This window comes from Megasphaera vaginalis (ex Bordigoni et al. 2020) (genome assembly GCF_900240295.1).
GTDB classification, from domain to species: Bacteria; Bacillota; Negativicutes; order Veillonellales; family Megasphaeraceae; genus Megasphaera; species Megasphaera vaginalis.
The window spans coordinates 1-57,671 of sequence record NZ_OEQB01000007.1 but is presented as its reverse complement, the minus strand read 5'-3'; the positions used below and the strand labels follow the sequence as shown (position 1 = coordinate 57,671).

Here is a 57,671-nt window from a genome sequence, read left to right as displayed (position 1 = left end):
GCGCTATGAAGAAGGGAAAATGCCTGTTGACAATCATTATCGTCTTTATCTTGCAAAGCACGGTTATTCCCCTGCTTTTCAACGGTACGACGCAGCCTAATCTGATCGGTTTGGCCGTCATTTTAACGGCCCTTTGTCACGGCCAGCGTATCGGTATCATTGCGGCTCTCATGGGAGGTATTGGCCAAGATGTGGTCATCGGTAATTTTTTCGGCATTCATCTGCTGCCGTATCTGATCATCGCTTTAGTATGCAGTAAGATCGGCAGGAGTATTGAACGAAATCAGTATGTGCTGATTCTGCTCCTGGCACTGGGAGCAACGGAATTGACCTTGGTACTGACCTGTATGGTGCTATGGTTTTCCGGCCAATTCATCGACAGTGTCGTTTATTTGACGTATTACACGGTTCCCATGCTCCTTTATCACGGGATTTTGGCATTACCCGTCCATTTCATCATCAGTAGGCTTCGCCGTGAAGATACCTTTTCCTATGGATTTATGACTTATCGATAGCGTAGTGGGGAGTAGTACATCATGCTGGAAGCATTAATGAAAAAAAAGAATGACGATGGCCGCTTTCGCTATCTTTATTGGATCATCATCGGTATTTTTTCCCTGTTGATTTTCCGCCTGGTTTATTTGCAGCTTTTTGCCGGCAACTATTACCACTCTCTGGCCGAAGGTAACAGGCTGCGCTCTATTCCTATCGCCGCCATGCGCGGCGTCATGTATGACCGCAACGGCGAAATTCTGGTCGGGTCGCGGCCCAGTTTTATGGTAACCTATGTGCCGGCGCACGGCGGTATGACCGACGGGGAGATCAGAGCCCTGGCCTCGCTGCTGGCAGTCCCGGAAAGCCAGATTCGCGATAAAGTGGAAAAAGTGAAAAATTCCTACGTACCGACGGTTTTGGCGGCCGATTTGACGCAGGATATCGTAACCAAGATCGAAGAGCGGCGGAACGAGCTTCCCGGCATATCCGTCGACGTCCAGCCCATTCGGTATTATCCGTACAACGGTATGAGCGCGCAGGTTTTCGGTTATGTCGGTCAGATCAACGAAGAAGAAGCACAGCGGTTGCAGGGAGCGGAAGGGGTTTCCTCTCTTACGCAGATCGGTCGCGCCGGTCTGGAAAGTTATTACGATGATTTGCTGCGCGGCAAGGACGGCAGCCGACAGGTGGAAGTCGATGCTACGGGCAGTCCGGTGAAGGAATTGGAACGACAGAATCCCGTTTCCGGTAGAAATATTCACTTGACCCTTGATCTGGATCTGCAGAAAGCGTTGGAAGCAGCGATGGATGTACAACTTGCCAACGGTGTCGGCAAAAGCGGGATTGCCGCCGTCGCCATTGATCCGAATACGGGCGCCGTCCTGGCGATGGCCAGCCGACCGACGTATAATCCGAATCTGTTTACGCGGGGCATTACCGAAGCCGAATGGGCACAGATCAATAATAATCCCGCTCATCCCATGGAGAACCGAGTCATTTCCGGTGAATATCCGCCGGGATCGACTTTCAAGATTATTACCGGTACGGCAGCACTGGAGCTGAAAAAAATCACGCCTGACGAAAAAATCTACGACTCCGGCCGCCACTGGCTTGTCGATATGCGGAATGCCGGCGGCGAAGCGTTGGGGTGGCTGAATTTTACGGAAGCGCTGGCAAAGTCGGATAACGTGTTTTTTTATGAACTAGGGCGTCGTGTCGGTATCGATAAGCTTTCCGAATATGCCAAAATGTTCGGCATGGGTCAAAAGACGGGTATCGCGCTGCGCGGCGAAGCGTCCGGATTGATTGCCAGCGAAGACTACAAGACAAAAACGTTCAATCAGGACTGGTATTTGGGCGATACCTTCAACTCGGCTATTGGACAGGGATTTCAGCTCGTCACGCCTTTGCAGGCGGCGATGATCATCGGTGAAGTCGCCAACGGCGGTATTCAGTATAAACCGTTTATCGTCAGCCGGATAGACAATTTGGACGGCACGCCTTATAAGGTGTTTGCGCCGGAACAAGTCGGTACGCTCAGCGTCTCGAAATCGACGCTCGATCTGGTTCGCGAAGGCATGCGTAATGTTGCGGAAGAATCGGGTACGGCAGGCGCACTGTTTGCCGGTTTCCCCGTGCAGGTAGCCGGCAAAACCGGTACGGCTGAAAACTTCAGCGGTACTGACCACGCGTGGTTTGTAGCGTATGCCCCTTATGATCATCCGCGCATCGTCATTGCCGTTTTGGTCGAACAGGGCGGCTTCGGCGCCAGTACGGCAGGTCCTATCGTCAAATCGATGCTGGAAGAGTTTTTCCGTATTGGCCCTTACGCGGACAAGGCGGTAAAGGAAAGCGGCGCCGATGACGGCAAAGAGAAAAAAACGGCCGGTGCGGCCGATGGAGAATAATTGGGCTGAAAAGGGAAAGGAGTTTTGTCATGTCTACTATTATTGCCCTTGCTTCCGGCAAAGGCGGCGTCGGTAAAACTTTATGCACTGCTTCTCTGGCCGTTTCCCTGCAGCGGCAGGGTTTTACGGTGCTGGCCATTGATGCCGATATGGGTCTGCGCAATCTGGATCTGACTTTCGGTGTGCAGGACAGTGTTTTTTTTGACATCTCCGACCTGATCAAGCAACGCTGCAGACGGGAGGAAGCGTTGATCAGCGTAGCTGAAGGACTTGATTTTCTGGCAGCCAGCCAACAGCATACCTGGGCTAAAGTAGATGTGCCGTCTTTTCAATACGCCGTCGAGTCTTTGTCCGAGAGCTATGATTATACGCTTCTCGATTGTCCGCCCGGTCGTGACCGGGCATACAAAAACTCCGTAGCCATTGCCGACCGGCTCTTTTTCATCATTGAGCCGACGTGGGCATCCATGCGCGACGCTTCCCGCGTCATGCAGTTTTGCAATAAGCATAAACAATTTAATTACGACGTTCTCTTCAATAATTTTTACGGCAATACACGAGGCTTCGTTACTATCGATAAGATGAACGACGTTTTAAATCCGGAACGGATTGCCGGATTACTGCCTCATGATGACGAGTTGCATGAGGCAGTTCAAAGCGGCGCCTTGTTGGAGGTGCCTGCGGCCAATTCGTTTTTCCGGGCCATGGAAGAAACGACGGCGTATATTACACAGGGGCGCATACCTGATCTGACGTATCTGAAAACGTTGTTGCCTTGCGACGGAGAAGAGCTTGCCGGCGATAACGCGGCAATTACGCAGGAAGAAATCGCGGAAATGAATCGGATCTGGGCATTGGCCGACGCCGAATTGAAACGGGTCGCGGAAAATCTGCCGCCGGCGGCAGTAGCAGCAGAAACGGAAACAGGTAAGACGTCGGCAGAGCCGGAAAACGCCGGCCGGCTCGAGGCGCCGCGTCGCACAGCAGCGCTACGGGAATCCCGGCAAGAAGGCGAACGCGGCGGCCTGTCACTGCGCCGCCGTCGTTCGGAATCAAGACAATGGCGGCATTTCCGTCGATAGGAGTTGCGTATGTTTAAAAGAGAATGGAAGCATTTGGATAAGGTCCTCCTTGTCGTCTGCGTTTTAATCGTCGCGATCAGCCTTACCATTATCGGCAGCGCGACGCACATTAATAAAGGCGCGTTTAACTACGACTTCGTCATCAAACAGGGCGTCGCCTTTATCATTAACTTATTGCTGATTCTGTTTTTCGCCCGTTTCGACTACATGCAGTTGAAGCGTTTCCATAAACCGCTGTACATCATCAATCTGCTCATGCTCGTTGCCGTCATGTTCGTCGGCACATCTGCGCTCGGCGCCCAACGTTGGATACAGGTCGGCCCGATTACGCTTCAGCCGTCAGAATTTTCAAAGTTGATCATGATCATCTGCCTGGCCGCCGTATTGTCCGATAAGGTAAACAAGTTGAATACGGTCCGTGATATTTTTCCGATCGCCTTATTCGTAGGAATTCCTTTTTTGTTGGTACTGAAGCAGCCCGATCTGGGAACGAGTCTCGTGTTTTTGGCCATTTCACTGGGCATGCTTTTTATTGCTAACATCAATCTCGCGTTGCTGCGCCGCGTTGGCATTGCCGCTTTGATTTTAGCTCCCGTCGGTTGGTTCTTTATGAAAGATTATCAGAAATCGCGGATCATGGTCTTTCTTGACCCCAATGTCGATCCTTTCGGCGCAGGCTATCACATTATTCAGTCGAAAATTGCCATCGGTTCGGGCCTGCTCTTCGGCAAGGGAATATTTCAAGGGACGCAGAGCCAACTGAATTTTTTGCCTGAAAATCATACGGATTTCATTTTCTCCGTTATCGGTGAAGAACTCGGTTTTCTTGGCTGTTTCTTTATCCTTTTTTTATACTTCATTCTGATTTACCGAGCCCTGCTGACGGCGAAGGACTGCAAGGACAGCTTCGGCATGTTGCTGGCGACGGGCATTATCGCCATGTGGTCTTTCCAGATACTCGTCAACGTCGGCATGACCTGCGGCATCATGCCCGTTACGGGCATTCCGCTGCCCTTCATGAGTTACGGCGTCAGTGCGCTGACGACAAATATGATGGGCTTGGGCCTTTTGTTGAATATTTACATGCACCAGCAAAAGATGATCTTTTTATAGAGGAGTGAACTTCGTGTCCCAGAAGGTAGTAATAGATCCGATTCTCTTGAGCAAGGTTACAAAGCCGGCGCGGTATGTCGGCGGAGAATGGAACAGTGTTGTCAAAGATCACAGTCAGGTCTCCCTGACTGTGGCTTATTGTTTTCCCGACGTCTATGAAGTAGCCATGAGCCATTTGGGCCTGCGGATTCTTTACGCACTGTTGAATGAGCGGCCGGATACGGCAGCGGAACGCGTTTACGCGCCGTGGCCCGATATGGAAGCCCTGATGCGGGAAAAAGGCTATCCGCTGTATTCGCTGGAAACGAAAACGGCTGTCCGCGATTTTGATCTGGTAGGTTTTACCTTGCAGTATGAAATGAGTTTTACCAATATTTTAAATATGCTCGATCTGGCGGGGATTCCGCTTTTTTCCAAGGACAGAGGCGACGACGTGCCGCTTATCGCCGCTGGCGGTCCTTGTGCTTATAACGCCGAGCCGCTTGCCGATTACGTAGATCTCTTCTGCATCGGTGAATCGGAAGAATCCGTGCAGCTCCTGGCCGATACGATCATCGCCTGGAAGCAGGGAGGGAAAAAAGGCGGAAAAAAAGGCTTGCTGAAGATATTGGCCCGGCAAAAAGGAAATTACGTCCCCGCTTTTTATCGGGACGAATACGATGCCGGCGGTCATTTCAAAGCGTTGGTGCCTACTGAGCAGGGAGTGCCGCAGACGATTGAAAAATGTGTCATTGCCGATGAAGAGAATGTTTTTTATCCGACAAAACCGCTCGTTCCCAATATCGATATCGTTCACAACCGCGCTGTCCTGGAGCTTTTCCGCGGCTGCAGCAGAGGCTGCCGTTTTTGTCAGGCCGGCATGCTCTACCGGCCGGTACGCGAGAAAACGCCGCAGCGCTTGGTGGCCATTGCCAAAGAGATCATTGCCAACTCCGGTTATGACGAAATATCTTTAATGAGTCTTAGTTCGGCCGATTACTCCTGTCTGTCCGAACTCGTCGATCTGCTCCTGGATGCGTTCAAGGATCAGAAGGTCAGCGTTAGTCTGCCGTCTTTACGTGTAGACAGCTTTTCTGTCGACATTGCCAAAAAAGTACAGCAAGTGCGGAAAAGCGGCTTGACTTTCGCGCCGGAAGCCGGATCACAGCGACTGCGGGATGTTATCAATAAAGGGGTAACGGAAGAGGACTTGCTGAAAGCCTGCGAAAACGCGTTTCAAAACGGTTGGTCGACAGTAAAACTGTACTTTATGATGGGTCTGCCGACGGAAACGGACGAAGACTTGGCAGGTATTGCCGATTTGGCTTATACGGTGCTGAATCTCTATCGTCGCGTGACTCGAAAGAATAACGGGAAGGTGACGGTTTCCGTTTCCAGCTTTGTGCCCAAATCCCACTCCGCTTTTCAATGGGCCGGCCAGTGTTCCGTTGAAGAGATCCGGCGCAAGCAAGAATACCTCAAATCGCTGATTCGTGACAAGCATATATCCTATCATTATCACGACGCCAAGACCGGCCGTTTGGAGGCGGCCTTCGCCCGTGGCGACCGCCGGCTCGGTCCGGTTCTTTACGAGGCCTGGAAGCTGGGCTGCAAGTTCGACGGCTGGACGGAATTATTCGATTATGAGCGTTGGCTGCAAGCCTTTGACAGGGCCGGCGTCGACATCGATTATTTTGCTGCCCGGCAGCGCCGCCTCGATGAGCCCTTACCGTGGGATCATTTGACGAACGGCGCCGCTAAAGCTTTTTTGCAAAATGAATGGCGCAAAGCCATGAACGGCGAACTGACGCATGATTGTCGACGTGAACGCTGCACAGGCTGCGGAGTCTGTACCCATGCCGGCGTTCAGATTATCGATTGGAAAGAAGGTGCCGGTCATGGCAAAACTACGTTTAGCTATTAAAAAGGACGGTGCGCTGCAATTCCTTTCTCATTTGGACTTTGCCCGCGTCGTGCGCCTGATCATTATTCGCGCCGCTCTTCCTGTCGCTTATTCGGAAGGTTTCAATCCGCATATGAAGATCAATTTCGCCTCGGCCCTCGGTGTCGGCGTTTCCGCCGATACGGAATACATGGATATGGAGCTGCTGGAGGAATGCGCTGCGGCTGATGTCGTCCGACGCATGAACGAGCAGGCGCCGGACGGTTTTGCCGTTCTTGACGGCGCTTACATGGATGCCAAGGCGCCGAAGTTGATGGCCATGGCCAATTATGCCGTTTACGAAGTACAGGGACCGCTGACGCGGCCCGTCGCGACAGCGGAATTGACACAATTGCTGGCGACATTCAATCACCTTGACTCGGTCACCTATGAAAAGGTATCGCCGAAATCGCATAAAACGCGTACGATCAACGTAAAAGAGCATCTTATCGAGCCGCTGCAGGGCCGGATGGAAGGGGAGCGGCTCTTTCTCCGTTTTGCCGTGCTGCAAACGGAAAAGGGCGCTATAAAACCGCTGCAGGTATGGGAATTACTGGCGGAAAAGTTTTCCTTTCCCATCGATAAAGAGTTGATGCTGGCCAGAAGGACGGCGTTATACCATCGCGAAAAGGGCGTTAATTATTCGTTATTTTCTATTTGACCGTTTTTCGGGAGGTGCCGTCTGTGAAAATATTACTTGCCAATGTCATACCGGAAGAAACGCGAATGGCCGTAATCGAAGACGGCCGTTTGCGGGATTTTTCCGTTGAACGTCACGATGAAACCCATATTGTCAATCACATCTATAAAGGCGTCATTCAGAATATCCTGCCGGCCATGCAGGCCACTTTCGTTAATATCGGCAGGAAAAAGAACGCCTTTCTGTATTTAGGCGATCTTTTTCCCCGGGCGGCAACGAAGGAGGAAATACAGCAAACCCATCTTTCCGTCGGACAGAGCATTCTCGTTCAGGTCATCAAAGAAGAGCAAGCAATGAAAGGCGCCAAGGTGACGGCTAATGTCAGCATTGCCGGACGCTATGCCGTACTCATGCCGACAGTGGATTATATCGGCGTTTCGAAGAAGATTCGCGATGAAGGTGAACGCGATCGATTGCGCCGCATTACGGCAGCGGTTAAGCCAACCGGCATGGGGCTGATTATCCGCACCGTTGCCAAGGGCGTTTCAGAGGCGGAGCTGCTTGCGGATATTCGCTATCTTTTAGGCTCATGGTCCAGTATACAGGAACGTTACAAACTGGCAAAAAAACCGAAACTCCTTTATCGGGAAGCCGATTTGGTCATGCGCATGGTGCGCGATTATTTTACGCACGATGTGAAACAGATCATCATTGACGACAAAGACAGTTATGAACGAGTATGCCAGGTGTTTTCCGATAACGAGACGATGCAGCGCAGTTGTCTTTCCTGGTATCGGGAGGAGACGCCGCTTTTTGAAAAGTACGATATTGAGGCAGAACTGCACCGGCTGATGGACCGTCAGGTAGCGCTTCCTTCGGGCGGCACGCTGATCTTTGATCATACGGAAGCGTTGACCGTCATTGATGTCAACAGCGGTAAGTATACAGGCAACAGCACCCTTGAAGAAACCATCTTTTTCGTCAATAAAGAAGCGGCCGTTGAAATTGCCCGACAGTTGCGTCTTCGCGATATCGGCGGCATCATTATCATTGATTTTATCGATATGAGCAAGGCCGAGCGGCGAGATGAGATCCTCCGCATCTTGGAACGGGAAACGTCCTTTGACAGTGCCAAAACACGTGTTTTGGGCATGACGGCTTTGAATTTGGTCGAGATCACAAGGAAAAAGGCACGCCAAGGATTGCGGCAGGTACAATACGGAACTTGCGATATTTGCGGCGGTTCCGGCATCCTCTATTCGCCGGAATCCGTCTATATACAGATCGTCCGCCGCCTGCGCCATATGGTCGCTCACCGGTTGGTCAGCGGCGACCTGTTGGTCAGCGCGCACAAAGACGTTCTGGCTCTGTTAAGTGATAAAAAAACGAAAAGCGCGTTGGAACAGGAATTGGCACGAACCATTTATTTGGAAGAGAGCCGTCATCCGAACCGTGAAGTCTTTTCTATTCTTTCTTATCGGGAATAAAAAAACCGCCTTTAGGCGGTTTTTTTACTGCTTTATTGCAAATAATAGACAAGACTGACCGTTTCTCTGATCGTATTCGTTCCGCTTTCAACCGGCGTATAACCGCCTGCCTTGGCTCCGCTGGCCCCTACTGCCGTCAGTGAAGCGTAATTATTTTCGTATAGCGGCGAAGTCCCGTTGACGGTAATCTCTTTTATCGCGCCGAGCTGGCTGCCGGCAGCCGTCGCGGCGGCCGCTGCAGCTTGCCGCCCGTTACGGATCGCTTGGTTGATCAATTCGGCGCGGAGCGCATCGACGTGTTCATTGGTAAAGTAAAGGCTGTGAATTTCATTGGCACCCGACGTACTGGCTGTGGTGATCAGGCGGGGAATCATGCCGAAATCGGAAATTTTCACCTGCAACATATTATTTACCGTATAAGACAAAATTTTTTGTCCTTTATTGTCGTAATTGGGAGACAACGTGAAATTCATCGTTTTCATGTCCGTTTCGGCAATGCCCAGGGCTTCGACGGACTTCTTTATTTCACGCATGGTCTGGTTATTGTCTTGGCGCGCTTTTTCCGCCTCCTTTGCCGTGCTTACCGTACCGATTGTCAAGTATGCAGTGTCCGGTTTTACCTGTTCTTCGGCATAGCCCGTCACATTAACGACTGCATCACGACCGTTTTCGGCAAAAGCCGGAGCGGCGAAGCAGGAAGAAGCCGCCAGCGTCAACGTAAGAAGGCATATTTTCCAGCAGTTTGATCTCATAGGCACATCTCCTTTTCTATAAAACGGAATGAATTGTATTATCATCAGTATATCATTTCAGTATAAGAAAAACAATTATTTGCTAAAGACATGGCAATGCGGTATAATAGTAAAAAAATAGAAAAAAGCTAGGGGAGCCGTTTCGGCTGAGAAAACTTGGATTTGACCCTTTCACCTGATGTAGGTAATCCTACCGTAGGGAAGCTGCTGCAAATGATTCACAAGCTCACCTATGACGGTGAGCTTTTTTCGTATACAAGGAGGAGAAAGATGCATTACACAACCCAAATGGATGCCGCGATAAAGGGCATCGTGACGAAACAAATGGAAATCGTCGCAAAAAAGGAACAGATGCCGATTGAAACGCTGATGAAGCTGATTGCCGAAGGGAAAGTCGCCATTCCGGCCAACAAGAATCATACCAGTCTTGATCCCGAAGCCGTCGGCATGAATTGTCGCACGAAGATCAATGTGAATCTCGGCATATCCAAGGATCACAACGATTATGAAGAAGAACTGGAAAAGGTACAGAATGCGATCGACATGAAAGCCGAATCGATCATGGATTTGAGCAATTTCGGCAAAACCAGTGATTTCCGCCGCCGTCTCGTCGCCATGTCAACGGCCATGATCGGTACGGTGCCGATGTATGACGCCGTCGGCATGCTCGACAAGGAACTGAAGGATATTTCCGTTGAAGAGTTTTTCGATGTCGTGCAGAAACATGCGGAAGACGGCGTCGACTTCATGACGATCCACTGCGGCATGAATCGAAAGACGGCCGAACGGATCAAACGGAATCCCCGTCTGACCAATGTCGTTTCCCGCGGCGGCTCCCTGCTTTTCGCCTGGATGGAAATGAACGATCAGGAAAATCCGTTCTATGAATATTACGACCGTCTCCTCGATATTTGTGAAGAATACGACGTTACCTTGAGCCTCGGCGATGCCTGCCGTCCCGGCTGTACCCATGACGCCACGGACGCCGCCCAGATTGAAGAGCTGATCACGCTCGGCGAGCTGACGAAACGGGCCTGGGAACGGAACGTACAGGTCATGATCGAAGGTCCCGGCCATATGGTGTTGACCGAAATCGCCGCCAATATGAAACTGGAAAAACGGCTTTGCCACAATGCGCCGTTCTACGTTCTCGGCCCCTTGGTAACAGATGTGGCTCCCGGCTATGACCACATCACGAGCGCCATCGGCGGCGCCATTGCCGGTTCCTGCGGCGCCGATTTTCTTTGTTACGTAACGCCGGCAGAACATCTCCGTCTGCCCGATGTCAACGACGTGCGCGAAGGGATTATCGCCGCCCGTATTGCCGCCCATGCCGCCGATCTCGCCAAAGGGATTCCGGGGGCGCAGGATTGGGATGACGCCATGAGCAAGGCCCGTGTCGAAGTTGATTTCGAAACGATGATTTCCCTGGCTATTGATCCCGTGAAGGCGCGTAATTACTATGAATCGAGCACGCCTGAATGTGAAGGAACGTGTACGATGTGCGGCAAAATGTGTCCGGCCCGAACGATGAAAAAAATTCTTGCCGGCGAAGATGTTTCCATCATTTAAAAAAAAACAGAGCCGTCTCTTGATCAAGAGACGGCTTTTTTTATTTCCAGACAAAAAGCAGGGACGTATCGAATTCTCGCTTAAACTGCTTTTTTAACTGCTGCATTTCATAATTTACCGCTTCATGAGAACTGCCCGGATACGTTTCCAAGACGAGAACGATTACCGTATCGGCACTCTCAACGGTAATATCTTTTATGATTTGCTCATATGTCGTATCCGATGCTTCAGCCAGAGCCAAAAAAGTCGAAACCTTTCGAATCATGCGCCACTCTTCTTCGCTCGGTATGTGAACATACCGGTAAGCGCGCATGATCTTACGGCTGATGCCGTGGTGAAAACCGGCGATGAAAGAAGCCACCAACTGTTCCGTCTGCGTCAGTCCGTACAGCGGCGCATGCCCGATCATGAAGGCAGAATGACGGGCGTGACTGTAGTAGTTGATGATTTTTCCGATATCATGCAACTTGGCAGCCGTCGCCAGCAGCTGCCGCTCACGCGGACCGTAGCCGTGCAGAAAAGACAGCTTGTCAAAAAGAAGCAGCGAGACCTTTTCCACCTGATCGACATGCTTGCTGTTGACCGGATCCAAATTGCCGATGACGTTCGCAATGCTGAAGGAAAGGATATTCTCGATATACGGGCTCGGCAGGTGATAGAGGCCCGCATAATGCTCAAAGAACAATCCTTCGCGCAGACCGCAGCCGCTGACGATCAGGCGGTCGCTCTCCGTCAGGGTAAAAATTGCGCTGATCGCAGCGACACCGGCAACGATCAGGTCGGCGCGCTCACTGGAAAGGCCGGGAATCTTTTTCCGATTAACATATGTCCGTTCCGTAACCAGCGCGTATATGGCATCAAAGTTATCTTTGCCGACAACATAGTTATGCAGCGTAGGCAACTCATAATTCGTTGTGCGCTGATCCATTTTGGCAATGGCGCGCGCCGTGCCGCCGACGCCGACAAGGGGCAGGCGTGCATGGGCGAGCCAGGGAATATCGCTCAGCTTTTTACGAATGCAGGTAAGGCATTTTTCCAGCATTTCTCCAGAAACGGTTCCTTGGAGACCGAATTTTTCCGTCAATGTGACGGCGCCGATAGGCACCGATAAGGAGTGTTCCTGTTTTCCGTTTCTGACGAGTGTGAATTCAACGCTGGCGCCGCCGAAGTCAAATAGAATGCAGTCTTTAATATCAATCGTATTGATTACGCCCAAATAACCGAGGTACGCTTCCCGTTCACCGCTGATGATTTTCATTTCGATACCCGTTTGCGTCCGGACCCTCTGCAAGAACGCTTCTCCGTTCTTCGCGCTGCGGACGGCCGCCGTAGCAACGGCAATAGTCGTATCGATTTCCATGACCGAGATAAGATGGCGGTATACAGCCAGACAGGTCATGGCCCGATCCATGCCGGCATTGCTCAATTCACCGGTCTGCATCAGTCCGTGACCGAGACGAATCGATTCTTTTTCCTGATACAGCAGGGAATAGGAGCGATTGTCCTTAATTTCGATCACGACAAAACGGATCGAATTGGAGCCTAAATCAATAATTGCAATTTTTTCCATGGAGCCCCCTCGTTTTCTTTGGTATTACTTTACCTTATAGCTTATTATAACGTACTTGTCAAAAGATTTCACAAAAAATTTACATACATTAAAATCATGACGGCTGAAATTTTCCCGCTTTCATGTATAATAAATATAGAATAGTAACGAGGTGGTTTGTATGGAAGACAGTAAGAAGAACGTGTTCGGCATCATTAGAATAGGCACGGTCAATATGGACTTGAAGATCGTTTCCTATTCGACCTTGGCTGACAGACAGACGATTGAGAACGTTTCCCGTGAAGTTCATTACGGTGAAGAAGTCGTCACAACGCACCGCATCAGTTTTCAGGCGCTGAATGAAATCTGCACGGTGCTCAACGGGTTCAGGCAGCTGCTCCGCGATTATCAGGTGGACGACGTCAAAGTCGTCACGACGACATCGCTCCGCGATGCGGAAAATCAGCTCAATGCGATCGATCAGATCAGGATCCGTACCGGCTTTTCCGTCGATATCGTGCATATGGCGGAAGAAATTTATTACAAGTTTTTCGGTCTTTATTACGATATCGACCAGGGCGCATTCAACTTCGGCCGTAATTCCGTTCTGCTCATGGATATGACGTCGAGCTGTCTGGGCCTGACGTGTTGGAAAAAAGACAAGATACTGTTTCAACAGAATGTGCATATCGGCGCCTTGGGACTGATGGGAAACTTCACGGAAAAAGAGCGCAACGGCATCACCTTTACGACGACGGTGCGCGAATATATTTACGGCACTTTATCGCCTCTCTGGCGCGGTGTGCAGCAGTATGACATTCAATATTTGATTTTATCCGGTCAGGTTGCCGTCCGTCTCGGCCTCTTGATGGGTAAGAAGCTGTACCGCGGCGTCGGTCTGATCGCGGCCCGTGAATTCTGCGATTTCGTCGATTCTTTTTCAGGCATCACGCCATTCAAATTGTGCCGCTATTTTTCGATCAGCGAAAATATGGCAAACGTCCTGATGCCGATCATCATGTTGTATTATGAATTGCTGCGTCACGTGGACGTGCAGATGATCGTCCTGATGGATATGACCTTTACCGAAGGCTATTCCATTCACTATCTGGCATCGAAGCTGAACGATCCGTACCTGACGCGGCAGCGGTGGATGCTGTTGGAACTGGCGCGGGGTATTGCCGTCCGCTATGTATCCGCGCCCGATCATTCTCGGCTCATCGAAGAATTTTGCGCGACGATCTTCAACGCGCTGTTCGGTAAGATCGGGGTCGACAGGATCGGTTGCTATCTCTTGCGTCTGGCGGCCATCATGCATGAATGGGGCAAGTTCGTCAATCTGCGAAAATGTGATGTCTGCGCTTACGATCTGATTCTGACGACCGATCTTTTTGCCATCAGCGATGAAGAAAAAAAGATGGTTGCCAATGTAGCTTATTTTTCTTATTTCGGCAAGGTACAAGAACGTGACGACCGCTTTGCTTCGTTGCAGCCGGAAACGAAGGTCATGGTCGCCAAGCTGGTCGCTATTTTCTGTCTCGCCGACGCCCTTGACAAAGGTCACAACGGCAAGATCAAATCCATTGAGGCCGCGCTGCACGACAACCTGTTGGAAATAGCGTATACGTCGGATTTTGACGTTTCCCTGGAAAAATGGGCCTTTATGAAGATTGTTCCCTATTTTGAAGAAGTGTTCGGCATGACGCCGGTCTTGAAAAGAGGAAGGTAATACAAATGGAAAAAGGAGAAAACTATTTTCTCAATCGGGAGTGCACGTGGATTAATTTCAATGAGCGCGTCATGAAGGAAGCGGCAAAAGCGTCCAATCCCTTATTGGAACAGCTGAATTTCATCGCCATTACGGCGTCCAATCTGGACGAATTCTTCATGATCCGCGTGGCCGGCGTCAAGCACTTGGTGGAAAATGACGTCAAACATATCGATATTGCCGGCATGACACCGCAGGAGCAATTTGACGCCATTGAACAGATGGTTCACCGCCAGGTCGCCGAGCAGTACGGCTATTTATCGCGGATCATGGAACAACTCCAGGCAGAAGGATTGCATTTTATTCACGTTTCCGATTTGGATGAAAAGCAGAGAAAATGGCTGCACAGCCTGTTTGAACGGGAAATTTATCCTGTCGTTACGCCGATGGCCGTCGATTCGAGCCATCCGTTCCCCTTCCTGGCGAGTTTGGGGCTTAATTTAGCCGTCCTCTTGCGTAAACGGGAAGGAGACGGAGAGATCAAGACGGCGATTTTGCCGGTTCCCGTTTCCGTTATTTCCCGTATCATACAAGTTCCGGAAGCGACGGAAGGAAAAGCCTTCCTTTTCTTGGAAGATGTCCTCAGCCATTATGCGGAACAGTTCTTCCTGGGCTGTGAAATACTGGAAGTCGTTCCTTTCCGCGTCACCCGCGACGCCGATCTGGATATCAACGATGATTCCAAAGACCTGCTCCGGGAAGTGGAAAATTCGCTGAAACGGCGAAAAAAAGGCGCCGCCGTCCGTCTCGAATTATGCGAGGCGTCAAGCCGGACGATCCGAAAATTCCTGCAAAGTGAATTGCAGATAGAAGATAAAGATATCTACACGATTCCCGGACCGATTGACTGTAAAGTATTCTTTTCTTTTACGGGCATTGCCGGCTACGATCATCTTCGCTATGCCGAAGCGAAATCGCAGCCTTCCAGCGAGCTTGCCGCCATCGATGCCGCCGACTTTTGGTCGTCCATCGTCAAGCGCGACGTCATGGTCCATCACCCCTACGAAACTTTTGACGTCGTCGAAAATTTTGTCAAACTCGCCGCCGTTGACGCTAATGTATTGGCCATCAAACAGACCTTGTACCGCGTCAGCAGCGATTCGCCGATTATCGCGGCGCTGGCTGAAGCGGCCGAAAACGGCAAGCAGGTAACGGTGCTGATGGAAGTAAAGGCGCGATTCGATGAAGCCAATAATATCCTGATGGCGAAGAAGCTGGAAAAAGCCGGTTGCCATGTCATTTACGGCATTATGGGACTGAAGACCCATTCCAAAATAACCCTTGTCGTACGCCGGGAAGAAGATACGATCCGCCGCTATCTGCATTTGGCGACGGGCAACTACAACGGCAAAACGGCCAAAATCTACACCGATGTCGGCATTATTACAGCCGACACCCTTTTGGGTATCGATGCTTCGGCATTTTTCAATTTCCTCTCCGGTTATTCCGATCCCCCCGAATGGAACAAGCTGGCCGTGGCGCCGCTTAATCTGCGGGAACGGATTTATGAAGAAATAGATCAGGAGATCAATCATGCCAAGAGCGGCAGGCCGGCCAAAATTATTGCCAAGATGAATTCGCTTTTGGATAAGCAGGTCATCGAGCGACTATATGAAGCGTCACAGGCGGGCGTTATCATCGAGCTGATCGTACGCGGCATCTGCGTCCTTCGCCCCGGCATACCCGGCGTCAGCGAGAATATTGCGGTACACAGCATTGTCGGACGCTTTTTGGAGCACAGCCGCCTCTTTTATTTCTACAATGACGGTAAGGAAGACGTCTTCATCTCATCTGCCGATTGGATGCCGCGCAATTTGAACGAACGTGTGGAACTAATGATTCCCGTTGATTTTGAGCCGCATAAGGAACGGATCAAGTATATTTTGCACACTTACTTTCGGGATACGGAAAAAGCATACGACATGCGGTCTGACGGTTCTTACGTCGCCTTGGCGGACAATGATCCGAACAAACGCATCAACGCTCAAGAGATTCTACAGCATGAAGCGGAAGGCGCGGCGCGCAGACAGGATGCCGACGATGTGACCGTTTTGTCATTCGATCGTTAAGATTCTGTCGTTTGACAGGGCATGAGTCCTCTGATACAATTGTGCCGATTGGAGGAATTGCATGCAAACGCGATATTTTAGGCCCATTTCACGGATGTATGCCTTATTGATCGGACTTCTGGCCGTCGTGTTGCTGACCGGGTTCATCGATAAAGGCCGTTCCGTTATAATAGATGCAGACGGGCGACAGGAAACGGTATATACGCATGCCGTAAATGCCGCGGCCCTGCTCAGAGAAGCGAATATTCCCGTTGCCGCCGAAGACGAAGTAGAGCTGTCGACAACAACGCTGGAAGACGGCTCCGTCATAACGATTCGTCGCGCCGTTCCCGTCACGCTCGTTTACAAAGGGGAGAAGCGCCTGGTCGCTACGGGAAAACGCACTGTTGCCGAGGTATTGCCGCAATACGGTTATGATCGGGAAAATTATCGGGCTTACGAAGACGCTAACGGTCCGGTTCAAAAAGATATGACCATTCATATCGGTTCTCTATCGCGCAAAGTAATTACCGAAGATGCCGTCGTACCGTTCGCCATTGAAAGCATTCCCGACGAAGACCTCGGACAGGGAGAAGAAAAGGTTTTACAGCAAGGCGTCAACGGCAGAAAACGGGTACAATCGGCCATTATCAGTCTTGACGGCAAGGCCGTCGGCAGAGAGGTGCTCCATACGGAATTGATTACGGAAATGCAGCCTCTTATCCGACATGTGGGAACAAAGGCTGCGGTAGAGATCAATACCGGTACGATAACGAAGTATTCCAAGGTACTGACAATGGAAGCTACGGCGTATTTGCCGACGGACGGCAACGGCGCGGGCCTGACAAAGTTGGAAACGAGAGCGCGTTATGGCGAAATCGCCGTTGACCCCAATGTTATTCCGCTGGGAACAACTGTTTTTATTCCCGGCTACGGTATCGCGACGGCTGAAGACACAGGCGGCGATATTCTCGGCAACCGCATTGACTTGTGCATGGAAGATTATACAGCCTGCATGGCTTTTGGCAGGCGTACGGTCCTGGTTTACATATTGGAATAAAAAAACAGGCTTTCGACGATGATCGGAAGCCTGTTTTTTCGGCAGTATCGAGCTTGAATCGGCCGGCTTTTCTTCTCCAGCGGCAAATGAATACCGCTTTTCGTTTCCCCTTATTTCTGTACCCAAAGCAACATATTATTTTCAAAGATTGCATTGAGTTTATCCGTGTCTTTTAACCAGGCGAGATAGGAACGGACTGTACTGCCGATAAGCACATATTGTTCAAAATTCATCGTCAAGGCATATGCTGTAAACAGCCGCTGCAAGATTACTTCAAAGCAAAGCGGCTCCCGGCATAAATCAACGATCTTATCTGCAATTTCCCGTACTTTATCAATGTTATATTGCGCCAGATCCGAAATATTCTCCGTTACTGCCGCATGGGCAGGGACAAATATGGTTGCTGTAAGTGATTTTACCATTTCAAGCGTTTTTATGTAAGCCGCCACATCATGGATAAAGCCGATTTGATACTTATCCAATATTTCCCGGCTGGACAGGCAATCAGCAAGAAAAACGACATCGTCAGGCGTTCGGAACCCAACCATGTCAAAGAAATGACCGGGCAAATTAATGATTTCAAAACCTTTGGGCAAGACGTCTTCAGTTAAATACGCTGCATGGCTCTCCTGTGCCAAAAGAAATTTATGTCTGAGGTCTTTACAGGGATAGCCGCCATATAAAAAAGATGGTTCTAAAATCGGATGGTTCGTAAATGCGCAATCAATGCCTGGCGCATAGATTTTACATCCGGTCTGTCCTTGCAAATACTTATTACCGCCAATATGGTCCGCATTGGCATGGGTATTATAAATTGCCCTTAAATTCCAAGCGTTTGCTTCCAATATTTGACGTATTTTACGTCCTGCATCCTTGTCATTTCCGCTGTCAATCAGACAAACATCTCTTTCATTCAGCTTTACCAGCCCTATTTTTGCGGGACTTTGAATGTAATAGCTGTTGTCTGAAAGTGGTATCAATTCATACATGGCGTATTGCCTCCTTTCGTGACTCGGAGAAAAGATGGTATTGTGAACCGCTCCTGTTACTTTGCTGCCTGATCGAAAGAGAGCGTTTTGTTTGTACTTAATTATACTACGAATATTATCACATATAAGCATGAAAAACCAACGATTCCTTCGGCATCATACACAGGTTACGTGTAAGGCGTCAAATATGTGTTACCTTATGGAGAAAGGGAAAAACGATAAGACTCAAAAGAGGAATTTTAGTGTAAAGGAATTTTCGCGAACCGCAACACACCAGGACATCGATCCGTACCTTAAAATCGAGATAAAAAACAGCTTGTTTGCCTGTCTCTGCTGTGCTATAATATGAAAGGTTAAAAATACACACGTACCGTCGAGTCTGCTGCTGTGCCGTACAGCTTACGGTAAATGCGGGCAATGACCGGACAGAGGACAAACAGGAGGAATGAACGAATGGCAGTAGTATCTATGAAACAATTATTGGAAGCAGGTGTCCACTTCGGACATCAGACACGTCGCTGGAACCCGAAAATGGCTCGGTTCATTTTCACGGAACGCAACGGCATTTACATTATCGATTTGCAAAAGACGGTCAAGAAAATGGATGAAGCATATAATTTCGTCCGTGATCTGGCTGCGCAAGGCGGTTCCGTTTTATTCGTAGGCACCAAGAAACAGGCGCAGGATTCCATTAAAGGTGAAGCCGAACGTTGCGACCAGTTCTATGTAAACGAACGTTGGCTCGGCGGCATGTTGACTAACTTCCAGACTATTGAAAAACGTGTAAAGCGCTTAAAGGCTTTGGAAAAACAAGCTGAAGACGGCACTTTTGACGTGTTGCCGAAAAAAGAAGTCATTTTACTGAAACATGAAATGGAAAAGCTTCAGAAATATCTTGGCGGTATCAAGGAAATGAAGAAGCTGCCTGACGCACTTTTCATCATTGATCCGAAAAAAGAAGAAATTGCCGTAGCTGAAGCCCGTAAGCTTCACATTCCCATTATCGGCACTGTTGATACAAACTGTGATCCCGACGTAATCGATTATCCGATTCCGGCAAATGACGACGCAATTCGCGCCGTGAAATTGCTGACCGGCAAGATTGCCGACGCCGTACTGGAAGGCCGTCAGGGCGAACAGAATGAAGCGGCTGCTGCAGAAGTCGAAGAAGCAACGGAAGAAAACTGAGCGGCGCGTTCGTGAATTGAATGTATGAAAAAAGGTAAGGAGTGTTCCATTCCTTACCTTTATTAAACTGGATAGTTACTATCATTATTACTCATCATTAGGAGGAATCGCTCAATGGCTATTACAGCAAGCATGGTAAAGGACTTAAGAACAAAAACGGGAGCAGGCATGATGGATTGCAAAAAGGCGCTGGCCGCAACTGACGGTGATATGGACAAGGCCGTTGACTTTTTGCGAGAAAAAGGATTGGCTGCCGCCGCGAAAAAAGCTGACCGCATTGCTGCCGAAGGTCTTGTTTATTCCTACATTCACGGCAACGGCCGCATCGGCGTTCTCGTCGAAGTAAACTGCGAAACCGACTTTGTTGCGCAAACAGACGGCTTCAAAGATCTCTGCAAGGATATTGCCATGCAGATTGCAGCCGCCAATCCGTCCTATTTGAAACGTGACGAAGTTCCTACTGAAGTGTTGGAACACGAAAAAGAAGTTCTCCGCCAGCAAGCGTTGAACGAAGGTAAGCCGGAAAAGATCGTTGAAAAGATGATCGTCGGCAGAATCGAAAAATATTACAAGGAAAATTGCCTCTTGGATCAGGAATTCATCAAAGATCCCGATAAGACGGTAACACAGATTATCAATGAAAACATTGCCAAGATCGGTGAAAAGATAGACGTTCGTCGTTTCACGCGGTATGCGCTGGGTGAAGGTTTGGAAAAACGGAACGATGATTTTGTTTCCGAAGTAATGGCTCAAGCTAAATAAGACATTAATAAGAGAACACCCTATCGTGTTCTCTTATTTTCTAAGCGGACAAAAGCGATTGGGAAACAGGGAGGCTCCACGTATGAAAAGAGAATTTAAACGAATCGTCTTAAAGTTGAGCGGAGAAGCGCTGGCAGGGACACAAGGCTACGGCATTGACCCGATGACGGTCGAAACGATTGCCGATGATATTGTCGCTGTCACCAAACAGGGCATCCAGGTGGCGATCGTCGTCGGCGGCGGCAATATTTGGCGCGGTCTTTCCGGCAGCGCCAAAGGAATGGATCGGGTGTCCGCCGATTATATGGGTATGTTGGCTACGGTAATGAACTCATTGGCCCTGCAGGATGCATTGGAAAAAAAAGGCGTAGCTACACGCGTCCAGACAGCGATCAATATGCAACAGGTAGCTGAACCGTACATCCGTCGCCGTGCCATTCGTCATATGGAAAAAGGGCGCGTCGTTATTTTCGGCGCCGGTACGGGCAATCCTTATTTTTCGACAGATACGACAGCGGCTCTTCGCGCTGCGGAAATTGAAGCCGATGCCATCTTAATGGCAAAAAAATTCGTTGACGGCGTTTACGACAGTGATCCGAAAGTAAATCCAGACGCTAAGAAGTTTTCTCATCTTTCGTATTTGGAAGTAATCAAGCGCGAATTGGGGGTTATGGATGCTACGGCCACAACGTTGTGCATGACTAATGATATCCCTATCCTCGTTTTCAGCATCGACATTCCGGGGAATATTGTCAATGCGGCGAGAGGCAAAGAAATCGGCACCTTAGTCGACAAAGAAGACTAAAAGCAGTATGATATAGCTATACCAATTCATTGAAGGAAGTGATCCGCTATGGACGTCAAAACATTACTGACAACGCATGAAGAAAAAATGGATAAAACGATTGAAGCGTTGAAACGCTCACTGGCTTCGATCCGCACAGGCCGCGCCAGCACATCTCTGTTGAATCGCGTCAGCGTCGATTACTACGGTACGGCAACACCGGTAAACCAGGTCGCCAACGTCTCGGCGCCGGAACCGCGTCTGATCACTATCGTGCCGTGGGAACGGAATATGCTCGGTCCGATCGAACGGGCAATCTTGAAGTCCGATCTCGGCCTGAATCCGAATAACGACGGTACCATGATCCGCTTGGAAATTCCCCAGTTGACGGAAGAACGCCGAAAAGAATTGAGCAAAAAGGTAAGCAAAGAAGCGGAAGATGCCAAAGTGGTTATCCGCAATATCCGCCGCGACGGCAACGATGCCATCAAAAAGCTGGAAAAGCAAAAGGAAATTACGGAAGATGAAAGCAAGGAAGGTCAGACGAACATCCAGAAGCTGACAGATAAGAAAATCAAGGCCGTCGACGAAATTAAGGAAAAGAAAGAAAAAGAAGTTATGGAAGTATGATTGCGATAGAACAGCTTATTGGCATGCCCCTTGGGTATGCCAAATCTGTATTGGAAAGAGAATCCGTAGCCTATGTTGTAGAAAAAACGGAATCGAAAAGTCGCTTTTTCATCTGTGATCCGACTCTCGTTTACGTTATTCGCGTACGCCGCAAGGCGAATGTCGTTTATCTCTTGGTCAACGAGAGCCTGAAAAGAAGCGACTCAGTTCGTAAGGCTATGGAAAGGAGATATAATTCATGATTCCGAAGATATTTTCGAAAGATCGCAAGACAGACGGGACAGCGAATCTCGATAAGGCGAATATTCCCAGACATGTCGCTATCATCATGGACGGCAACGGACGCTGGGCGAAACGGAAGGGCTTGCCGCGCAGTGCCGGACACTATGCCGGCGCCAAAACGTTGAAGCGTATCGTCTTGGCCGCCGATGAGCTGGGTATTAAAGTCCTCTCTGTATACGCGTTTTCAACGGAAAATTGGAAACGGCCACAGGCGGAAGTGGACTATATTATGGAGCTCATGCACTCCTATTTAAGTCAAAATCTTCTGGAATTGAAAGAAAACAATGTACGCCTTCGTTTTATTGGAGATATGAGCCGTCTGTCAGATAAACTGCGTGCCGTTTTTATCCGATCCGAAAATGATATGAAGGACAATACGGGCCTGATCCTCAATGTTGCAGTCAATTACGGCGGCAGACTGGAAATCACGCAAGCCGCTCGTCAATTAGCGGCCGACGTAGAAGCCGGTAAGCTGTGCGCAGCTGCAATAAGGGAAGAAGATTTGGCGGCAAGGCTGTATACGGCTCCGGAAAATGACGTCGACCTGTTGATCCGCCCCGGTTCAGACAGCCGCGTCAGCAATTTTTTGTTATGGCAGATGGCTTACGCCGAATTTTGGTTCACACCGCTCAGCTGGCCGGATTTTACCAAGGATACGCTGATCGATGCCGTATTGGCATATCAAGGTCGTGAACGGCGTTTCGGCGGCTTGAAATAAAGGAGGCCGAAACTTGTGTTAACACGTCTTGCAACGGGATTTATCGGCGGAGCCCTGGCGATTTTTATCATCTATGAAGGTAATTGGCTTTTTTTTCTGATGATTCTGCTTTTGGCCTTATTGGGCTGGCATGAATTTGACGGATTGGCGCGCAAGCTGAAAGGACAAATTCCTGTAAAGGTGATGTCTCTTTGGCTGGTTTTATATTTTACGGCATTTTGGTTCTCCAATACGAAAGGAACCGTATTGCTCACCGCTTTCGCGTTCACCTGGTTTATGCTGCGCATGGTCTTCCGCTATGGCCGGTTGAAGCCTTCTGATTCCGCCTTGGGCTGTTTCGGGCTGCTTTATGTTACAATCGGCTTTTCCGCGATGCTGGCCATTCGTGAAGGCATGGTCGGTTCTTACCTGACCGCAGCGTTTTCGGAACCGCAGCTCCAACCGGGGCGTTTTCTGTTCTTTCTTCTGATCTTCTCTACCTGGGCCAGCGATACCTTTGCTTTCTTCGTCGGCAAAGCGAAGGGGAAGACGAAGCTTTGCCCCGCGATCAGTCCCGGAAAAACCAGGGAGGGGGCCTTGGGCGGTTTTATCGGAACCGTCGCCGTCGCGCTTTTTTGTGCGGCAATCGGCCATTTCTCACTGCTTCACGGCTTTGTCATCGGCCTGATCATTGCCGTCATGGCTCCGTTGGGAGATCTGGCGGAGTCGATCCTGAAGCGAAGCGCTGCCGTCAAAGATTCCGGCTCTCTGATTCCCGGACACGGCGGCGTGCTGGATCGCTTTGACAGTTTACTTCTGGCGGCGCCGGCTGTTTATGCATACTTGATATTGATCGCTTAGACTTTCCGTCAGAAAGGACCATTCTCTTGGGTATAACAATAGGAGCGACCATTTTCGTGTTCAGCGTTATCGTTTTTGTACATGAATTTGGTCATTTTATCACGGCCAAGATGACGGGTATGCAAGTCGATGAATTTGCTATCGGTTTTGGCCCCAAGCTTTTCAGTTATCAATACGGACCGACGGTATATTCTCTGCGCGTTATTCCGTTGGGCGGTTTTAATCGAATCGCCGGCATGACGGAAGAAGAAGCGTTAAACGAACGATCGTTTTTGAACAAGCCTATCTTATCTCGCCTGATCGTCATTGCTGCCGGTGCGTTCATGAACTTTGTCCTGGCTGTTTTTATTATTTGGGGACTGATGTTCGCTGTCGGTACAACGGAGGTTTCGCAGGAGCCGATTGTCGGTTCCGTCATGACCGACTCCCCGGCAGCGCAAAACCGGCTGCAGCCGGGCGATCGAATCCTCTCCATCGGCTCCGACAAGATTACGAAATGGGCAGATATTTCATCGGCCGTAGATAAACATGTCCATGATATTATCCCCGTCGTCATCGAACGGGAGGGAACGAGAATGACCGTTTCCATGATCCCCAAGACCGATGAGCAAAGTAAACGGGCGCTGCTGGGAATTACGCCGACGGTCACGCGACAGGAGCACGGATTTTTCGAGTCTGCCGGACTCGCTGTTCGCCGGACGGGAGAAATCTGCTATATGATGCTTGACGGTTTATATCGCATGGTGACCGGAACGGCAAAGGCTGAATTGGCAGGACCGCTCGGCGTAGCACAATTAGCCGGTCAGGTTGCTTCTTTGGGCTTTGTCAATTTGCTTATGTTCACGGCATTTCTCAGTATCAACTTGGGAATTTTAAATTTACTGCCCATTCCCATGCTTGACGGAGGTTATTTGATCCTGATTCTCCTGGAGGGGATCATGCGGCGGCGGCTGCCCGAAAAGGCCTTGTACTACATTCAGGTTGTCGGCATTGCCATTCTCGGCTCGTTGTTTGTCTTTGCCATGCTTCAGGATATCAGTCGTTTTTAGGAAGGATTGCTGATGATAAGGAGAAGAAAATCGCTGCCTGTACATGTCGGCAGTGTGATAATCGGCGGCGACGCGCCGATTTCCGTACAAACCATGTCGACAGTCAATCCTGTCGATACGGACGCCGCCGTTGCCGACGCGAAACGTTTGGCGGCTTGCGGAGCCGAGATCATCCGTTTCGCCGTTCCCAATATGGCGGCGGCAACGGCGCTGAAAAAATTGACAATGCAGCTGTCTGTCCCTCTGGTGGCAGATATTCATTTCGATTATCGCCTGGCCCTGGCAGCCGTGGAAAGCGGAATCGCCGCCTTACGGATAAACCCCGGCAATATCGGCAGTGAAGATAACGTCGTCGCCGTCGTGGAGAAAATAAAGCCCCATGGCATTCCCATTCGGATCGGTATCAATTCCGGTTCGTTGCCTGACGATATTCTGGCTGCCGACGGCGGCCATCCGACAGCATCAGGCATGCTGGAAGGCGCATTGCGCCATATACGCATATTGGAAAAAATGGATTATCGTCAAATAGTCATTTCCTTGAAATCTTCTGACGTACCGTTGATGATTGAAGCCTATCAGACTTTGGCGGAAAAAGTTCCTTATGCCCTGCATCTGGGCGTAACCGAGGCCGGATTGGCCCAAACGGGAACGATCCGTTCGGCCGTCGGCATCGGTACCCTGCTGTACAACGGAATCGGCGATACATTGCGCGTTTCCTTGACCGCCGATCCTGCTGAAGAGATCAAAGTCGGACAGGAAATCTTGACGTCCCTGGGATTGCGCCGTTTCGGTCCGACACTGATTTCCTGTCCAACCTGCGGCAGAACGCAAGTCGGCTTAATCGCCTTGGCAAAGGCCGTGGAAGAAAGGCTGAAAAGCATATCACAACCGATTAAGGTAGCTGTCATGGGCTGCGTTGTCAATGGACCGGGTGAAGCCCGTGAAGCCGATTTCGGCATTGCCGGAGGACAGGGGATGGGGATCGTCTTTTCTCACGGAACCGTTTTGCAGACAGTCAAGGAAGCCGACCTGGTAGATACGCTGTTTGCAGAAATTAATACGTATATAGCAAAGGAGTCATAATCACATGTTAGCTTCAAAATTATACAGTCCGACACTGCGTGAAATCCCGTCAGATGCCGAAGTCGTCAGTCACCAGTATATGCTGAAAGCCGGTATGCTCAGAAAAAACGGCGGCGGTATTTATACGTTCCTGCCCCTTGGGCGTCGCGTCATTCGCAAGATAGAGGCTATTGTCAGAGAAGAAATGGACAATACCGGTTCACAGGAAATCATGATGCCGATCATGCAACCTGCGGAAATCTGGCACGAATCCGGTCGCTGGAGCGCTTACGGACCGGAAATGTTCAAACTTGAAGACCGTCATCATAATCAATACTGCCTCGGTCCTACACACGAGGAACTGATCACGACGTTGGTGCGTAATGAACTTCGTTCCTATAGACAGATGCCGCTTATTCTGTATCAGATGCAGAACAAATACCGCGACGAGATCCGCCCCCGTTTCGGTTTGATGCGGAGCAGGGAGTTCGTCATGAAGGATGCATATTCTTTTGACGTCGATGAAGCAGGAATGCATAAAAGTTACGAATTAATGTACGATGCGTATATGCGCATTTTTGACCGCTGTGGCCTTCAATACAAGCCTGTTCAGGCCGACTCGGGGCAGATCGGCGGCAGCCGTACGCACGAATTTATGGCCTTTGCCTCTGCCGGCGAAGCCGACGTCGTGACCTGCAAACACTGCGATTTTGCAGCAAATGTGGAAAAGGCGGTTCCCGGAACATTGACGACAGCAAAAGAAGAGCCGCAGCCATTGGAAAAGATTGCCACGCCAAACTGTTCGACAATAGAAGATCTGGCCGCATTCATGAAGATCCCCGTCGAAAAAACGATCAAGGCCGTAGCTTTCGTCGTAGATGAAGATAAAATAGTCCTCTGCATGGTACGCGGAGACCATGAAGTGAATGATGTCGTTATTCAGCATCTTGTCGGCGGTAATACGATTGAACCGGCCAATGAAGATGATCTGAAGGCCCACGGCCTGCAGCCGGGATACATGAGTCCCATCAATGCCGACACCCCTGATAATGAAAAATTTTTCGTTTTTGTCGACCCGACAGCGATGAATGTCTGCAACGGCGTAACCGGCGCTAATGAAGCGGGATATCATTTTACCAATGTCGATCCGCAGCGTGACTTTAAATCCGTTCAGGTAGAAACGATCCGCATGATCACGCAACGCGACGTCTGTCCTGTCTGCGGCGGCGAAATCGAATTTGCCCAGGGGATTGAAGTCGGGCAGGTTTTTGAATTAGGTACGAAATATTCGGACTCCTTACAGGCTACCTTCCTCGATCAAAACGGTAAAGCCAAACCATACGTCATGGGAAGTTACGGTATCGGCGTCACCCGTACAATGGCCGCAGCCATTGAACAGTATCATGATGACAAGGGTATTATCTGGCCTGCCGCTATCGCTCCTTATGAAGCCGTTATCGTGCCGGTCAGCACTAAAGACGAAGATATGGTGAAAATTGCCGAAACTTTATATGCTGAAATAAAAGCGCTCGGCGTTGAAGTCGTGCTCGACGATCGAAACGAACGTGCCGGCGTTAAATTTAATGACGCCGATCTCATCGGCTATCCTGTTCGTCTTACGGTCGGTAAGAAGAGTGCCGCTGAAGGCACTGTCGAACTGAAAGTACGGCGAACCGGCGAAGAAAAAGTAATCACCATTGCAGAAGCGGCGGCCAGGACGTGCGCCGTTATCGGCGATCTGAAAAGCAAAAACATGTGATCTTAAAGAAGCGCAAGGATAAGCTGAGCTTGTTCTTGCGCTTCTTTTACGTAATCAAGGACGGTGGAAGTATGAACATGGAATTGTTTCCTACGAAAAGCGAATTGGAAGAGGCGACACGTAAAGCGACGGGAATCAATAAAACGGCAGTATTGGCTATGATCAGTATCAGTCAAGCTGCTGAAGAAATACGGACGACACTGGGAAAAACGCTGGAAAGCCAATATCGGCTTTCAGAGGGGAAACTGCACATCCTTTTGCTCCTTTATCGCCAGAAAAGCGGACTGTCTCCTTCTTCGTTGGCAAAAAAGAGCGGAGTGACGAAGGCCACGGTCAGTGTAATGATTGGCCGCATGAAAAATGAAGGGTTAGTAAGCGAAAAAGAAAATGGGATAGACAGAAGAGGGAAGCAAATCGCCTTAACCGAGTCAGGTCGAATTTACGTGGACTATGTACTGCCGCAATATTATTTGCGTTTGTCACAGATGATGAAAAATTTGACGGAAGAAGAACAGAAGATCCTGTTGTCTCTGCTCCATAAGTTAATTTAAATCACATTTTAAATAATTAGTTAGCTAACTATATTAATATTTTTACAGTAACTAAGACTTTATCTTTCTTTTTGTATTATTAGGCTGAAGAAAGACTATATTCTTTCGTTAATTTTTCTATCCGTTGAAAAGGAAAGTTACGCTGTTACAATCTTTTCATTTTCATATTACTGAATTTTAATCCTTTTTTAATCCTCGTTTCACCGTCTTTTAATCTTTCCATGAGACAATGAGAGAAGAAAAGTGCTGAAACGAGGTGTGTTCATGTTAAAGAAACAAGCTGAAACGGTTGTGACGGCAAAGCGAAAAGGCAGAGAGACTCTTTTGAAACTGTGCAGAGAAGGCGATCTTCTTTTGGAACGATCCTTTTCCTGCAACATACAGTGTGAAAGCAGCTTACGGCAAGCTGTCAGCGTCTACGAAAAAGCGCTGGCATACGCACGGGAAAGTGAACGCAGACTTGTCCTCGCGCCCTTGGCAAAGGCGTATTTCAGGGGGTATTTCACAAAAGCTGCCGCCCGTTCTTATCAAAATCACCAGTGGGCTCAACAGGCCATACCGTATTTTCGTGAATTAATCGCTTCCGACGTTACCGTCACCGTACTGTATCGTTTCGCGCTCCTGCTGTATCGGGACGCTCACGATTTTACCAATCCCGAACCTTTTCAGCAAAAAAAACGACAACAGCAGGAAGCGTACGCCATATACGATCGTACCATCAGGACGGTTAAAGCATTGCCGCAGGAAGAAAAAGCCGATTTCGCCGGCATTTACGTCAGATCGTGTTACGGCTTGTGCCGCAGCGGCTTGGAATTGCTGCCGCAGCGCTCCCTTATCGGTGACGAATGCAGACTTCTCTTTCCCCGTCTGGTGTCGGACAACCGGGATCAAGAGGGCCGAACCGCTCTGTTCAAGCGTTGTTATGAAGCGATTGATACGGCACGCCGAGAAGAAAAACTGCCGCGTAAAGTCATAGATTTGCAGCGTTTGATAAGTCAGGAACAGTCCTTTGAACAAGCTTGGGACATCTACTACCTGCTGGGAAAGTTATTTGATTACGGTTGGCAATATGATCTTCACCCGCATAAAAATGCTGCATATGACGCTGCCTTAAAATATTATCATTACGCCGCATCCTTCGATCTCCTGCGACGCCGTTCCGGCCGTAGTGTTCACGGCTTTTTCTATATGTACGAATCGCTTTTGCTGATGACACTCCGTGGCAGAGATCTTGATAAATACCGCTACCTTTGGAAGACGTACGAAATGGAGCAGCTTTTGCCGCAACCGCACCGCGATCTGCTGAATGCCCGCTTCCACATCATCAACGACGAATGCGAAAGAGCGGCAGCGCTGCTGTTGCCTTACGCCAAAAAAACGCCGCAACAGGCGGGACTGTCGCCGCGCAAGGCGACGGCGCTGCTGGACATCATTACGATCATCCGAACAGCGTCGTTGAAAAAGCTGCGCGGCACTTACAAGCCCTATCAATTCGTATGGCTTCATAAAATCCGAGACTATGTGCAAAAAAAAGAAGCCGTCAGCTGACAGCTTCTTTTGGCTCAATCCTTTACAGGAAAATGTATTTCCCGATAAACAGAATCGCCAGAATATACATTAAAATACTGATTTTATCACGACGGCCTGTACAGAAATTGATCACTACATACGAAATGACGCCGAAGGAAATGCCTTCTGAGATACTGTAACAGAAGGGCATGGCGATAATGGCAATGTAAGCAGGAATGGATTCCCTCAGATCGTCAAAGGCAATACCGGTTACTGCAGTGAGCATGAGGAAGCCGACGATAACCAGAGCCGGAGCCGTAGCGAAAGCGGGGATTGCCATGAAGAACGGCGACAGAACCAGAGAAAGAGCGAAGAAGATAGCTACAAAGACGGCGGTCAGGCCGGTCCGTCCGCCTTCACTGACACCGGTAGCGCTTTCGACGTAAGTCGTCGTCGTGCTGGTTCCCATTAAAGCGCCGAAGGTCGTTGCAAAAGCATCTGCCAACAAGGCCCCTTTAATACGGGGAAGTTTGCCTTCGCTATCGAGCATATCCGCTTTGGAAGAAACGCCGATCAGAGTTCCCAAGGTATCGAAAATATCGACGAAAAGAAAGGCGAACATGACGACGAAGAAGTCGATGCTGAACATATTGCTGAAATCCAGCTGTCCCAAAATAGGCGACAGGCTTGCCGGCATAAATGCGGCGGCGCCGGCTGAAAGATTGGGGATGACGCTGTACATATGCATTTCCGGATTAGGAACGTACAGGCCCGTCATTTCACAAATGATACCGAGAATCCACGTAAACAGGATGCCCCAAAGAATATTGCCGCGTACTTTTCTGACCATCATAATCGCCGTAAAAATGATGCCCGCCATAGCCAAAAGCACTGTGATGCCCGTTGTCTGAAAGGTTCCGGCGGCAACCGATTGCTTAAAGGAAAAGAGTGATATCTTCGTAGCCGGGTTGGCAACAATGATCTGCGCATTTAGAAGCCCGATCAAAGCTATAAATAAGCCGATACCGGCGGAAACGGCTTTTTTCAGGTTCATCGGAATGGCGTTAAAAAGGGCTTCGCGAATATTGGTGAGAGAGAGAATGACAAAAATAATACCTTCTACAAAAACTGCCGATAATGCCATTTGCCAAGAATACCCCATTTGCAACACGACTGTATAAGCGAAAAAAGCGTTCAGCCCCATACCGGGAGCCAGTGCAAAGGGATAATTAGCCAAAACGGCCATCAGCAACGTTCCCAGACAGGATGCCAGCGCTGTCGCCGTAAGTACGGCGCCCTTGTCCATGCCGGCACCGCTCAGGATAGTAGGATTGACAGCCAAAATATAGGCCATCGTCATGAACGTCGTGATTCCTGCCAACAATTCGGTTTTGACCGATGTTCCGTTTGCCTGCAAATGGAACAATCGATCCAGAAATCCTTCTTTGTTCTCCATTGTATCAACTCCTCAGCAGAATAAAATGACCAGATAATATAATAATATAATCATTACAATTCCTTGTAAATACTGACCTCTTCTTTTTTGTAAAAAGAAAGATCTTCACTCCACAAGAAAGCGAAAAACTGCGCGGCTGAAGCGGATGACCTGTCTTCGGCCGTGCAGTTCTGCAGACACATGAATAAGGAAATTATCGGAAGTCCCGGCCCGTCAATAACTGATAGGCTTCTTTGTATTTTTCAATCGTTTTGTCAATAATATCCTGCGGCAAGAGGTAATCGCTATCCGGATGTGCCTTCAACCAGTCGCGAACAAATTGTTTGTCGTAAGAAGGCTGCGATTTACCGGCTTCATAGCCTTTGAGCGGCCAAAAGCGGGAACTGTCAGGCGTCAGCATTTCGTCACCCAAGACGATCTGCCCTTCTTCATCAAGTCCGAATTCAAATTTCGTATCGGCAATAATGATGCCGCGGGAAAGCGCATAATCTGCGCATTTTTTATAAAGGGCAAGTGTGTAGTCACGAATTTTTTCGGCATATTCACGCCCTTTTCCGGGGAATTCTTTTTCTAAATATGCAATCCCCTGTTCTAAGGAGACGTTTTCGTCGTGATCACCGATTTCCGCCTTGGTGCTCGGCGTAAAAATCGCTTCCGGCAATTTTTGTGATTCACGCAGACCTGCCGGCAGCGTAATGCCGCAGACCGTGCCGTTTTCTTGATAGCTTTCCCAGCCGCTGCCGGTAATATAACCGCGAACGATACATTCCATAGGAATCATGGTCAATTTTCGGCATTTCATGCTGTTTCCCGCAAATTGTTCCTGTTGGAAAAATTCAGGCATATCGGCAGTATCTACTGAAAGCATATGGTTCGGCAAGATATCCTTGGTAAAATCAAACCAGAATTTTGACATTTGCGTCAAGATAGCGCCTTTTTGTGTGATCTTGTTTTTTAAGATATGGTCGAATGCAGAAATTCGATCCGTTGCCACCATGATGATGCTGTCACCGGCATCATATACTTCACGCACTTTCCCGGATTTATACGGTTTGTATTCTTTCATCTTCATGCCTCCAGTAAAAAATTATAAACTTATGATTCTTCCTTATCATATCACATTTTCCGTACAGCGTCGATAACGACAAAAGCACGGGGAAAGGGCTAGGTTGGTCTTGTTTCGCTCGCGCCCTATTCATGCGTACAGGGCTTCGTAAAACGGCAAAAGGTTACCGGCCCATACGGACGCCAGATTTTGCCAAATAAAAAACACGGCCTCCTGCAAGGAAAAGCCGCGTTTTCTGAAAATAAAAACGACGTATCGTTTATCGTAATGTTACAAGGTAGTCCGGCGTCGGTCAATACAGGCGGAAAACGCCGATAACCTTGCCGAGAATCTTACAGTTACGCGTGTAGATGGGTTCATAGGCATCATTTTCCGGCTGCAGACGAACGCAGTCCTTTTCCAAATAGTAGCGCTTAACCGTCGCTTCATCTTCAAGCATGGCCACGACAATCTCGCCGTTTCGCGCCAGATCCTGTTTTCGCACAATAAGCCAGTCGCCTTCCAGTATACCGGCATCGCGCATACTGTCGCCGCGAACGGTCAGCATAAAGCAGTCGTCATCGCCGATAAATTCGGCAGGAAAGGGGTAGACATCTTCAATAACTTCTTCCGCCAGAACGGGAACGCCGGCGCGCACCTGGCCGACGATAGGGACGGGAACAACTTTTTTTGACCGCCACGAACCTTCATCGAGCAACTCGATGGTACGGTTTTTGGAAGAACCGCGACGAATCAGACCGTTTTCTTCCAGACTTTTCAAATGAGAATATACGGTCGCCGTAGAACTGAGACCGACGGAACTGCAAATTTCACGAATCGAAGGCGGATAGCCGTTCTGATGGACACAACTGCGGATATATTCCAGAATCTGACGTTGCCTGTGATTTAAGAGTTTTTCATTATTCAGCATATTGATCTCACTCCTATATAGTGTATCTTTATTATACGGTGTTGCAGGAGAAAAAGCAAACATTTGTTTCATTTACCTTGACAAGAACATATGTTCGGCGATATAATAATCACAGCCACCAAACAATTGTTTGCAAAACATCTGTTCTCTTTGCTGGGAGTGATCTGCTATGAAAAAATCACCAAAAAAACGCGGCACCGTACGGCGCCTTCGCTATATCGCTTTATTCTTCGTTTTAGCCGCCGCCTTCATGCAGGCAGGTTGGAGTTATTATGCCGATAAGGATTACGTAGCCGTTCGGGTCGAAGAGGGAGATACGATCTGGAAATTGGCTTCTTCCGTGGCCGAACCGGGAAGCGATATACGCAGCCAGGTCTATGCCATCGTGGAAGCCAACCATTTGTCTCATTCCGAAGATATCCGCCCCGGACAGATTTTGCAGATTCCCGTAGAAAAGGGAACGGCAGCAGCGGCCAAAGCAAAATTTTCACATTGACAGTAAGCCGGAAACAGCCTTCATCAAAAAAGATGAAGGCTGTTTTTTAGGTATCACCGGTAATTTTTAAGATCGGATTATCAATCAGACTGTCCGCCTCATCAATATAACGCCGCAGAACAGCTTGGGATTTATGACGCGTCTGACGCATAATCTGCCGCTCCTCCACGCGATGTTGTGCCGCCGAGGTAGCAAAACCGTGACGCAGGCTGTGCGCGCCATATTCGGCGGGATCCATACCGACGACAGCGACATAGTGTTTGACGAGCAAGGCAATCGCCTTGTCGGAAATACGAGTCTTGCGGATGCCGCGTCCCTTTGTAAAACCGCGGAAAACAGGCCCCGTCGTAATGCCGCTGACTGCAAGCCAGTGTTTTAAAGCCGTAACGGCGCAAATATCCGTATCCTTAATGACGGGTATCGCAATGCGCTGTCCTTGTCCCAAATGATCGGTTTTCGATTTCCGCAAGGTAATGACCAAGCCCAAACGCTGGAAACGCAAATCTTCAACGTCAAGTCCGGCGATTTCGGACCGGCGCATGGCGCCGAAAAAACCGATCAGAAGAATGGCCTTATCACGGGCAATTTGCAGTTCATCGCCGTCAACAGCTGCCGTCATCTCTCGGATATCGTCATAGAGAATCGGCATTTTCCCCTGTTGCAGCGTACCTTTCATGCGCTTAATACCGCGCAACGCGTTTTTCACCATAGGGAACCGACAGGGATTATCTTTGACCCCCGCTGCCTCATAGTTCTCCGTCAGCGCGCTGATACGTCTGGCAACAGTATTCGCCTTGGCGTTATCAGCCAGATCGTTAATATAATTGACGATCGTTTCGGGAGCAGCAGGAAAGGCATATGTTTCATGCTGCACACACCAATCATAAAAATCGTCCCAGTCCGACGCGTAGGCATCCAACGTATGGGCCGAACGGGAAATGGAAATACTCTGGCGAGATTTATCGGACAACTTCTCATTTGCCGCCAATACGTCTGCCTGACCGATATAGAAATCTTTAGGTGGTCTGTCCATCGTAACCTCACCTCCCCGTATATCCGCTGCGAATCCGGCACCATAGCCGTACATCCGCATGACAACCGGCGGCGCTTCAGCAGCGCAACATGGCGCGGCAAAGTTTTCGCACCGCTTCGTCGATCCGGGTTTCTTCTAAAGTAGAATAATTAATGATAAATGTATGTTCCCGCTGTGAAAGGGGATTGAAATAATATTGCGAAAGACTTGTCAGACGCAAACCTTCTTTCCGGCAACGTTCGATGACCTGAGCGTCAGCGTCTTCAATATCCGCTTGAAGAAGAAAATGCAGCCCTGCACTGGCTTCAATAATTTCCGTCTTTTTTGACAACGGGCTTCGTTTCAAGGCCCGGATCAAATGATCGCGTTTATGTCGGTAAGCTGTCCGTACATGATTCAAATGCCGTTCGAAAAAGCCGTCGCCCATGAACCGGGCCAGCGTATATTGTTCGAAATTGGAAACGGTACAGGACAAGAAGCCAAGCTTTTCCTTAAACGGCAACACCAACTCCGGCGGCAATACGAGATAGCTGATACGGATCGTCGGAGATAAGCTTTTGGAAAAGGTATTCATATAGATAACCTTGCCGGAAGCATCAATGCTGAATAAGGTCGGAATCGGCCGGCCCGTAAAACGAAATTCACTGTCATATTCATCTTCCAAAATATGGCGACCGTCACATTCGTTGGCCCAGCTGAGCAATTCGTAGCGCTTGGCAATGGGCATAATCAGCCCCGTAGGAAACTGATGCGACGGGCTGATGTGAACGACGTCGGCCAGCTGTCGCCGCACATCGGCCATTTTGATACCGTCATCGGAAACGCCGGCGTAAACGCAGGCGGCATTGTTGTACGCGTAGATCATGCGCATTTTGGCATAACCGGGATCTTCCAGACAATATACCCGTTCCGGCCCGAAGAAACGAATCAGGAGACCATACAGGTATTCCGTACCGGCGCCGACGATGACCTGTTCGGGCTCGACATACATGCCGCGAAAATGGCGCAGATGATCACAAATGGCCAGGCGCAGCGCGAGCGCGCCGCCGGCAGGAGTACAGCGCACCAGCTGCTCCTGCTCTTCAGCCATGACCGCGCGCATCGTCTTTGTCCAGGCGGCGAAAGGAAACATTTCGGGCTGAATTTCATTGGAAACAAAATCGGCAAAATAAACCGTTTCTGCCGTCTTTGTCACCGGCAGCGACTGCGGCGCGCGTCGCTGACTGATTCTGCCATGATTCGAAAATGGGGAAACATAAAATCCTTTTTTTGCTACAGAATAAATATATCCCTCAGCCAACAACTGCCCGTAAGCGGTTTCGACAGTCATCGTGCTGATCTGCAGATGCGAAGCCAAACTCCGCTTGGACGGCAATTTTTCGCCGGCCTGTAAAACTTGTGTCAAAATATCCTCTTTAATGCAGTTATACAGCCGTTCATACAGACAGCCTGACCTGTTCCCGTCGAGTACATAGGTAAGCATCTGACCTGATTTCCTCGCAAACTGACCTTGTAATATAAAACTGTTTTGAATATTTTAAAATGGTCAAATATGATTATACTATTACCTGTAAAGAATAACAAGGAGGTATTTATCATGACAACGGAAACGACAAAAGGAAGCAACCGTTATGAATTGAACAAGGAACTGGCTCAAATGCTGAAAGGAGGCGTGATCATGGATGTAACGACGCCGGAACAGGCGAAAATAGCGGAAGCAGCCGGCGCTTGTGCCGTTATGGCGTTGGAACGGATTCCGGCAGACATTCGCGCCGCCGGCGGCGTATCGCGAATGAGTGATCCTGCCATGATCAAGGGAATTCAGGACGCCGTTTCGATACCAGTCATGGCGAAATGTCGCATCGGCCATTTTGCGGAAGCACAGATTCTGGAAGCGATTGAAATCGACTATATTGATGAAAGCGAAGTCCTGTCGCCGGCAGACGACAGTTATCATATTGATAAAACGCAGTTTTCCGTTCCCTTTGTCTGCGGCGCCCGCAACCTGGGGGAAGCCCTACGCCGTATTGCCGAAGGCGCGTCAATGATACGCACCAAAGGAGAACCGGGAACGGGGGATGTCGTCCAGGCTGTCAGCCACATGCGCCTGATCAATGAAGAAATCGCCGCTCTTGCCGCCAAACGGGAAGACGAACTTTTTGAAGCGGCCAGGACATTGGGCGTATCTTACGATCTGATCGTTTATGTTCACCAGAACAAACGTCTCCCTGTCGTCAATTTTGCTGCCGGCGGCATTGCAACACCGGCCGATGCATCGCTGATGATGCAGCTTGGCGCCGAAGGCGTCTTCGTCGGCTCGGGCATCTTTAAGTCCGGCGATCCTGCAAAGCGAGCCGCAGCAATCGTCCAAGCGGTAACTAACTATAAAGACGCGAAACGGCTGGCTGCTCTTTCCGAAAACCTTGGGGAAGCCATGGTCGGTATCAACAAAGACGAAATCGAAGTCCTCATGGCGGAACGGGGGAAATAAGATGAGAGTCGGCGTTCTAGCCGTACAGGGAGCGTTTGCCGAACACGTCCGCATGGTAAAAAAGCTCGGCGCAACTGCCGTTGAACTGCGGCGGCCAGACGACTTGTCGGATAAACCGGACGGCCTCATCCTGCCAGGCGGTGAAAGTACGGTGCAAGGGAAGCTGCTCCGGGATCTGGGCATGTTCGCTACATTGCAGCAATGGATCAGAGATGACTTACCGGTTTTAGCCACCTGCGCCGGCATGATTCTGTTAGCGCGTACACTGAGCAATGACCGGCAACGTTATTTTTGTACCCTGCCGGTCCAAGTCAGGCGTAATGCTTACGGCCGGCAGCTGGGGAGCTTCATTGCAACCGCTCCGTTTCAAGGTATCGGCAACGTTCGGATGACCTTTATTCGTGCTCCGTATATTGAAAAAGCGGATCCTGCTGTCAAAATTCTGGCTACTGTAAATGAACGGATCGTCGCCGTTCGTTACCGCAATCAGATTGCCCTTTCTTTTCATCCCGAAGTAGGTGAAGATACGCGAATACATGCGCTGTTTTTGCAATCTCTGTCAACAGGAAAAGAGCAGGGTACCGTCTTTTCTTTCTCAGAAAAAAACGTTCCAAGGAAACATAACCGCTCTAACGAAACCGTTTTTAGCTGACACTCCGCAATCGCTTGCCAGGCGATTGCGGAGTGTCAGCTGTTTATGATAACCTTATTGAATAGTCGCACAAGAGGAAATAAACAGATCCATCAACGGACTGACCCATTTGTTCTTGTGATAACCGCAAACAGCAGCTATCGTCATATCCGTAAGCTCCGTTCGTATCTCAACGAGACTGCCGGCTTTTAATTCCTCTGCCGCCGCGAAACGGGGCAAAAAAGTAATACCGACATTATTTTTCACGAGGTTCTTAATCGTCGTAATGCTCCACATTTCAATGGTATGATCCAACATGATCGATTTTTTCCGCAGATATTGTTCGAATATCTGTCGGAACACGCAAGTTGGCTCATTAATGATAAACGATACGGGAATCTGCTGATCGGCCGTAATGAAATCGGGAAATCGGTCTCGCATCTCCGGCGAAGCAAGCAATGCCAAACCGTATGTATCAATGGCATGCGTTTTCAGACTGGTACCGAAACCGCCGACGTAGTCGTAAAAAATTCCGATATCCAAAGCGCCCGTCATCAATTCATCACGAATGTCATAACAGTTCATCGATCGCAGAAAAAGCTGTGCTTTCGGCGCTTCTTCACGGAATTTTCGCAGAATCCGGGGTACCTTGTAACATAGCAGCGTCTCGCCGACGCCGACGTGCAAATCACCGCTGTAGCCACTGAGATCTGCATCGAAATTTTTTAACTTATCCAAAGAAAACAGCACATCATCCACATAGGGAATCAATGATTCGCCGGCTTTCGTGAGAACCATTTTTCTGCCGATTTTTTCAAAAAGCTTTATGGAAAGATCCTTTTCCAACTGATTGATCTGAAAAGTTATCGTCGATTGTGTGTAATTTAACCGCTCTGCAGCACGAATAAAACTACCTTCTTCAGTAACCGTCTTGAACGTATGCAAGTATTTCAAGTCCATTCGCTGATCCCTCTTTTTACTATTCAAAAATATTGAATTCAATGTTCGATATGTTCAATTTGAATGAACTTACCTTTAATGATAAGATACCAAATGAAGAGGGAAGTTGCAAGACATAATTAGTATTGTCACAGGAGGTATTTATCATGAATTTTGCAGCCTTTTTTTCATATGTTTTTCTTACGGCGTTCACGCCGGGACCGAACAATATCATGTCCATGACTAATGCGGGGAAGTATGGCTTCAAAAAATCATTTCCCTTTAATCTCGGCATTTTTATGGGATTTATTCTGGTCATGTCCTGCTGCGCGATTTTTTCCGCTTTGCTTTACGATCTGATCCCCACTGTCGAACCAGCCATGTTGGCAGTCGGCGCCGCATATATCCTTTGGCTTGCCTGGATCATCTGGCGAGATAAACCGAGTGACGGTAAAAAGAGCCTCATGCAGACAACGAGCTTCTTTACAGGCATGATTCTGCAATTTATCAACGTAAAGGTTATTCTTTACGGTATTACGGCCATGTCATCCTTTGTTTTCCCTCATTACAGAGCCTTTGCGGATATTGCCTTTTTCATCTTTCTTTTGTCGTTTATCGGATTCGCCGGTACTTGTTGTTGGTCATTCTTCGGCGCCGCCTTTGAACAGTTGTTTTCAACGTACAGAAAAGCGACGAATCTGATTATGGCCTTAGCGTTAGTATATTGCGCCGTGACCATGCTTCTGGACCGGTAACAAAGCTGATCGATTTCGAAAGATTTCAAAAAAAGCCGACGATAAAAAAGCAAGCGAAAAATTTGCTTTTTATCGTCGGCTTATTACAACAAAAAAACACCGCAGCGGCAACACAATCGGCTATTCGCCAACATTACCGGTAATCCCTCGTAATAACAACGGATACAGCCGCTTTCGTTTTCCAGCGGCTGATTTTCGATTCTCCGCTATGAAATTGCTGAAAGACCGTGAAAAAGGAAAAATATCGTTCTTATTTTAAACGACAGCGGATTAAAATATCTCAGTACTGACGTTTTTCCGTAAAACATTATCTTGCTTTTGCCGATATTTTGCCGATATTTTGCCGATATTTAAAAAACAAAAGACATAAATAAGCATAAATAGACATGAAGAAAAATATAGGATAGTTCCGCAATAAATAGCATGTTTATCGACGAAATTTAAAAGACATAAATAAGCAATTAAAAAGATACACAATTAGTTCCGATAATATAACGGGGTCAAAATTCACGCATAAACACTGACTTCGTCGGCACTCTTCCGCTATTTCTTCCGCCGAAAAATTTTTATAGCGGAAGAGCTCTATAAGATGCTGTCCATGACGGAGAGGGCTTCCTTTTCCCTTTTATCGGTGATGCTATCGTAGATATTGGCCGTCGTATAGACCGAGGCATGGCCGAGGCGCTTCGAAACGTAGTCCAGGGCTAGTCCATTCTCGATAAGCATTGTGGCATGGGTATGCCGAAACGAGTGAAAGGATAGCCCGCCGAAGTGTTCCCGACACCAGAGGTTAAAGTACCGAGTCTTGTTACTGGTAAGCGGTTTTCCATTCTCTTCCGTGCATACTGCGTCGGATCGGCGATAGTACCAGCCATACTCGAACTGATCCCGTTCCTGCCAGAGCCTCTGTGCCCTCAGCTCGGCAGCTAGTTTCCGGCCAAAGGTGATAACCCGCAGCGATGATGCGGTCTTCGGCGACTCAATACGGGCATCTCCTGTTTTGTCGTACTTGTTGCCAACGACTTCCAGCGTGTGCGCTTTTAGATCTACATTTGACCACCGTAGGGCCAGGCATTCCCCGAGCCGCATCCCTGTGCAGTATGAAAGCATGCACGGCATGTGCAACTGATTTCCTCGTGGGAAGCGCTCGAAAATCTGCTCAATCTGTTCAGCCGTGAAGACCTTAATCGTCTGAAACTGCGGGGTGTACCGGGGCACTCTGACGTTATCCATTGGATTGATAGTCAGGTACCGCCTATTGGCCACACACCAGCGAAAAGAGGACCGCAGGACCGCTGCAATTGATTTCAATGTACCCCGGGCGTATTTATTTCTCAAATCTGTGATATAGTCCTGCAGCATCGGTGTCGTGATGTCCTTCAGCCGGACCTTGGCAAAAGCCGGAGTCAGATGATTATCGACGATGTTTTCATAAGCATCGACTGTGTTCGGCTTCAGATTGATGCGAACTTCCTTTTCCATCCACTCCTGCAAGAAATCCGGGTAGAGTAAACTGGATGGCTCGAAGAACCGCCCGGTCCGGTCTATCTCCCGCATGGCGACACGGTAGGCCCTGGCAGCCTCGGCCCGGGTGAATCCCCCGAAGTGTTCATGCTTATGGTACCGTCCCATATCGTCCTTCTCGTTTATGGTGTAGTACCATCTATCTTTGATTTGTCGTAAAAACATGTAAATCAGCCTCCTAATCATGGCGGATAGCGGGCTGATGTGGTACAATAAAACTGTAGATCAGCCCTAAATATCTACACAATCGCCGAATCGGTACTGGTAATACCGACCGGCACGTCCCGTCTCATGCTGGTAACATGAGACGGGACTTTTTTTATTTCTGCGGTTATTGGCTATCCCGACCAATAACCATAGCAGTATAATGCACAGTAGACTGCAGATTGCCATCCTCATCGGTTTCACATTCCGAAGAGATGCCATACTGGATATCAACGGTACAGTCATCCAGCTGCATACGCTCAACTACGTCCTTTACAGATGCCTCTAAAGACAGGGCATCCAATTCATCGACACATTCAATGCGTCTAATCATTTACATCACACTCCTGCATAGGATTCCTACTTGCTTTCGTCCCGAGGTTTCCAGTATTCCGGATACTGTTCATATTCAAGGGCAAACGCCTTATTGATGTTTTCCAGGTGGCTCGGCTTCAGCGATGCAATCTGGTTCAGGATCTTGTACGTACTATATATTACTTTACAAGTTCGTCGAGTCTAGCAATTAATTGCGTTGATAAATCAAATATATCATCTACAGATTCGATATCGTAGCGAATGGCGTTATCTCCATTCTTTATCATAATAAATTTTACTTTATCCTTAATATAGATCCGGCAGATCCATCTTGTTGTTTTTTTATCAAGGTTTACCGCAAAATATGTTTCAGTATCTTTATATGTTATGCGGGACGCATCGATTTTGGTTCGCAAAATTGATTTTATTACATAAAAACTCGATAATTCTTCGGGTGTAGTGATAATTTTCTTTTCTGGGAGTGATTCTAGTGGAGTTTCCGGACCTTGTGGTTCGGTAGAGTCATTCCCTGCGGAGCTCTCAGATTCTTTTGAAATAGCACTTTTTAAACGGTCGTTTATTATTTCGGAAATTACAAGGTTGAAAGCTCTCTTTACCAATGGTTGATATTTTTCGACGACTGCTTGAGTTTTCATCCCTTCGTATATTCCTCTGTTCAAAATTAGTCTAACGAATTCCTCACTAGGCTTTACTAGTTCATCTTTTATAACTTGTCTGATTTGACTCATGTATTTTAATTCTGCGGCAGTATCATATATTTGGTTCTTATCAAAATTTTCTTTTTGAAATTTTTGAAGTTCTTGAATTTGGTATTCTTTTAAAGCTAATAAGTTAATTTCTAAGAATGGAGCTTTATCCATTTTATTAGTCTCTTCTATATCGGTGTAAAAACGATAAATTATTCCATTGGTTAAAATACCGAACTTAGCAGCAGATGTTCCAAAGTATCGGAATAGTTGGGAACCATGTTTTGTCAAATCTTCATTTATATTTTTACATTCGATTAATATAACCGGTTCATCATTAATCAAAATGGCATAGTCTACTTTTTCTCCTTTTTTAATACCTACATCTGCCGTAAATTCAGGAATGAATTCTTCTGGATTAAATACATCATAACCAAGGAGCTGAAAAAATGGCATAACTAATGATGTTTTTGTGGCTTCTTCTGTAGAGATGTTGTTTTGTAAATTTGGAATACGGGCCGAGAAAGAATGAATTTTTTCTTCGAATGACATAATAATTCCTCCTAATTATAATTAAATCATACTTTGTAAAATTAGTGTTTTTGACAAGGGATTTGACATAATTTGTTTTTAAACAACATGATAGAAGAAATCCATATCTTTAGCGTCTTCTATGAAATCACTGCGACGAATCATTTCTTCAATAAGGGTCGCTTCTTTTTTTGCGTCAAAATCATTCCTATTTATATGCGATAGTTCGTGCAAAATTTCGTCTTTCGCTTGCTCTTGTGATAACCCTTTATTAATACAAATGGTATAGCTGCCATCGTCATTTTCTGCCGTGCCAGCTTTGGCATACGGAATATCGCAAAGTACTATATTAATCGTCATTATTTTTTTCCCTCGATTTTAAGAATTTTATATAGTTGTATGCTTCTTTCATCTGTTCTTTTGTTAAATCCTTGGACGCGCTGAAAAGAACTTTCAGTTCTGGATTAGTACGCAACTCTTCAGCATATGCAGCTGTTTCAGGATCTATGTAATAGCCTTGAGGTTGAGTATTAATTATAACCTCTTGATCACTTTCTAATTTAGGTAATAAGTCATCCAATGACATATTCATTGCCCTTGCAATAGCTTGCATTTTTGGTAAAGATGGGCTTATTGGCTTTCCAGTAGAAGGGTTAATCACTTTTTCTAACATTCCAATATAAGCTTTACTTAATCCTGAACGGTTAGCAAATTCTTGCATTGAGAGATTATTTTGCTCGCGGTATTTTTTTATCAATTCGCCTATATACATTAAAACCATCCTCCCTTGGCGTTAAATATATCATACACCAACAGAAGAAATTTGTAAAATATATTTGACAAATATAATTTTGTCTAATATAATGGACACAAAGAAGGGGGAGGTGATGACATGTATAAAGTGAAAGAGAGGAGAAAACTTCTTGGTCTTACTCAAGAAGAATTGGCAAAAAGAGCAGGAATATCCCGTCAAACAATTATTTCTATAGAAAGTGATATGGAAGTTCCTACTTCGACAATAACGTTAATAAGATTAGCAAATTCTTTAATGTGTAAGGTTTCGGATATTTTTATAGCCTGATTGTCTAATATAGCAGACGATTAATAACATAAAATCATAACCCGCCTAACCAAGAGAAAGGAGGTCGGCAAAAATAATATGGTTATCGAGCAATCGAAAGGAGATAAGGAGGTGAGAGGAATGGAAGACAAAGAAAAAGAACCCTGCAGGACAGCATCGCATTGACGATATTCGTATACGTACCACTCTCATTAGGTGTCGTCATAGCTCTGACCTTTGACGGCAGATGCGTAGTAACTATGATGTTAATGTTCAAGCTATTTATTCCTTTCCGTTTTCAAAAACCGGATGTAGTTGGCCGCCTGCTGCATTTCTTCCGGTGACAGGTCCGCTGCTGCCGAGAAGAGAATCTTAAGCTCCGGGTCCGTGCGCAGCTTTTCTGCCAGTTCCGCTGTATCAGAATCATCGTAATAGCCGTTCTGGTCCTCAGCTTGTTCCCAACCCATGAGAGCGCCTGGTGTCGTATGCAGCGCCAGCGCAATCTTTTCTATCCGGTCAGATGGTATATTTCCAATGACTCCGGATTCATATCGCTGGATTGTCTGCCGGCTGACCCCCACGATTTTAGCGACATCATCCAGTGTCATCTTCTGCTGTAATCTTGTTCTTTTAATATTTTCGTTTAAAGTTGTCATAGCAAAGCTCCTTCTTGCTATATTGTATTTAATCATCTATAAGTACATTATAGCACGAAAATCACATATTGTGCAACAAAAATATTATAAATTAGGTAGAAAATCACTTGACGAGGGACAAAATTAACAGTATACTCTAACTATGAAAGTTACCTAATAAGTAACAAAAAAGGAGGTGATATCATGGTCGATACAAATGCCCTGCGCGGTATCATTGCGCGGGAAGGGAAGTCTCAGGTACAGGTAGCGGATGCGCTCGGTATCACCCCTAAGACTTTCTACGAAAAGATGAAAAAAGGTGTCTTCAACTCTGACGAATTGTATGCAATGGTAAAATTTCTGAATATTTCTAACCCTATAAAAATTTTTTTACCGACAAGGTTACGTATTAAGTGACAAAAAGAGGGAGATTGATTTACATGAAAGAAGGTACGATGCTGGAACGCCCGGTACAGGAGGTGGGACGATGACTAAAGATACTATTCCGATGGATGACGCGGATAGGCTCATGAGCCTAGAAGAAGTGCGCATTAGACTGCGCACGTCACCACACATAGTGGCGCAGATTGTTAAGCAAGGGCTGCTGAAAACCCTGCGATTTGGCAATAACAAGCGAGTAAGAAAGTCCACGTTCAACGCTTTCCTGACCAAATACGATGGTCAGGACCTGTTGGAATTACTGAAGGAGGTGAAGGAAGAATGAAGCAACACGAATTACCACGGCCTGAGCCGTGGATTAATTCCCGGCATCGGCCGGAAGAGCCTAAGCCCAGCGAGCCTGAAATCAGCGAACGAGCCTGGCGGGAAATCATTTCCCTGCAGGATGAAGCAGATACCGCTATAGCCGGATGTTTATTTCTGGGCGGGGTGCTCCTGACGGTCATCATGGTCGCGTATATCATGTGGACGAATCATTTAATCATCCATTAAAGGAGGTAATTTTATGAAAAAATCAAAAATGGCTCAGCTGTTTTCCCTATACGCGGAGAATCCGAGTCTGACGAATGAAGAAGGAGCAAGGGCCGTAGACGTATCATCTGACGCCCTGCGGACGATGAAGCACCGGCTGATCGCCGCCGGGTACCTGAAACCGGAAAGTGATGGCAGCGTATCGGTCCTGAAAGAGTTTCGGGCACGTCCGGCCAACACGACCAGTGTATTCAAGGCCGCCATCTACGAAGAGATGGTGGAAGCTTACATGGAGGATTTCCGACAGCAAGCTACGTTTGCGGACCGGCTATCCGTAGGCCGTGAAATACGGCTGATCTTAGAAAAAATGTAAAGGAGGCGGGGCCTATGGAAGACTGCAGAGCCTGTGCCTGGGATGGCTACTGCATCCCGGATGAGTGCATAGGCATACAAAAAAGCGCCGGCACCTGCGCCAACAGGATACCGGCAAAAAAAAATATTCCAACAACAGTATATCACAGAAAACGAGTGACCACCATGGACTACACGAATTTCATACAATCTAAAATGACGATTGACGCCAGCCACGGTCTGCAGGTCCCGGTGGATCAGCTGACTCCAGCGCTGTTCGACTTCCAACGCGATATCGTGCACTGGGCATTAGCAAAGGGTAGAGCCGCTATTTTTGCGGATTGCGGGCTGGGGAAAACGCTGATGCAGCTGGCATGGTCGTTGGAAGTACATAAAGCCACTAATAAACCAGTACTGATTCTTGCGCCGCTGGCTGTTGCAGCGCAAACCGCAGCAGAGGGCAGGCGGTTCGGTATTGACGCCGTCGTCATTGAGCATCCGGAAGATGTTGTAAACGGGGTCAACATCACGAACTACGACAAGCTGGACCGATTCGACACGGCCGTACTTGCCGGTGTCGTCCTGGACGAATCATCAATCCTGAAGTCCTTTACCGGCAAGGTCCGGACGATGCTGATCAACGCTTTCTTCAGGACACCGTACCGGCTGGCCTGCACGGCGACACCGGCGCCTAATGACTATATGGAGCTCGGCAACCATAGCGAATTCCTGGGCATCATGACAAGGACGGAGATGCTCAGCATGTTCTTCGTCCACGACGGCGGAGAAACGTCGAAATGGCGGCTCAAGGGCCACGCAGAAAAGGCATTCTGGCGCTGGATGGCAGGGTGGGCCGTCGTCCTCGATAACCCGGTCAGTCTGGACTATAAAGACGAGGGCTACACACTGCCGGAGCTCCGGATGCATGAAATCATTGTTGACGGCGATACGCCGACAACAGAAAGGCTGACGCTGACACAACGGCGCAATGCGCGGAAGGAATCACTGGACGCACGATGCCAAGCTGCTGCGGACCTAGTCAACAACAGCCAGGACCAATGGCTGGTATGGTGTGACCTCAATGCAGAATCGGAAAAGCTCCATGAGCTCTGCAACTTATCGCGGCAGGTCCTCGGATCCGACAAAAGCAGCTATAAGTCGAGTACGATGCTGGGCTTTTCTGTCGGCGTCCTGAAATGCCTAGTCACGAAACCTAAGATCGCCGGATTCGGGATGAACTGGCAGAACTGCCACAACATGATATTTGTTGGATTGAGTGACAGCTACGAACAATACTATCAAGCTGTTCGCCGTTGCTGGCGCTTTGGCCAGACTCAGCCCGTCAATGTCTACATCATCATCAGCGCCAAAGAAGGCACGGTTAAGGAAAATATTGAACGCAAAGAAGCGGATGCCATCAACATGAGGCGGAAAATGGCAGAATTAACCCGCGAATCCGTCAAAGAAAACTTATCCCGGACGGCGCGCATCATGAGCGTCTACAAACCGGCAACGCCCATGCAATTACCTGCCTGGGCAGAAATGGAGGCAATATAACGATGAAACTGATTTACGTAGCCATGCCATATGGCGGAAAGAAAGAAGTCGAGGCCCGGGCCGCTAAGATCCTGCAGGACCTGAACAGCCAGGAGTACCGGATCCCATACAGGCTCAGGAAACAACTGCCGGATATCGAGATTGAGAACAAGTACACGTATATCTCACCAGTGCTGGCCTTCGGGGCGTCCTATCATGATCTGACTTACGAAGATGGGATAGACGACTGCCTGACGCTGCTGTCACGATGCGACGCCTTAATAATCCTGGGCGAGAACTGGGCAGAATCCCGGGGCGTCATGGCGGAATACGCGTTCGCCCAAGCCCGGGGAATCCCGGTACTGTACATGCCAAAACCAGAGGAGGAACTGGAAGATGACACAAGTAATAAACCAGTACGTATCGGATAAGGTATCACTATATAACGGTGACTCCGTAGAGATGCTGCACGGGCTGCCGGAGAGCAGCATCCACTACAGTATTTTTTCACCGCCTTTTTCGTCGCTGTACACGTACAGCAACAGCGACCGGGACATGGGAAACAGCGACAGTGATACCCAGTTTTACGCGCATTTTGGCTTTCTAATCCACGGGCTGTACCGCGTCATCATGCCGGGGCGACTGGTATCGGTACACTGCATGGACATCCCGAAAATGTTAAGCCGCGACGGCGTCATCGGCTTGAAGGACTTCCCGGGAGAAATTGTTCGGGCATTTGAAAAAGCGGGCTTCATCTACCATAGCCGCGTCGTTATTTGGAAGGACCCGCTGGTAGAGGCTACACGGACAAAGGCCCTGGGGCTGATGCATAAGCAACTATGCAAAGATTCGGCCATGTGCAGGATGGGCTTGCCGGATTATATAGTGACTTTCCGCAAGCCGGGGGATAACCCAGAGCCGGTCTCTCATGACGACGGGCTGAAACGATTCTACGGTGACAATGAGCCAGAGGGCGTGAAGACGCTACGGCCACAGCCGGACCCGGAACTCGTCGAAGCAAAGAAGAAGTACAACACAGTACCGATATACAGTCATCAAGTGTGGCGCCGGTACGCATCACCGGTCTGGCTGGACATCCGGCAGAGCAACACGCTCAACCGGGCAGCGGCACGGGATGAAAAAGACGAGCGGCACATCTGCCCGCTTCAGCTTGACCTGATTGCCCGGTGCATAGAACTATGGACCAATCCCGATGACATCGTACTGGACCCGTTCGCCGGTATCGGCAGCGTCCCAGTCGTAGCCCTGCAGATGAGCCGCCGGGCCATGGGATTTGAACTGAAAGAATCTTATTATAATCAGATGTTATTGAACTGCAAAGAGGAGGAAAATCATGATGAAAATTAACATCGAATTTACCGGTGGCATGGATGAAATTATGAAAGATTTTAGCGCGCTCGGCTCAATTTTGAGCGCAGTAAAAACGGAAGAAGACCAGCATCCATATTTGGATGCAACACCGGAAGTTACCGCTAAACCGCCGGAAGCAGCAACTCCTGTGCCGGAAACACCGCAGGCCACCGCCCCGGCTAACCCGGAACCTGTGAGCGCCGCTGCTCCGGAGCCGCCTGTCGTACCGAAGGCGCCGGTCAAGGAATACACGCTGGATGAACTGCTGACTGCGACAGCACCGCTTATGGACGCGGGAAAAATTGCTGATTTGCAGGCGTTGATGCAAAAATACGGTGCTGTATCGATGATGGATATTCCGAAAGAGTGCTATGGTGAACTGGCTACTGATCTGCGGGCACTGGGGGCGAGATTATGAGCCGTCAGCATGCGCTACTTAGCGCGTCCGCGGCGCACCGTTGGCTGAATTGTACCGCGGCGCCTAAGATGGAAACTAAATTCCCGGATACTACGTCCGAATACGCAAAGGAAGGCACACTGGCGCACAGCATCGCAGAGCTCAAACTGCGGGCCTATGCGGTCGAACCGATGAGCCATGCAACATTCTCGCGGCGGCTGAATAAACTCAAAAAGGATGAGCTATATCAGCCGGAAATGGATACCCACACAGAAACCTACCTCGACTACGTCAAAGGTATTCTGCTATCCTATCAGGCAAAACCCTACGTTGTTATCGAAAAGAGAGTAGATTTCAGCCAGTACGTACCGAGTGGCTTTGGTACGGCGGATTGCTTGATCATGGCTCCAGGAGAGCTGCACGTCGTGGACTTCAAATACGGAAAAGGCGTCCCGGTAGACGCTGCCAACAATCCTCAGATGCGCCTGTACGCGCTGGGGGCGCTGAGCACGTACCAGCTGTTGTACCAATTCAAATCAGTACATATGCACATCGTACAGCCGCGGATTCAAAACTTTAGCCAGGAGACATTAGGCGTCGACATCCTGCGGCAATGGGCAGAAGACGTTGTCAAACCGAAAGCCCAGGAAGCCCTGAGTGAAAGCGGCGGGAAGTTCCATCCGGGTGAATGGTGCCGGTTCTGCCGGGCAAAAGCCCCATGCAAGGCCCGCTCTGAATACTACGCGGCCATGGCTGACACGGCGCACGAAAAGCGCGATATGACGATGATTACTATGCCAGAACTGGGCAAATACCTGGCCATCGCCAAGCAGCTCAAGGCCTGGGCGGATGATTTACAGGAATACGGGCTGGCGTGCACGCTGCAAGGCGTCCCTGTTCCCGGCTGGAAATGCGTAGAAGGCCGCGGCAGCCGGGCATTTACGGATACGGACGCCGCGTTTAGCAGGCTTATGGAAAACGGCATCGACGAATCCATCTTGTATGAACGTGTACCATTGACGCTGGCCAAAACGGAAAAGGCTATTGGCAAGAAGTTGTTTGAAGAACTTGTCAGTGAGTATGTCGAAAAGAAACCGGGCAAGCCAACACTGGCGCCGGAATCAGATAAGCGGCCGCCGATTGAACTTACGCCAAAAGCCGCTGACGTATTCAAAAATATTGAAGATTAATGGAGGGGCGCACAATGGAAAACACCAGCATCGTAGTAGAAAACGTAAGACTTAGCTATGTACATCTTTTGAAACCGTACGGCCGGGACCCGCAGGCCGCACAGAAATATAGTGTTACCATCCTGCTGCCGAAATCGGATACAGCAGGCAAGCAGAAGATTGATGCGGCTATCGCCGCCGCCACGCGCAACGGCATGAACGGCAAATGGAACGGTACAGCTCCGGCAAAGGTACCGACGCCTGTATGGGACGGCGACGACCTGACACAGAACGGCAACTCCTTCGGTCCTGAATGCAAAGGCTGCTGGGTATTCGCGGCATCCAGCCCGGCGGATAAGCCGGTCGATATCGTCGACGCCCGGATGAACCGCATCATCGACGCCACACAGGTATACAGCGGCATGTATGCCAATATCTGCGTCAACTTCTTTGCTTACAATTACCAGGGAAAGAAGGGCATCGGCTGCGGCCTCGGTCCGGTCCAGAGAATTCGTGACGGCGAACCGCTCGGCGGGTCCGCACCGACAGCGAAATCGGTATTCCATGTCATTCAGGAACCAGCGGCGCAACCTGCACCTGCTATTAACCCGTTGACCGGACAGCCGATGTAATCGTTCTGTGGGGGCCTTTTACTGGCCCCTTTACTAAGAGGGTAAATCATGAGGAAACATTTATCTATTGACATAGAAACATTTTCTGATGTGGATATCGGAAAATGTGGCCTGTTCAAATATGGTGATACTGAAGCCTTTGAAATACTGCTGTTCGCCTACTCCTACGATTTTGGCCCGGTAAACGTGATTGACTTGGCAGCGGGGCAGCAGATACCAGCCGACGTTTTATCTGATCTGCAGGATCCGGATGTCATCAAGCACGCATACAACGCGGCCTTTGAAATTACCTGCCTGAACCGGGCTGGCTTCCGGACGCCGCCAGAGCAATGGCACTGCACGATGCTGCACGGGCTGTACCTTGGATACCCGGCGGGCCTTGCAAACCTGGGTAAGGCGTTGGGACTTCCGGAAGATAAGCGCAAACTGTCGTCTGGCAAGGCCCTGATACGCTATTTTTGTGTACCCTGCAAGGCGACGAAACGAAATGGCGGCCGAACGCGTAACCTACCAAAGCACGATCCGGACAAATGGGCGGCTTTCCAGGAATACTGCCGCCAGGACGTCATCACGGAAATGGAAGACTATAAGCGACTTAGCGCGTATCCGGTGCCGGACTGGCTGCAACATGACTGGGTAGATGATTATCGGATAAACGCGCACGGAATACTGCTGGATCAGGAGCTGGTGCATGGCGCGCTGGCGATAGATGCTGCTCACCGGGAGACGCTGCTGCAAGAGGCTATGAGACTGACCGGACTAGAGAATCCCAACAGCCGGAATCAATTGCTGACGTGGCTTAATGATAACACTGACCTGCGCATGGACACGCTCACCAAGGCATCGGTTGCCGACGCGCTGCAAGAAGCAGAGGGAAACGCGGCGGAAGTGCTGCGTATCCGTACTATGCTTGCCAAGGCGTCTGTCGCTAAATACGCGGCGATGCAAGTTGCCAGTTGTGCGGATGGCCGCATTCGAGGCGTCCTGCAATTCTACGGGGCAAACCGAACAGGACGATGGGCCGGGCGGCTGGTGCAGGTGCAAAATCTGCCGCATGACGCGCCGACTGCCCCCGACGTGGCGCGCCATATTGTTAAACGGGCTGACGGGTGCGCATTGAATGTCCTGTATGGAGACGTTCCCGCTATTTTATCACAGCTCATCCGGACAGCGTTCATCGCGCCTGACGGTTATACATTATGCGTTTCGGATTTCTCTGCCATCGAGGCCCGCGTGCTGTCGTGGTTGGCCGGGGAGCAATGGCGCATGGATGTTTTTGCGAACAACGGCGACATCTATTGCGCGTCGGCGTCGTCGATGTTCGGCGTCCCCGTCGTCAAGCATGGCGTTAACGGCCATCTCCGGCAAAAGGGGAAAGTCGCGGAGCTGGCTTTAGGCTATCAAGGTGGCCCGAACGCGTTGATCGCTATGGGTGCACTCAAGATGGGCCTGAATGAAGAGGAGCTGCCGGATATCGTGGCTAAATGGCGGGGCGCTAACCCCCGGATCCGGGATTTCTGGTATGCCGTAGATGAAGCGGCCCATCAGGTGATGGAATCCGGACAGATGGCGGGGCTGCCGCATGGCATCCTGATCGCCAGAGAATGCAATCTGTTATATGGGTACGACTATCTGACGATTGCGCTGCCCAGTGGCAGAAAGCTGTTCTACCCGCAGCCATACGTGGCCGATAACCAATTCGGGCGCCCGGCTATCTACTATCGGACGCAAATAGGCAGCAAGTGGGCCAGCACATCGACGTACGGCGGCAAGCTGGTGGAAAACATCACGCAGGCCGTTGCCCGCGATTGTCTGGCCCTGGCGCTGCGCCGCCTGATTCAGGCAGACTATCAGCCGCTTATGCATATCCACGATGAAATCGTGCTGGAAGTACCGAACGACCGCTTGCATGAAGATGAGATAGAACGGATTAACAGCATCATGTGCGCGCCGATCCCTTGGGCCCCAGGGCTGATCCTCAACGCTGACGGTTTTACCAGTACATACTATAAAAAAGACTGAAGAAAGGGGGGGGCCACGTTGCAGTATGACCGTGCATTACATGTCAGTGTCGGTGCAAACCGAATCAGCAAAAACTGGATACGGACAGAGTTCCTGTGGTCGGAGTTCATCGCCCGCCTGCGCACGCCGCAGCGGACCGACGAATCCTATGCAGAGTACATGGCCATGCCCAAAGGCAGGAAGGGCGAGCTGAAGGACATCGGCGGATTTATCGGCGGTACTCTCAACGGCACCCGGCGAAAGGCGCAGGCAGTTACGGGCAGAGATCTGGTAACACTGGACCTCGACAACATCGCCAGCGGGGAAACGGATAATATCGTTCGCCGCGTTGATAGCCTGGGTGTTGCCTATGTCATCTACAGTACCCGTTCACACGCCCCATTTCGCCCCAGACTGCGTGTCCTCCTGCCGCTTGACAAAACGGTCACGGCAGACGAATACGAGCCCATAGCGCGGAAATTAGCCAGTATTATTGGTATCGAGTTATGCGATCCGACCACGTTCGAGCCATCGCGGTTGATGTATTGGCCCGGGTGCAGTATAGACAGCCAGTATGTATTCCATTATGGAGACAAGCCGTTTGTCAGTGCTGAGGGTGTGCTAGGGCAGTATGAGGACTGGAGAGATGTCCGTACCTGGCCGCAGGTACCAGGCAAAGAAGTAAAGCCGAAAGAACTGCTGGCCAAACAGCAGGACCCGACGGCTAAAGCTGGCATTGTGGGGGCTTTCTGCCGAACCTACGACATCCGTGGCGCTATTGGCGCATTCATTCCTCATGCGTATGAGGAGACCGACAAAGAGGACCGCCTGACCTACACGGGGGGCACTACGGTTGCCGGAGCCGTACTCTATGACGAGGGTGCATTTTTATACAGCCATCATGCTACAGACCCGTGCAGCGGGCAGCTGGTAAACGCATTTGACCTTGTCCGGTTGCACCTATTTAGTGATGACGACGCCAACGTAAAAGACGGAACTCCGGTCAACCGTATGCCAAGCTATCAGGCGATGAAGAAACTGGCCATGCAGGATGCCCGGGTTATGACCGATCTGAACGCTACTGCGCAGCAGCATGCGTCGGATGTCTTTACCTCGGTGTCAGCTGGCGGGGATAGTCCAGAGGTTCATATAGAAAATAACGACGTAAACTGGATGCAGCAGGCAAATCTTGAATACGACCAGAACACAGGACGCCCGAAAAAGACAATGGACAACATCATTCGTATCCTGAACTATGACCCGGAGCTTGCGGGAAAGATCGCAATCGATGACTTTTCTACCCGGGGGCTTGTCCTCGGCATGCTGCCGTGGAGCGGATGCGCCGAACGGCGCCTGTGGCAAGATACAGACGACGCCGGGGTAGCCTGGTACCTGGAAAACCGTTATGGCATTACCGGGCGGGATAAAATTGCTGGGGCCCTCATGTTGGTTTCCGAACAGCACCGGTTTAATGAAGTAAAGGACTATCTGGAAAGGATTGTATGGGATGGTATTCGGCGTATTGAAACCTCATTACATGACTATCTGGGCGCCGCCGATACGGCGTATACAAGAGCGGTATCTCGGAAGTTCTTTGCCGCTGGTGTGGCCCGTGTCATGACGCCAGGCTGCAAATATGACTATGTGCCAGTGCTTACCGGGCCACAGGGCATTGGTAAAACAACATTTCTAAAGACCATCGGAATGGGCTGGCACAGTGACAGCCTGCAAAGTTTCCGTGGCAAAGAGGCGGCGGAAATGATACAGGGCCTCTGGATCGTAGAAATTAGCGAAATGACGGGCTACAGCAAAGGGGACGATAATGAAATCAAACAATTCCTGTCACGCTGTAACGATGTATACCGCCAGCCGTACGGCCGCCATACGTGCCGCTTCCCACGCAAATGTATCTTTTTTGGTACTTGCAACGACCATGATTTCCTGAAAGACCCGACAGGGTCTCGCCGTTTTTGGCCCGTGGACGTGGGATTGTTCAGCCCGGTGAAAAGTCCCTGGGAAGATTTGCCAGCAGAGACCGATCAGATGTGGGCGGAAGCGATGATGTATTGGCGGAACGGGGAACCGCTTTTTATGGATACGCCAGAACTGGACTCTATGGCAAAGACTGAACAGGAGCAGCACCGGGAAGATAATATCAAAGAAGGCATGATTCGTGAATTCCTGGCGAAACCAATACCAGATGGATACGACGACATGAGCCTGGCAACCCGGCGGATGTGGTGGGCTGGCGCTGCCCAAAACGGCGCGCCCGCAGCCCGGACGAAGACCTGCGCGCTGGAGATCTGGTGTGAGTGTTTTGGAGGCGACCCGCGGAATATGAAGCGGACTGATGCCAGAGATATCAACGCAGTCCTGAGCAACCTTGCCGGATGGCGACGAAATAAAAGCAGAAGGAGGTATGGGTATTGTGGTACGCAACGAGGATTTGAAGTTATAAATATTTAATATTTTGCGTTTTATATACGACGTTTTTGCGTGAACATTCTAGCGCTGATTTAATAAAACTTAAAAAGTTTAAGAACGTTTGATAGAGTTTTAAGAATTAAAAATCATTCTTACCGTGCACAAACTTTTCCTTTGGACACGGGGAATGTGCACGGCTAACCCCGCGTCATTACTAGCTTTACATACATATTAGCCTTATGTGAACATTACTATATATAACAAGTAAAAAGTAAGAATTAGAGAGTATTAGAGGGTATATAGTATGCGTTATAGTTATAACAGCTCTCTAAATCCCTTAAAAAATATTTTTTTATCTGGAAATGTGCACGCCCCTAAAGACAAAAAGTCAAATAAAGGGGAAAATTATACAAAGGAGATAACAGAAATGGCAGAACGAGAACGGGACATAGAACGAAAATTAGTGCAAGGAGTGAAAGCTTTGGGGGGTATCGCGTATAAATGGGTATCCCCGGGGCACGATGGGGTGCCTGATCGAATCGTAGTTTTTCCGGGCGGGCGCGTGGAGTTTGTGGAGCTGAAGACCAGCATCGGCAGAATCAGCCCCATTCAACAGGCCCAGATTGCCCGGCTGAAAGCCCTGGAGCAGGTAGTGATTGTGTTGTACGGACTAGATGAAGTTACTGAGTATTTAGCGAGGCATGGTGGTCCTGATGCGATTTAACCCGCATCCGTATCAGCGGTACTGTATCCAGCAGGTCCTACAAAAACAGGCTATCGGGTTGTTTCTTGATATGGGTCTGGGGAAGACAGTAATCACGTTGACCGCGGTCAATGAGCTGAAATACGGCAGGTTTCAGATACGCCGTGTGCTGGTCGTCGCACCGAAAAAAGTGGCTGAAGCGACATGGCAGCGGGAAGCCTATAAGTGGGACAACTTAAAGCATCTGCGGTTTTCAACGGTTCTTGGTAATGAACGGACACGGATTCGATCGTTGCATACCCCGGCGGACATCTATATTATCAATCGGGAAAATGTTGTCTGGCTGGTAGATTACTACAAGAATGACTGGCCGTTTGACATGGTGGTGTGTGACGAGTTTTCATCTTTCAAGAGCCATCGGGCAAAGCGATTCAAAGCCCTGGCTGCGATTCGGCCCCACATCAGGCGTATCGTTGGCCTGACCGGGACACCGTCACCGAATGGCCTGGGGGATTTGTGGAGCCAGGTATTCTTGCTGGATCGTGGGGAGCGTCTAGGGCGGTATTACACCCATTTCCGGGAGCGTTATTTTGAACCAGGCCGCCGCAGCCGTGATGTGATTTACGAGTATGACCCGAAAGACGGGGCCCAGGATGCGGTCATGCAGAAAATCGCCGATATATGCATCAGTATGAAAGCGTCAGATTACATACAGCTGCCTGAATGTATCTATGATGATGTGCCGGTGGTCCTGTCGTCAAACGCGAAAACGGCATACCGCGAATTGGAAAGGACGATGATCCTTGCTTTGCCGGACGGCGATATCGATGTCACATCGGCGGCGGCGCTGTCGAACAAACTCCAACAGCTGGCCAACGGCGCTATCTATGATGATGAGCATGATGTGCATGTGGTCCATGACTGCAAACTGGAAGCCTTTATGGAGCTGGCGGAAAAACTGAACGGGCAGCATGCCTTAGTCTTCTACAATTTCCAACATGACCGGGGGCGCCTGATGGGGGCGTTGGCAAAGACGAAACTGCGATACCGGGTGTACAAAAACGCCGACGACGAACTGGCCTGGAACAATGGCGATGTGGATTTGCTGTTAGCGCATCCCGCGTCAACAGGCTACGGGCTGAATCTGCAACAAGGTGGCCATCATGTTATCTGGTTTGGGGTGAACTGGTCCCTGGAGCTATACCAGCAGGCGAATAAGCGCCTGCACCGGCAGGGACAGGAATACCCGGTAATCGTGCACCATCTCATATGTGAGGGTACACGGGACGAGGATTTAGCCGAGGCGCTGACGAAAAAGGACGCAGCCCAGGCCTTTGTGTTGAATAGTTTGAAAGTAAGAATTGAAGCAGTGAGAGGAGGTAATCACAATGACGGATAACGTAAATCATCCCGGTCATTACTGCCAGGGCGGCGTTGAGTGTATCGATGCACTGGCAGCGGCCACGACGGACCTTACCGGCATGGACGCCGTATGCACGGCAAATGCCATAAAGTATTTGTGGCGCTGGAAACGAAAAAATGGCGTAGAGGACTTGCGCAAGGCGCAGTGGTATATCAGCAGGCTGATTGCGTATAATTCCTGCCTGCGGGATCCCACTACGGGGGGGAATCAGATGAGGAGTGATTCGATTGGCAAAAGCATACAAGGACCCGACGGCAGAGCTTGCCATCGGCAGAGCTTGCCATCGGCAGAATCTGCAAGACGGAACGGACGAAAAAACTGCTTTTCAAGAAAGCCGTATTGATACTGGCCGAAGTGTGCGGCTATCGGATTCGGGTGGAATTTCTACAGAAAGGGGAGAAATAATGACGGCTAAAGAGTACCTGAGCCGCATCCGGCGGCAGAACCAGATTGTTAAGCAGGTG

The 57,671-nt window shown here is 49.2% G+C and carries 59 protein-coding genes and 1 riboswitch (1 of these 60 running past the window's edge); of the genes, 44 read left to right on the top strand and 15 right to left on the bottom strand.

Translation table 11 applies throughout. The features are described 5' to 3' along the window. The 8 genes in view from mreC to C0977_RS09210 are tightly spaced (at most 29 nt apart) and all read left to right on the top strand, a layout consistent with a single transcriptional unit that may run on beyond the window. Positions 1-9, top strand: partial view of a rod shape-determining protein MreC gene (gene mreC, locus C0977_RS09245; RefSeq protein WP_023054099.1) — the end only. 912 nt of this gene lie to the left of the window's left edge; 9 of the gene's 921 nt are visible here — the last part of the coding sequence; its start codon lies beyond the left edge, outside the window; its stop codon occupies positions 7-9. Beyond that, positions 6-515 carry a rod shape-determining protein MreD gene (mreD, locus tag C0977_RS09240; RefSeq protein ID WP_023054138.1) on the top strand — a complete coding sequence of 170 codons (510 nt, stop codon included), beginning with the start codon at positions 6-8 and terminating at the stop codon, positions 513-515. The genes mreC and mreD overlap by 4 nt, the downstream gene beginning before the upstream one ends. A gap of 21 nt (positions 516-536) precedes the next feature. Then, positions 537-2,402, top strand: coding sequence for a penicillin-binding protein 2 (gene mrdA, locus C0977_RS09235; RefSeq protein WP_023054125.1), 1,866 nt, complete (start codon positions 537-539; stop codon positions 2,400-2,402). 29 nt (positions 2,403-2,431) lie between these two features. Further along, positions 2,432-3,484, top strand: a complete 1,053-nt coding sequence (locus C0977_RS09230) for an AAA family ATPase (protein ID WP_101913188.1) — start codon at positions 2,432-2,434, stop codon at positions 3,482-3,484. A gap of 9 nt (positions 3,485-3,493) precedes the next feature. Then, positions 3,494-4,597 carry a rod shape-determining protein RodA gene (gene rodA, locus C0977_RS09225; RefSeq protein ID WP_101913187.1) on the top strand — a complete coding sequence of 368 codons (1,104 nt, stop codon included), beginning with the start codon at positions 3,494-3,496 and terminating at the stop codon, positions 4,595-4,597. Between the two features lie 13 nt (positions 4,598-4,610). Beyond that, the gene (locus C0977_RS09220; protein ID WP_101913186.1) at positions 4,611-6,500 is read left to right on the top strand and encodes a TIGR03960 family B12-binding radical SAM protein; all 1,890 of its coding nucleotides are present in this window, start codon (positions 4,611-4,613) and stop codon (positions 6,498-6,500) included. Next, positions 6,475-7,179 carry a TIGR03936 family radical SAM-associated protein gene (locus C0977_RS09215; protein WP_101913185.1) on the top strand — a complete coding sequence of 235 codons (705 nt, stop codon included), beginning with the start codon at positions 6,475-6,477 and terminating at the stop codon, positions 7,177-7,179. Before C0977_RS09220 ends, C0977_RS09215 begins: the two co-directional genes overlap by 26 nt. Before the next feature lie 23 nt (positions 7,180-7,202). Beyond that, positions 7,203-8,645 carry an Rne/Rng family ribonuclease gene (locus C0977_RS09210; RefSeq protein ID WP_101913184.1) on the top strand — a complete coding sequence of 481 codons (1,443 nt, stop codon included), beginning with the start codon at positions 7,203-7,205 and terminating at the stop codon, positions 8,643-8,645. A 32-nt stretch (positions 8,646-8,677) separates the two neighbouring features. On the opposite strand, the gene C0977_RS09205 is transcribed toward C0977_RS09210, so the two are convergent. Continuing rightward, positions 8,678-9,397, bottom strand: a complete 720-nt coding sequence (locus tag C0977_RS09205; RefSeq protein WP_023054095.1) for an SIMPL domain-containing protein — start codon at positions 9,395-9,397, stop codon at positions 8,678-8,680. 120 nt (positions 9,398-9,517) lie between these two features. Then, positions 9,518-9,616: riboswitch (TPP riboswitch) on the top strand. A gap of 51 nt (positions 9,617-9,667) precedes the next feature. On the opposite strand from C0977_RS09205, the gene thiC reads away from it, so the two are divergent. Further along, positions 9,668-10,969: a phosphomethylpyrimidine synthase ThiC gene (thiC, locus tag C0977_RS09200; RefSeq protein WP_101913183.1), complete on the top strand. Its 1,302-nt coding sequence runs from the start codon at positions 9,668-9,670 to the stop codon at positions 10,967-10,969. 40 nt (positions 10,970-11,009) lie between these two features. Here thiC and C0977_RS09195 read toward each other — a convergent pair whose 3' ends face one another. Further along, a complete protein-coding gene (locus C0977_RS09195; RefSeq protein WP_101913182.1) occupies positions 11,010-12,539 on the bottom strand; it encodes a Ppx/GppA phosphatase family protein in 1,530 nt (509 codons plus the stop codon). Positions 12,540-12,699: 160 nt separating this feature from the next. Between C0977_RS09195 and C0977_RS09190 the strand changes: the two genes are divergently transcribed. From C0977_RS09190 to C0977_RS09180, 3 genes are all read left to right on the top strand, one after another. After that, complete coding sequence (locus C0977_RS09190; protein ID WP_101913181.1) at positions 12,700-14,247, top strand: Ppx/GppA phosphatase family protein; 1,548 nt, start codon at positions 12,700-12,702, stop codon at positions 14,245-14,247. Positions 14,248-14,252: 5 nt separating this feature from the next. After that, positions 14,253-16,355, top strand: a complete 2,103-nt coding sequence (gene ppk1 / locus C0977_RS09185; protein ID WP_101913180.1) for a polyphosphate kinase 1 — start codon at positions 14,253-14,255, stop codon at positions 16,353-16,355. 61 nt (positions 16,356-16,416) lie between these two features. Then, entirely contained in the window at positions 16,417-17,394 is a 978-nt protein-coding gene (locus C0977_RS09180; RefSeq protein ID WP_101913179.1) for a 3D domain-containing protein, read from the top strand. Between the two features lie 110 nt (positions 17,395-17,504). Here C0977_RS09180 and C0977_RS09175 read toward each other — a convergent pair whose 3' ends face one another. Then, the gene (locus tag C0977_RS09175) at positions 17,505-18,383 is read right to left on the bottom strand and encodes an MBL fold metallo-hydrolase (protein WP_023054084.1); all 879 of its coding nucleotides are present in this window, start codon (positions 18,381-18,383) and stop codon (positions 17,505-17,507) included. A 453-nt stretch (positions 18,384-18,836) separates the two neighbouring features. On the opposite strand from C0977_RS09175, the gene rpsB reads away from it, so the two are divergent. The 12 genes from rpsB (at position 18,837) to C0977_RS09115 (ending at position 29,556) form a co-directional block, all read left to right on the top strand. Beyond that, the gene (gene rpsB / locus C0977_RS09170; RefSeq protein ID WP_101913178.1) at positions 18,837-19,571 is read left to right on the top strand and encodes a 30S ribosomal protein S2; all 735 of its coding nucleotides are present in this window, start codon (positions 18,837-18,839) and stop codon (positions 19,569-19,571) included. A 114-nt stretch (positions 19,572-19,685) separates the two neighbouring features. Then, positions 19,686-20,333: a translation elongation factor Ts gene (gene tsf / locus C0977_RS09165; protein WP_101913177.1), complete on the top strand. Its 648-nt coding sequence runs from the start codon at positions 19,686-19,688 to the stop codon at positions 20,331-20,333. A gap of 82 nt (positions 20,334-20,415) precedes the next feature. Next, positions 20,416-21,138: a UMP kinase gene (gene pyrH, locus C0977_RS09160; RefSeq protein ID WP_023054117.1), complete on the top strand. Its 723-nt coding sequence runs from the start codon at positions 20,416-20,418 to the stop codon at positions 21,136-21,138. 48 nt (positions 21,139-21,186) lie between these two features. Further along, positions 21,187-21,747 (top strand): ribosome recycling factor, encoded by a 561-nt coding sequence (frr, locus tag C0977_RS09155; RefSeq protein WP_023054110.1) that lies wholly within the window; start codon positions 21,187-21,189, stop codon positions 21,745-21,747. Continuing rightward, positions 21,744-21,989 carry a hypothetical protein gene (locus C0977_RS09150; protein WP_234987634.1) on the top strand — a complete coding sequence of 82 codons (246 nt, stop codon included), beginning with the start codon at positions 21,744-21,746 and terminating at the stop codon, positions 21,987-21,989. The genes frr and C0977_RS09150 overlap by 4 nt, the downstream gene beginning before the upstream one ends. Beyond that, complete coding sequence (locus C0977_RS09145; RefSeq protein ID WP_023054112.1) at positions 21,986-22,747, top strand: isoprenyl transferase; 762 nt, start codon at positions 21,986-21,988, stop codon at positions 22,745-22,747. Before C0977_RS09150 ends, C0977_RS09145 begins: the two co-directional genes overlap by 4 nt. A 15-nt stretch (positions 22,748-22,762) precedes the next feature. Then, positions 22,763-23,587: a phosphatidate cytidylyltransferase gene (locus C0977_RS09140; RefSeq protein ID WP_023054109.1), complete on the top strand. Its 825-nt coding sequence runs from the start codon at positions 22,763-22,765 to the stop codon at positions 23,585-23,587. Positions 23,588-23,613: 26 nt separating this feature from the next. Continuing rightward, the gene (gene rseP / locus C0977_RS09135) at positions 23,614-24,636 is read left to right on the top strand and encodes an RIP metalloprotease RseP (protein ID WP_101913176.1); all 1,023 of its coding nucleotides are present in this window, start codon (positions 23,614-23,616) and stop codon (positions 24,634-24,636) included. 12 nt (positions 24,637-24,648) lie between these two features. Continuing rightward, on the top strand, positions 24,649-25,719 hold the full coding sequence (ispG, locus tag C0977_RS09130) for a flavodoxin-dependent (E)-4-hydroxy-3-methylbut-2-enyl-diphosphate synthase (RefSeq protein WP_200814260.1): 1,071 nt from the start codon (positions 24,649-24,651) through the stop codon (positions 25,717-25,719). Between the two features lie 4 nt (positions 25,720-25,723). Further along, positions 25,724-27,457 (top strand): proline--tRNA ligase, encoded by a 1,734-nt coding sequence (locus C0977_RS09125; protein WP_101913175.1) that lies wholly within the window; start codon positions 25,724-25,726, stop codon positions 27,455-27,457. 71 nt (positions 27,458-27,528) lie between these two features. After that, a complete protein-coding gene (locus C0977_RS09120) occupies positions 27,529-28,008 on the top strand; it encodes a MarR family winged helix-turn-helix transcriptional regulator (RefSeq protein WP_145995090.1) in 480 nt (159 codons plus the stop codon). Between the two features lie 264 nt (positions 28,009-28,272). Then, positions 28,273-29,556 (top strand): hypothetical protein, encoded by a 1,284-nt coding sequence (locus tag C0977_RS09115; RefSeq protein ID WP_101913173.1) that lies wholly within the window; start codon positions 28,273-28,275, stop codon positions 29,554-29,556. A 22-nt stretch (positions 29,557-29,578) separates the two neighbouring features. Here C0977_RS09115 and C0977_RS09110 read toward each other — a convergent pair whose 3' ends face one another. The 3 genes from C0977_RS09110 to lexA form a co-directional block, all read right to left on the bottom strand. Beyond that, on the bottom strand, positions 29,579-30,973 hold the full coding sequence (locus C0977_RS09110; RefSeq protein ID WP_101913172.1) for an NCS2 family permease: 1,395 nt from the start codon (positions 30,971-30,973) through the stop codon (positions 29,579-29,581). Positions 30,974-31,166: 193 nt separating this feature from the next. After that, complete coding sequence (locus tag C0977_RS09105) at positions 31,167-32,039, bottom strand: phosphoribosylaminoimidazolesuccinocarboxamide synthase (RefSeq protein ID WP_101913171.1); 873 nt, start codon at positions 32,037-32,039, stop codon at positions 31,167-31,169. Positions 32,040-32,331: 292 nt separating this feature from the next. Further along, a complete protein-coding gene (gene lexA / locus C0977_RS09100; protein ID WP_101913170.1) occupies positions 32,332-32,949 on the bottom strand; it encodes a transcriptional repressor LexA in 618 nt (205 codons plus the stop codon). A 169-nt stretch (positions 32,950-33,118) separates the two neighbouring features. Here lexA and C0977_RS09095 point away from each other — a divergent pair, with 169 nt between their 5' ends. Next, positions 33,119-33,445 carry a LysM peptidoglycan-binding domain-containing protein gene (locus C0977_RS09095; RefSeq protein WP_023054063.1) on the top strand — a complete coding sequence of 109 codons (327 nt, stop codon included), beginning with the start codon at positions 33,119-33,121 and terminating at the stop codon, positions 33,443-33,445. A gap of 46 nt (positions 33,446-33,491) precedes the next feature. On the opposite strand, the gene C0977_RS09090 is transcribed toward C0977_RS09095, so the two are convergent. Next, on the bottom strand, positions 33,492-34,478 hold the full coding sequence (locus C0977_RS09090; RefSeq protein ID WP_200814259.1) for a site-specific integrase: 987 nt from the start codon (positions 34,476-34,478) through the stop codon (positions 33,492-33,494). A gap of 76 nt (positions 34,479-34,554) precedes the next feature. Beyond that, entirely contained in the window at positions 34,555-35,961 is a 1,407-nt protein-coding gene (locus tag C0977_RS09085; protein ID WP_101913168.1) for a PLP-dependent aminotransferase family protein, read from the bottom strand. A 114-nt stretch (positions 35,962-36,075) separates the two neighbouring features. On the opposite strand from C0977_RS09085, the gene pdxS reads away from it, so the two are divergent. Then, on the top strand, positions 36,076-36,969 hold the full coding sequence (gene pdxS, locus C0977_RS09080; RefSeq protein ID WP_101913167.1) for a pyridoxal 5'-phosphate synthase lyase subunit PdxS: 894 nt from the start codon (positions 36,076-36,078) through the stop codon (positions 36,967-36,969). A gap of 1 nt (position 36,970) precedes the next feature. Beyond that, positions 36,971-37,621 (top strand): pyridoxal 5'-phosphate synthase glutaminase subunit PdxT, encoded by a 651-nt coding sequence (gene pdxT, locus C0977_RS09075; RefSeq protein ID WP_101913166.1) that lies wholly within the window; start codon positions 36,971-36,973, stop codon positions 37,619-37,621. A 54-nt stretch (positions 37,622-37,675) separates the two neighbouring features. On the opposite strand, the gene C0977_RS09070 is transcribed toward pdxT, so the two are convergent. Then, positions 37,676-38,560, bottom strand: coding sequence for a LysR family transcriptional regulator (locus tag C0977_RS09070; protein ID WP_023054082.1), 885 nt, complete (start codon positions 38,558-38,560; stop codon positions 37,676-37,678). A gap of 146 nt (positions 38,561-38,706) precedes the next feature. On the opposite strand from C0977_RS09070, the gene C0977_RS09065 reads away from it, so the two are divergent. Then, positions 38,707-39,294, top strand: coding sequence for a LysE family transporter (locus C0977_RS09065; RefSeq protein WP_101913165.1), 588 nt, complete (start codon positions 38,707-38,709; stop codon positions 39,292-39,294). Positions 39,295-39,876: 582 nt separating this feature from the next. Here the strand turns inward: C0977_RS09065 and C0977_RS09060 are convergent. The 5 genes from C0977_RS09060 to C0977_RS09040 all read right to left on the bottom strand — a co-directional run bounded on the left by C0977_RS09060 (position 39,877) and on the right by C0977_RS09040 (position 43,347). Beyond that, positions 39,877-40,983 carry a tyrosine-type recombinase/integrase gene (locus C0977_RS09060; RefSeq protein WP_101913164.1) on the bottom strand — a complete coding sequence of 369 codons (1,107 nt, stop codon included), beginning with the start codon at positions 40,981-40,983 and terminating at the stop codon, positions 39,877-39,879. Positions 40,984-41,149: 166 nt separating this feature from the next. Continuing rightward, complete coding sequence (locus C0977_RS09055; RefSeq protein WP_101913163.1) at positions 41,150-41,356, bottom strand: hypothetical protein; 207 nt, start codon at positions 41,354-41,356, stop codon at positions 41,150-41,152. A gap of 160 nt (positions 41,357-41,516) precedes the next feature. After that, on the bottom strand, positions 41,517-42,596 hold the full coding sequence (locus C0977_RS09050) for a type I restriction endonuclease (RefSeq protein ID WP_101913162.1): 1,080 nt from the start codon (positions 42,594-42,596) through the stop codon (positions 41,517-41,519). Between the two features lie 78 nt (positions 42,597-42,674). Beyond that, entirely contained in the window at positions 42,675-42,935 is a 261-nt protein-coding gene (locus C0977_RS09045) for an ImmA/IrrE family metallo-endopeptidase (protein WP_023053442.1), read from the bottom strand. Beyond that, the gene (locus C0977_RS09040) at positions 42,925-43,347 is read right to left on the bottom strand and encodes a helix-turn-helix domain-containing protein (RefSeq protein WP_234987633.1); all 423 of its coding nucleotides are present in this window, start codon (positions 43,345-43,347) and stop codon (positions 42,925-42,927) included. The genes C0977_RS09045 and C0977_RS09040 overlap by 11 nt, the downstream gene beginning before the upstream one ends. Before the next feature lie 120 nt (positions 43,348-43,467). Between C0977_RS09040 and C0977_RS09035 the strand changes: the two genes are divergently transcribed. Continuing rightward, positions 43,468-43,656, top strand: coding sequence for a helix-turn-helix transcriptional regulator (locus tag C0977_RS09035; RefSeq protein ID WP_101913160.1), 189 nt, complete (start codon positions 43,468-43,470; stop codon positions 43,654-43,656). 257 nt (positions 43,657-43,913) lie between these two features. Here the strand turns inward: C0977_RS09035 and C0977_RS09030 are convergent, their stop codons facing one another. Continuing rightward, entirely contained in the window at positions 43,914-44,291 is a 378-nt protein-coding gene (locus tag C0977_RS09030) for a helix-turn-helix domain-containing protein (protein ID WP_101913159.1), read from the bottom strand. Between the two features lie 183 nt (positions 44,292-44,474). Here C0977_RS09030 and C0977_RS09025 point away from each other — a divergent pair, with 183 nt between their 5' ends. From C0977_RS09025 to C0977_RS08955, 15 genes are all read left to right on the top strand, one after another. Further along, entirely contained in the window at positions 44,475-44,687 is a 213-nt protein-coding gene (locus C0977_RS09025) for a helix-turn-helix domain-containing protein (RefSeq protein ID WP_101913158.1), read from the top strand. A 70-nt stretch (positions 44,688-44,757) separates the two neighbouring features. Beyond that, on the top strand, positions 44,758-44,994 hold the full coding sequence (locus C0977_RS09020) for a hypothetical protein (RefSeq protein WP_023053490.1): 237 nt from the start codon (positions 44,758-44,760) through the stop codon (positions 44,992-44,994). Next, entirely contained in the window at positions 44,991-45,221 is a 231-nt protein-coding gene (locus C0977_RS09015; protein ID WP_023053425.1) for a hypothetical protein, read from the top strand. The genes C0977_RS09020 and C0977_RS09015 overlap by 4 nt, the downstream gene beginning before the upstream one ends. 13 nt (positions 45,222-45,234) lie before the next feature. After that, positions 45,235-45,573, top strand: a complete 339-nt coding sequence (locus tag C0977_RS09010; protein ID WP_023053507.1) for a hypothetical protein — start codon at positions 45,235-45,237, stop codon at positions 45,571-45,573. Between the two features lie 14 nt (positions 45,574-45,587). Next, a complete protein-coding gene (locus tag C0977_RS09005; RefSeq protein ID WP_200814258.1) occupies positions 45,588-47,108 on the top strand; it encodes an SNF2-related protein in 1,521 nt (506 codons plus the stop codon). Positions 47,109-47,110: 2 nt separating this feature from the next. Beyond that, positions 47,111-47,518, top strand: a complete 408-nt coding sequence (locus C0977_RS09000; protein ID WP_101913157.1) for a DUF4406 domain-containing protein — start codon at positions 47,111-47,113, stop codon at positions 47,516-47,518. After that, on the top strand, positions 47,484-48,455 hold the full coding sequence (locus tag C0977_RS08995; RefSeq protein WP_023053502.1) for a DNA-methyltransferase: 972 nt from the start codon (positions 47,484-47,486) through the stop codon (positions 48,453-48,455). Before C0977_RS09000 ends, C0977_RS08995 begins: the two co-directional genes overlap by 35 nt. After that, a complete protein-coding gene (locus C0977_RS08990; protein ID WP_101913156.1) occupies positions 48,442-48,876 on the top strand; it encodes a hypothetical protein in 435 nt (144 codons plus the stop codon). The genes C0977_RS08995 and C0977_RS08990 overlap by 14 nt, the downstream gene beginning before the upstream one ends. Further along, entirely contained in the window at positions 48,873-50,045 is a 1,173-nt protein-coding gene (locus tag C0977_RS08985; RefSeq protein WP_101913155.1) for a DUF2800 domain-containing protein, read from the top strand. Before C0977_RS08990 ends, C0977_RS08985 begins: the two co-directional genes overlap by 4 nt. Before the next feature lie 14 nt (positions 50,046-50,059). Next, positions 50,060-50,656 carry a DUF2815 family protein gene (locus C0977_RS08980; protein WP_101913154.1) on the top strand — a complete coding sequence of 199 codons (597 nt, stop codon included), beginning with the start codon at positions 50,060-50,062 and terminating at the stop codon, positions 50,654-50,656. Between the two features lie 48 nt (positions 50,657-50,704). Then, positions 50,705-52,678: a DNA polymerase gene (locus tag C0977_RS08975; RefSeq protein WP_101913153.1), complete on the top strand. Its 1,974-nt coding sequence runs from the start codon at positions 50,705-50,707 to the stop codon at positions 52,676-52,678. Positions 52,679-52,696: 18 nt separating this feature from the next. Continuing rightward, positions 52,697-55,123, top strand: a complete 2,427-nt coding sequence (locus C0977_RS08970; RefSeq protein ID WP_101913152.1) for a virulence-associated E family protein — start codon at positions 52,697-52,699, stop codon at positions 55,121-55,123. Between the two features lie 262 nt (positions 55,124-55,385). Beyond that, entirely contained in the window at positions 55,386-55,805 is a 420-nt protein-coding gene (locus C0977_RS08965) for a VRR-NUC domain-containing protein (protein WP_234987631.1), read from the top strand. Beyond that, positions 55,795-57,183 (top strand): SNF2-related protein, encoded by a 1,389-nt coding sequence (locus C0977_RS08960; protein WP_101913150.1) that lies wholly within the window; start codon positions 55,795-55,797, stop codon positions 57,181-57,183. Before C0977_RS08965 ends, C0977_RS08960 begins: the two co-directional genes overlap by 11 nt. Next, positions 57,173-57,550, top strand: coding sequence for a DUF3310 domain-containing protein (locus C0977_RS08955; RefSeq protein ID WP_101913149.1), 378 nt, complete (start codon positions 57,173-57,175; stop codon positions 57,548-57,550). The genes C0977_RS08960 and C0977_RS08955 overlap by 11 nt, the downstream gene beginning before the upstream one ends. Positions 57,551-57,671 lie beyond the last annotated feature (121 nt).

Excerpts from the sequence above, each read along its gene's own strand:
- C0977_RS08990 (WP_101913156.1), top strand. The coding sequence starts at position 48,442 with ATGATGAAAATTAACATCGAATTTACCGGTGGCATGGATGAAATTATG.
- C0977_RS09175 (WP_023054084.1), bottom strand. The coding sequence starts at position 18,383 with ATGTATGAATTGATACCACTTTCAGACAACAGCTATTACATTCAAAGT.
- C0977_RS09215 (WP_101913185.1), top strand. The coding sequence starts at position 6,475 with ATGGCAAAACTACGTTTAGCTATTAAAAAGGACGGTGCGCTGCAATTC.
- C0977_RS08975 (WP_101913153.1), top strand. The coding sequence starts at position 50,705 with ATGAGGAAACATTTATCTATTGACATAGAAACATTTTCTGATGTGGAT.
- C0977_RS08980 (WP_101913154.1), top strand. The coding sequence starts at position 50,060 with ATGGAAAACACCAGCATCGTAGTAGAAAACGTAAGACTTAGCTATGTA.
- C0977_RS08965 (WP_234987631.1), top strand. The coding sequence starts at position 55,386 with ATGCGTTATAGTTATAACAGCTCTCTAAATCCCTTAAAAAATATTTTT.
- pdxT (WP_101913166.1), top strand. The coding sequence starts at position 36,971 with ATGAGAGTCGGCGTTCTAGCCGTACAGGGAGCGTTTGCCGAACACGTC.
- C0977_RS08995 (WP_023053502.1), top strand. The coding sequence starts at position 47,484 with ATGACACAAGTAATAAACCAGTACGTATCGGATAAGGTATCACTATAT.
- pdxS (WP_101913167.1), top strand. The coding sequence starts at position 36,076 with ATGACAACGGAAACGACAAAAGGAAGCAACCGTTATGAATTGAACAAG.
- C0977_RS09205 (WP_023054095.1), bottom strand. The coding sequence starts at position 9,397 with ATGAGATCAAACTGCTGGAAAATATGCCTTCTTACGTTGACGCTGGCG.
- C0977_RS09180 (WP_101913179.1), top strand. The coding sequence starts at position 16,417 with ATGCAAACGCGATATTTTAGGCCCATTTCACGGATGTATGCCTTATTG.
- tsf (WP_101913177.1), top strand. The coding sequence starts at position 19,686 with ATGGCTATTACAGCAAGCATGGTAAAGGACTTAAGAACAAAAACGGGA.
- C0977_RS08960 (WP_101913150.1), top strand. The coding sequence starts at position 55,795 with ATGCGATTTAACCCGCATCCGTATCAGCGGTACTGTATCCAGCAGGTC.
- C0977_RS09065 (WP_101913165.1), top strand. The coding sequence starts at position 38,707 with ATGAATTTTGCAGCCTTTTTTTCATATGTTTTTCTTACGGCGTTCACG.
- C0977_RS09010 (WP_023053507.1), top strand. The coding sequence starts at position 45,235 with ATGAAAAAATCAAAAATGGCTCAGCTGTTTTCCCTATACGCGGAGAAT.
- pyrH (WP_023054117.1), top strand. The coding sequence starts at position 20,416 with ATGAAAAGAGAATTTAAACGAATCGTCTTAAAGTTGAGCGGAGAAGCG.
- C0977_RS09025 (WP_101913158.1), top strand. The coding sequence starts at position 44,475 with ATGGTCGATACAAATGCCCTGCGCGGTATCATTGCGCGGGAAGGGAAG.
- lexA (WP_101913170.1), bottom strand. The coding sequence starts at position 32,949 with ATGCTGAATAATGAAAAACTCTTAAATCACAGGCAACGTCAGATTCTG.
- rodA (WP_101913187.1), top strand. The coding sequence starts at position 3,494 with ATGTTTAAAAGAGAATGGAAGCATTTGGATAAGGTCCTCCTTGTCGTC.
- C0977_RS09050 (WP_101913162.1), bottom strand. The coding sequence starts at position 42,596 with ATGTCATTCGAAGAAAAAATTCATTCTTTCTCGGCCCGTATTCCAAAT.
- C0977_RS09105 (WP_101913171.1), bottom strand. The coding sequence starts at position 32,039 with ATGAAAGAATACAAACCGTATAAATCCGGGAAAGTGCGTGAAGTATAT.
- frr (WP_023054110.1), top strand. The coding sequence starts at position 21,187 with ATGGACGTCAAAACATTACTGACAACGCATGAAGAAAAAATGGATAAA.
- C0977_RS08955 (WP_101913149.1), top strand. The coding sequence starts at position 57,173 with ATGACGGATAACGTAAATCATCCCGGTCATTACTGCCAGGGCGGCGTT.
- C0977_RS09110 (WP_101913172.1), bottom strand. The coding sequence starts at position 30,973 with ATGGAGAACAAAGAAGGATTTCTGGATCGATTGTTCCATTTGCAGGCA.
- C0977_RS09090 (WP_200814259.1), bottom strand. The coding sequence starts at position 34,478 with ATGGACAGACCACCTAAAGATTTCTATATCGGTCAGGCAGACGTATTG.
- C0977_RS09195 (WP_101913182.1), bottom strand. The coding sequence starts at position 12,539 with ATGGAAAAAATTGCAATTATTGATTTAGGCTCCAATTCGATCCGTTTT.
- C0977_RS09190 (WP_101913181.1), top strand. The coding sequence starts at position 12,700 with ATGGAAGACAGTAAGAAGAACGTGTTCGGCATCATTAGAATAGGCACG.
- C0977_RS09015 (WP_023053425.1), top strand. The coding sequence starts at position 44,991 with ATGAAGCAACACGAATTACCACGGCCTGAGCCGTGGATTAATTCCCGG.
- C0977_RS09035 (WP_101913160.1), top strand. The coding sequence starts at position 43,468 with ATGTATAAAGTGAAAGAGAGGAGAAAACTTCTTGGTCTTACTCAAGAA.
- thiC (WP_101913183.1), top strand. The coding sequence starts at position 9,668 with ATGCATTACACAACCCAAATGGATGCCGCGATAAAGGGCATCGTGACG.
- C0977_RS09095 (WP_023054063.1), top strand. The coding sequence starts at position 33,119 with ATGAAAAAATCACCAAAAAAACGCGGCACCGTACGGCGCCTTCGCTAT.
- C0977_RS09000 (WP_101913157.1), top strand. The coding sequence starts at position 47,111 with ATGAAACTGATTTACGTAGCCATGCCATATGGCGGAAAGAAAGAAGTC.
- rpsB (WP_101913178.1), top strand. The coding sequence starts at position 18,837 with ATGGCAGTAGTATCTATGAAACAATTATTGGAAGCAGGTGTCCACTTC.
- C0977_RS09055 (WP_101913163.1), bottom strand. The coding sequence starts at position 41,356 with ATGATTAGACGCATTGAATGTGTCGATGAATTGGATGCCCTGTCTTTA.
- C0977_RS09005 (WP_200814258.1), top strand. The coding sequence starts at position 45,588 with ATGGAAGACTGCAGAGCCTGTGCCTGGGATGGCTACTGCATCCCGGAT.
- C0977_RS09145 (WP_023054112.1), top strand. The coding sequence starts at position 21,986 with ATGATTCCGAAGATATTTTCGAAAGATCGCAAGACAGACGGGACAGCG.
- C0977_RS09045 (WP_023053442.1), bottom strand. The coding sequence starts at position 42,935 with ATGACGATTAATATAGTACTTTGCGATATTCCGTATGCCAAAGCTGGC.
- C0977_RS09120 (WP_145995090.1), top strand. The coding sequence starts at position 27,529 with ATGAACATGGAATTGTTTCCTACGAAAAGCGAATTGGAAGAGGCGACA.
- C0977_RS09085 (WP_101913168.1), bottom strand. The coding sequence starts at position 35,961 with ATGCTTACCTATGTACTCGACGGGAACAGGTCAGGCTGTCTGTATGAA.
- C0977_RS09115 (WP_101913173.1), top strand. The coding sequence starts at position 28,273 with ATGTTAAAGAAACAAGCTGAAACGGTTGTGACGGCAAAGCGAAAAGGC.
- C0977_RS08985 (WP_101913155.1), top strand. The coding sequence starts at position 48,873 with ATGAGCCGTCAGCATGCGCTACTTAGCGCGTCCGCGGCGCACCGTTGG.
- mrdA (WP_023054125.1), top strand. The coding sequence starts at position 537 with ATGCTGGAAGCATTAATGAAAAAAAAGAATGACGATGGCCGCTTTCGC.
- C0977_RS09040 (WP_234987633.1), bottom strand. The coding sequence starts at position 43,347 with ATGTATATAGGCGAATTGATAAAAAAATACCGCGAGCAAAATAATCTC.
- C0977_RS09070 (WP_023054082.1), bottom strand. The coding sequence starts at position 38,560 with ATGGACTTGAAATACTTGCATACGTTCAAGACGGTTACTGAAGAAGGT.
- C0977_RS09020 (WP_023053490.1), top strand. The coding sequence starts at position 44,758 with ATGACTAAAGATACTATTCCGATGGATGACGCGGATAGGCTCATGAGC.
- C0977_RS09150 (WP_234987634.1), top strand. The coding sequence starts at position 21,744 with ATGATTGCGATAGAACAGCTTATTGGCATGCCCCTTGGGTATGCCAAA.
- C0977_RS09230 (WP_101913188.1), top strand. The coding sequence starts at position 2,432 with ATGTCTACTATTATTGCCCTTGCTTCCGGCAAAGGCGGCGTCGGTAAA.
- C0977_RS09060 (WP_101913164.1), bottom strand. The coding sequence starts at position 40,983 with ATGTTTTTACGACAAATCAAAGATAGATGGTACTACACCATAAACGAG.
- C0977_RS09125 (WP_101913175.1), top strand. The coding sequence starts at position 25,724 with ATGTTAGCTTCAAAATTATACAGTCCGACACTGCGTGAAATCCCGTCA.
- ppk1 (WP_101913180.1), top strand. The coding sequence starts at position 14,253 with ATGGAAAAAGGAGAAAACTATTTTCTCAATCGGGAGTGCACGTGGATT.
- C0977_RS09030 (WP_101913159.1), bottom strand. The coding sequence starts at position 44,291 with ATGACAACTTTAAACGAAAATATTAAAAGAACAAGATTACAGCAGAAG.
- mreD (WP_023054138.1), top strand. The coding sequence starts at position 6 with ATGAAGAAGGGAAAATGCCTGTTGACAATCATTATCGTCTTTATCTTG.
- ispG (WP_200814260.1), top strand. The coding sequence starts at position 24,649 with ATGATAAGGAGAAGAAAATCGCTGCCTGTACATGTCGGCAGTGTGATA.